This window comes from Micromonospora chaiyaphumensis, assembly GCF_900091435.1.
GTDB lineage: Bacteria > Actinomycetota > Actinomycetes > Mycobacteriales > Micromonosporaceae > Micromonospora > Micromonospora chaiyaphumensis.
Map to the genome: position 1 here is coordinate 150,057 of NZ_FMCS01000006.1, position 54,803 is coordinate 204,859.

55 protein-coding genes and 1 tRNA gene (1 of these 56 only partly in view) are annotated in these 54,803 nt (G+C 73.3%); 30 read left to right on the forward strand and 26 right to left on the reverse strand.

Features of this window, described 5'->3' with window-relative positions; translation table 11 throughout:
- Positions 1 to 77: 77 nt before the first annotated feature.
- Positions 78 to 287, reverse strand: a complete 210-nt coding sequence (locus GA0070214_RS17710) for a hypothetical protein (protein ID WP_091264499.1) — start codon at positions 285 to 287, stop codon at positions 78 to 80.
- 143 nt (positions 288 to 430) lie between these two features.
- Positions 431 to 1,354, reverse strand: coding sequence for a ketopantoate reductase family protein (locus GA0070214_RS17715; RefSeq protein WP_091264503.1), 924 nt, complete (start codon positions 1,352 to 1,354; stop codon positions 431 to 433).
- Between the two features lie 86 nt (positions 1,355 to 1,440).
- Between GA0070214_RS17715 and GA0070214_RS17720 the strand changes: the two genes are divergently transcribed.
- Complete coding sequence (locus GA0070214_RS17720; protein ID WP_091265511.1) at positions 1,441 to 2,004, forward strand: CGNR zinc finger domain-containing protein; 564 nt, start codon at positions 1,441 to 1,443, stop codon at positions 2,002 to 2,004.
- A 102-nt stretch (positions 2,005 to 2,106) separates the two neighbouring features.
- Here the strand turns inward: GA0070214_RS17720 and GA0070214_RS17725 are convergent, their stop codons facing one another.
- The 4 genes from GA0070214_RS17725 to dnaK form a co-directional block, all read right to left on the reverse strand.
- On the reverse strand, positions 2,107 to 2,547 hold the full coding sequence (locus tag GA0070214_RS17725) for a heat shock protein transcriptional repressor HspR (RefSeq protein WP_091264506.1): 441 nt from the start codon (positions 2,545 to 2,547) through the stop codon (positions 2,107 to 2,109).
- Between the two features lie 30 nt (positions 2,548 to 2,577).
- Positions 2,578 to 3,759 (reverse strand): molecular chaperone DnaJ, encoded by a 1,182-nt coding sequence (gene dnaJ, locus GA0070214_RS17730; protein WP_091264509.1) that lies wholly within the window; start codon positions 3,757 to 3,759, stop codon positions 2,578 to 2,580.
- Between the two features lie 76 nt (positions 3,760 to 3,835).
- Positions 3,836 to 4,594, reverse strand: coding sequence for a nucleotide exchange factor GrpE (grpE, locus tag GA0070214_RS17735; RefSeq protein ID WP_091264513.1), 759 nt, complete (start codon positions 4,592 to 4,594; stop codon positions 3,836 to 3,838).
- Between the two features lie 45 nt (positions 4,595 to 4,639).
- Entirely contained in the window at positions 4,640 to 6,499 is a 1,860-nt protein-coding gene (dnaK, locus tag GA0070214_RS17740; RefSeq protein WP_091264517.1) for a molecular chaperone DnaK, read from the reverse strand.
- Between the two features lie 208 nt (positions 6,500 to 6,707).
- Here dnaK and GA0070214_RS17745 point away from each other — a divergent pair, with 208 nt between their 5' ends.
- From GA0070214_RS17745 to GA0070214_RS17755, 3 genes are all read left to right on the forward strand, one after another.
- Complete coding sequence (locus GA0070214_RS17745) at positions 6,708 to 8,549, forward strand: GTPase domain-containing protein (RefSeq protein WP_091264520.1); 1,842 nt, start codon at positions 6,708 to 6,710, stop codon at positions 8,547 to 8,549.
- A 17-nt stretch (positions 8,550 to 8,566) separates the two neighbouring features.
- Positions 8,567 to 10,225: a GTPase gene (locus GA0070214_RS17750; protein ID WP_091265514.1), complete on the forward strand. Its 1,659-nt coding sequence runs from the start codon at positions 8,567 to 8,569 to the stop codon at positions 10,223 to 10,225.
- A gap of 67 nt (positions 10,226 to 10,292) precedes the next feature.
- Complete coding sequence (locus GA0070214_RS17755) at positions 10,293 to 11,513, forward strand: hypothetical protein (protein ID WP_091264524.1); 1,221 nt, start codon at positions 10,293 to 10,295, stop codon at positions 11,511 to 11,513.
- A 9-nt stretch (positions 11,514 to 11,522) separates the two neighbouring features.
- Here the strand turns inward: GA0070214_RS17755 and GA0070214_RS31865 are convergent, their stop codons facing one another.
- Complete coding sequence (locus GA0070214_RS31865; protein WP_167364286.1) at positions 11,523 to 12,260, reverse strand: hypothetical protein; 738 nt, start codon at positions 12,258 to 12,260, stop codon at positions 11,523 to 11,525.
- Between the two features lie 488 nt (positions 12,261 to 12,748).
- Between GA0070214_RS31865 and pdhA the strand changes: the two genes are divergently transcribed.
- The 5 genes from pdhA to GA0070214_RS17780 all read left to right on the forward strand — a co-directional run bounded on the left by pdhA (position 12,749) and on the right by GA0070214_RS17780 (position 19,917).
- Positions 12,749 to 13,927 (forward strand): pyruvate dehydrogenase (acetyl-transferring) E1 component subunit alpha, encoded by a 1,179-nt coding sequence (pdhA, locus tag GA0070214_RS17765; RefSeq protein WP_091264525.1) that lies wholly within the window; start codon positions 12,749 to 12,751, stop codon positions 13,925 to 13,927.
- Positions 13,927 to 14,916, forward strand: coding sequence for an alpha-ketoacid dehydrogenase subunit beta (locus GA0070214_RS17770; protein ID WP_091264528.1), 990 nt, complete (start codon positions 13,927 to 13,929; stop codon positions 14,914 to 14,916). Before pdhA ends, GA0070214_RS17770 begins: the two co-directional genes overlap by 1 nt.
- 5 nt (positions 14,917 to 14,921) lie before the next feature.
- Complete coding sequence (locus tag GA0070214_RS17775; RefSeq protein ID WP_091264531.1) at positions 14,922 to 16,379, forward strand: dihydrolipoamide acetyltransferase family protein; 1,458 nt, start codon at positions 14,922 to 14,924, stop codon at positions 16,377 to 16,379.
- A 223-nt stretch (positions 16,380 to 16,602) separates the two neighbouring features.
- The gene (locus GA0070214_RS31870; RefSeq protein ID WP_165823299.1) at positions 16,603 to 16,740 is read left to right on the forward strand and encodes a hypothetical protein; all 138 of its coding nucleotides are present in this window, start codon (positions 16,603 to 16,605) and stop codon (positions 16,738 to 16,740) included.
- Positions 16,741 to 17,088: 348 nt separating this feature from the next.
- A complete protein-coding gene (locus GA0070214_RS17780) occupies positions 17,089 to 19,917 on the forward strand; it encodes an LppU/SCO3897 family protein (protein WP_091264535.1) in 2,829 nt (942 codons plus the stop codon).
- 52 nt (positions 19,918 to 19,969) lie between these two features.
- Here the strand turns inward: GA0070214_RS17780 and GA0070214_RS17785 are convergent, their stop codons facing one another.
- Positions 19,970 to 20,548 carry a TIGR03086 family metal-binding protein gene (locus tag GA0070214_RS17785; protein ID WP_091264537.1) on the reverse strand — a complete coding sequence of 193 codons (579 nt, stop codon included), beginning with the start codon at positions 20,546 to 20,548 and terminating at the stop codon, positions 19,970 to 19,972.
- 87 nt (positions 20,549 to 20,635) lie between these two features.
- On the opposite strand from GA0070214_RS17785, the gene GA0070214_RS17790 reads away from it, so the two are divergent.
- A complete protein-coding gene (locus GA0070214_RS17790) occupies positions 20,636 to 21,286 on the forward strand; it encodes a TetR/AcrR family transcriptional regulator (protein WP_091264540.1) in 651 nt (216 codons plus the stop codon).
- Positions 21,287 to 21,348: 62 nt separating this feature from the next.
- Positions 21,349 to 23,184, forward strand: coding sequence for an NHL domain-containing thioredoxin family protein (locus GA0070214_RS17795; RefSeq protein ID WP_091265517.1), 1,836 nt, complete (start codon positions 21,349 to 21,351; stop codon positions 23,182 to 23,184).
- 13 nt (positions 23,185 to 23,197) lie between these two features.
- On the opposite strand, the gene GA0070214_RS17800 is transcribed toward GA0070214_RS17795, so the two are convergent.
- Genes GA0070214_RS17800 through GA0070214_RS17810 form a run of 3 tightly spaced genes read right to left on the reverse strand, consistent with a single transcriptional unit; the run spans position 23,198 to position 25,402 of the window.
- On the reverse strand, positions 23,198 to 23,947 hold the full coding sequence (locus GA0070214_RS17800; protein ID WP_091264543.1) for a LamB/YcsF family protein: 750 nt from the start codon (positions 23,945 to 23,947) through the stop codon (positions 23,198 to 23,200).
- Positions 23,931 to 24,893 (reverse strand): 5-oxoprolinase subunit C family protein, encoded by a 963-nt coding sequence (locus GA0070214_RS17805; protein WP_377462996.1) that lies wholly within the window; start codon positions 24,891 to 24,893, stop codon positions 23,931 to 23,933. Before GA0070214_RS17805 ends, GA0070214_RS17800 begins: the two co-directional genes overlap by 17 nt.
- Positions 24,791 to 25,402, reverse strand: coding sequence for a 5-oxoprolinase subunit B family protein (locus GA0070214_RS17810; protein ID WP_091264549.1), 612 nt, complete (start codon positions 25,400 to 25,402; stop codon positions 24,791 to 24,793). Before GA0070214_RS17810 ends, GA0070214_RS17805 begins: the two co-directional genes overlap by 103 nt.
- A 76-nt stretch (positions 25,403 to 25,478) precedes the next feature.
- Here GA0070214_RS17810 and trhA point away from each other — a divergent pair, with 76 nt between their 5' ends.
- Positions 25,479 to 26,156, forward strand: coding sequence for a PAQR family membrane homeostasis protein TrhA (gene trhA / locus GA0070214_RS17815; protein WP_091264551.1), 678 nt, complete (start codon positions 25,479 to 25,481; stop codon positions 26,154 to 26,156).
- A gap of 70 nt (positions 26,157 to 26,226) precedes the next feature.
- Here trhA and GA0070214_RS17820 read toward each other — a convergent pair whose 3' ends face one another.
- On the reverse strand, positions 26,227 to 26,517 hold the full coding sequence (locus GA0070214_RS17820; protein WP_091264555.1) for a DUF6458 family protein: 291 nt from the start codon (positions 26,515 to 26,517) through the stop codon (positions 26,227 to 26,229).
- A 116-nt stretch (positions 26,518 to 26,633) separates the two neighbouring features.
- Here GA0070214_RS17820 and GA0070214_RS17825 point away from each other — a divergent pair, with 116 nt between their 5' ends.
- Complete coding sequence (locus GA0070214_RS17825) at positions 26,634 to 27,170, forward strand: SixA phosphatase family protein (protein WP_091264558.1); 537 nt, start codon at positions 26,634 to 26,636, stop codon at positions 27,168 to 27,170.
- 26 nt (positions 27,171 to 27,196) lie between these two features.
- On the opposite strand, the gene GA0070214_RS17830 is transcribed toward GA0070214_RS17825, so the two are convergent.
- The 4 genes from GA0070214_RS17830 to GA0070214_RS17845 all read right to left on the reverse strand — a co-directional run bounded on the left by GA0070214_RS17830 (position 27,197) and on the right by GA0070214_RS17845 (position 31,478).
- Positions 27,197 to 27,466 (reverse strand): DUF6458 family protein, encoded by a 270-nt coding sequence (locus GA0070214_RS17830; RefSeq protein ID WP_013283345.1) that lies wholly within the window; start codon positions 27,464 to 27,466, stop codon positions 27,197 to 27,199.
- Between the two features lie 170 nt (positions 27,467 to 27,636).
- Positions 27,637 to 29,493, reverse strand: coding sequence for an acyl-CoA dehydrogenase (locus GA0070214_RS17835; protein ID WP_091264561.1), 1,857 nt, complete (start codon positions 29,491 to 29,493; stop codon positions 27,637 to 27,639).
- A gap of 139 nt (positions 29,494 to 29,632) precedes the next feature.
- The gene (locus GA0070214_RS17840; protein WP_091264565.1) at positions 29,633 to 30,760 is read right to left on the reverse strand and encodes a PP2C family protein-serine/threonine phosphatase; all 1,128 of its coding nucleotides are present in this window, start codon (positions 30,758 to 30,760) and stop codon (positions 29,633 to 29,635) included.
- Between the two features lie 100 nt (positions 30,761 to 30,860).
- Complete coding sequence (locus tag GA0070214_RS17845; RefSeq protein WP_091264568.1) at positions 30,861 to 31,478, reverse strand: septal ring lytic transglycosylase RlpA family protein; 618 nt, start codon at positions 31,476 to 31,478, stop codon at positions 30,861 to 30,863.
- A 197-nt stretch (positions 31,479 to 31,675) separates the two neighbouring features.
- On the opposite strand from GA0070214_RS17845, the gene GA0070214_RS17850 reads away from it, so the two are divergent.
- Together GA0070214_RS17850 and GA0070214_RS17855 are read left to right on the forward strand one after the other, a co-directional pair.
- Complete coding sequence (locus GA0070214_RS17850; RefSeq protein WP_208602812.1) at positions 31,676 to 32,230, forward strand: phosphoribosyltransferase; 555 nt, start codon at positions 31,676 to 31,678, stop codon at positions 32,228 to 32,230.
- A 33-nt stretch (positions 32,231 to 32,263) separates the two neighbouring features.
- Complete coding sequence (locus tag GA0070214_RS17855) at positions 32,264 to 33,283, forward strand: questin oxidase family protein (protein ID WP_091264572.1); 1,020 nt, start codon at positions 32,264 to 32,266, stop codon at positions 33,281 to 33,283.
- On the opposite strand, the gene GA0070214_RS17860 is transcribed toward GA0070214_RS17855, so the two are convergent.
- Complete coding sequence (locus GA0070214_RS17860) at positions 33,262 to 33,789, reverse strand: alpha/beta hydrolase (RefSeq protein ID WP_091265522.1); 528 nt, start codon at positions 33,787 to 33,789, stop codon at positions 33,262 to 33,264. The two genes, GA0070214_RS17855 and GA0070214_RS17860, sit on opposite strands and share 22 nt — an antisense overlap.
- 86 nt (positions 33,790 to 33,875) lie before the next feature.
- On the opposite strand from GA0070214_RS17860, the gene GA0070214_RS17865 reads away from it, so the two are divergent.
- Positions 33,876 to 34,310 (forward strand): ASCH domain-containing protein, encoded by a 435-nt coding sequence (locus tag GA0070214_RS17865; RefSeq protein WP_091264575.1) that lies wholly within the window; start codon positions 33,876 to 33,878, stop codon positions 34,308 to 34,310.
- A gap of 4 nt (positions 34,311 to 34,314) precedes the next feature.
- Here the strand turns inward: GA0070214_RS17865 and GA0070214_RS17870 are convergent, their stop codons facing one another.
- Both GA0070214_RS17870 and GA0070214_RS17875 read right to left on the reverse strand, forming a co-directional pair.
- A complete protein-coding gene (locus GA0070214_RS17870) occupies positions 34,315 to 35,193 on the reverse strand; it encodes an LLM class flavin-dependent oxidoreductase (protein ID WP_091264578.1) in 879 nt (292 codons plus the stop codon).
- 50 nt (positions 35,194 to 35,243) lie between these two features.
- Positions 35,244 to 36,296, reverse strand: coding sequence for a MerR family transcriptional regulator (locus tag GA0070214_RS17875; protein WP_091264582.1), 1,053 nt, complete (start codon positions 36,294 to 36,296; stop codon positions 35,244 to 35,246).
- Between the two features lie 141 nt (positions 36,297 to 36,437).
- Between GA0070214_RS17875 and GA0070214_RS17880 the strand changes: the two genes are divergently transcribed.
- Both GA0070214_RS17880 and GA0070214_RS17885 read left to right on the forward strand, forming a co-directional pair.
- Complete coding sequence (locus tag GA0070214_RS17880) at positions 36,438 to 36,758, forward strand: PadR family transcriptional regulator (RefSeq protein WP_091265525.1); 321 nt, start codon at positions 36,438 to 36,440, stop codon at positions 36,756 to 36,758.
- 39 nt (positions 36,759 to 36,797) lie between these two features.
- The gene (locus GA0070214_RS17885; RefSeq protein WP_091264585.1) at positions 36,798 to 37,862 is read left to right on the forward strand and encodes a hypothetical protein; all 1,065 of its coding nucleotides are present in this window, start codon (positions 36,798 to 36,800) and stop codon (positions 37,860 to 37,862) included.
- Here GA0070214_RS17885 and GA0070214_RS17890 read toward each other — a convergent pair.
- Together GA0070214_RS17890 and GA0070214_RS17895 are read right to left on the reverse strand one after the other, a co-directional pair.
- On the reverse strand, positions 37,816 to 38,418 hold the full coding sequence (locus tag GA0070214_RS17890) for an NUDIX hydrolase (protein WP_091264588.1): 603 nt from the start codon (positions 38,416 to 38,418) through the stop codon (positions 37,816 to 37,818). The genes GA0070214_RS17885 and GA0070214_RS17890 overlap by 47 nt on opposite strands.
- A 31-nt stretch (positions 38,419 to 38,449) precedes the next feature.
- Positions 38,450 to 39,343: a LysR family transcriptional regulator gene (locus tag GA0070214_RS17895; protein ID WP_091264591.1), complete on the reverse strand. Its 894-nt coding sequence runs from the start codon at positions 39,341 to 39,343 to the stop codon at positions 38,450 to 38,452.
- 113 nt (positions 39,344 to 39,456) lie between these two features.
- Here GA0070214_RS17895 and GA0070214_RS17900 point away from each other — a divergent pair, with 113 nt between their 5' ends.
- From GA0070214_RS17900 to GA0070214_RS17940, 9 genes are all read left to right on the forward strand, one after another.
- Entirely contained in the window at positions 39,457 to 39,813 is a 357-nt protein-coding gene (locus tag GA0070214_RS17900) for a DUF1801 domain-containing protein (protein WP_091264595.1), read from the forward strand.
- Entirely contained in the window at positions 39,810 to 40,196 is a 387-nt protein-coding gene (locus GA0070214_RS17905) for a VOC family protein (protein WP_091264597.1), read from the forward strand. Before GA0070214_RS17900 ends, GA0070214_RS17905 begins: the two co-directional genes overlap by 4 nt.
- Before the next feature lie 67 nt (positions 40,197 to 40,263).
- A complete protein-coding gene (locus GA0070214_RS17910) occupies positions 40,264 to 41,262 on the forward strand; it encodes an aldo/keto reductase (RefSeq protein WP_091264601.1) in 999 nt (332 codons plus the stop codon).
- Positions 41,262 to 41,750, forward strand: coding sequence for a GNAT family N-acetyltransferase (locus GA0070214_RS17915; protein ID WP_091264604.1), 489 nt, complete (start codon positions 41,262 to 41,264; stop codon positions 41,748 to 41,750). The genes GA0070214_RS17910 and GA0070214_RS17915 overlap by 1 nt, the downstream gene beginning before the upstream one ends.
- Before the next feature lie 52 nt (positions 41,751 to 41,802).
- On the forward strand, positions 41,803 to 42,579 hold the full coding sequence (locus GA0070214_RS17920; protein WP_167364287.1) for a nucleotidyltransferase domain-containing protein: 777 nt from the start codon (positions 41,803 to 41,805) through the stop codon (positions 42,577 to 42,579).
- A 216-nt stretch (positions 42,580 to 42,795) separates the two neighbouring features.
- Positions 42,796 to 43,563 carry a YdcF family protein gene (locus GA0070214_RS17925; RefSeq protein ID WP_139141869.1) on the forward strand — a complete coding sequence of 256 codons (768 nt, stop codon included), beginning with the start codon at positions 42,796 to 42,798 and terminating at the stop codon, positions 43,561 to 43,563.
- Positions 43,564 to 43,589: 26 nt separating this feature from the next.
- A complete protein-coding gene (locus GA0070214_RS17930; protein WP_091264613.1) occupies positions 43,590 to 44,525 on the forward strand; it encodes an ATP-binding cassette domain-containing protein in 936 nt (311 codons plus the stop codon).
- A complete protein-coding gene (locus GA0070214_RS17935; RefSeq protein WP_091264617.1) occupies positions 44,522 to 45,271 on the forward strand; it encodes an ABC transporter permease in 750 nt (249 codons plus the stop codon). The genes GA0070214_RS17930 and GA0070214_RS17935 overlap by 4 nt, the downstream gene beginning before the upstream one ends.
- A gap of 103 nt (positions 45,272 to 45,374) precedes the next feature.
- Positions 45,375 to 46,211, forward strand: a complete 837-nt coding sequence (locus tag GA0070214_RS17940) for a DUF4097 family beta strand repeat-containing protein (RefSeq protein WP_091264621.1) — start codon at positions 45,375 to 45,377, stop codon at positions 46,209 to 46,211.
- Positions 46,212 to 46,226: 15 nt separating this feature from the next.
- On the opposite strand, the gene GA0070214_RS17945 is transcribed toward GA0070214_RS17940, so the two are convergent.
- Positions 46,227 to 49,367, reverse strand: coding sequence for an ATP-binding protein (locus GA0070214_RS17945; protein ID WP_091264624.1), 3,141 nt, complete (start codon positions 49,365 to 49,367; stop codon positions 46,227 to 46,229).
- A gap of 124 nt (positions 49,368 to 49,491) precedes the next feature.
- Entirely contained in the window at positions 49,492 to 49,938 is a 447-nt protein-coding gene (locus GA0070214_RS17950) for a hypothetical protein (RefSeq protein WP_091264628.1), read from the reverse strand.
- 132 nt (positions 49,939 to 50,070) lie between these two features.
- On the opposite strand from GA0070214_RS17950, the gene GA0070214_RS17955 reads away from it, so the two are divergent.
- Together GA0070214_RS17955 and GA0070214_RS17960 are read left to right on the forward strand one after the other, a co-directional pair.
- The gene (locus tag GA0070214_RS17955) at positions 50,071 to 50,571 is read left to right on the forward strand and encodes an HIT family protein (RefSeq protein ID WP_091264631.1); all 501 of its coding nucleotides are present in this window, start codon (positions 50,071 to 50,073) and stop codon (positions 50,569 to 50,571) included.
- A gap of 113 nt (positions 50,572 to 50,684) precedes the next feature.
- Positions 50,685 to 51,122: a HEAT repeat domain-containing protein gene (locus GA0070214_RS17960; protein ID WP_139141870.1), complete on the forward strand. Its 438-nt coding sequence runs from the start codon at positions 50,685 to 50,687 to the stop codon at positions 51,120 to 51,122.
- Between the two features lie 458 nt (positions 51,123 to 51,580).
- Here GA0070214_RS17960 and GA0070214_RS17965 read toward each other — a convergent pair whose 3' ends face one another.
- Both GA0070214_RS17965 and GA0070214_RS17975 read right to left on the reverse strand, forming a co-directional pair.
- The gene (locus tag GA0070214_RS17965; protein ID WP_244167754.1) at positions 51,581 to 51,847 is read right to left on the reverse strand and encodes an e9imm peptide; all 267 of its coding nucleotides are present in this window, start codon (positions 51,845 to 51,847) and stop codon (positions 51,581 to 51,583) included.
- 1,097 nt (positions 51,848 to 52,944) lie between these two features.
- A tRNA-Gly gene (locus GA0070214_RS17975) sits at positions 52,945 to 53,018 on the reverse strand.
- A gap of 236 nt (positions 53,019 to 53,254) precedes the next feature.
- On the opposite strand from GA0070214_RS17975, the gene GA0070214_RS17980 reads away from it, so the two are divergent.
- Positions 53,255 to 54,238 (forward strand): zinc metalloprotease, encoded by a 984-nt coding sequence (locus tag GA0070214_RS17980; RefSeq protein WP_091264638.1) that lies wholly within the window; start codon positions 53,255 to 53,257, stop codon positions 54,236 to 54,238.
- Positions 54,239 to 54,325: 87 nt separating this feature from the next.
- Here the strand turns inward: GA0070214_RS17980 and GA0070214_RS17985 are convergent, their stop codons facing one another.
- On the reverse strand, positions 54,326 to 54,803 hold the 3' portion of the coding sequence (locus tag GA0070214_RS17985) for a pyridoxamine 5'-phosphate oxidase family protein (RefSeq protein ID WP_091264640.1). The gene runs 68 nt beyond the window's last position; 478 of the gene's 546 nt are visible here — the last part of the coding sequence; the start codon falls outside the window, past its right edge; its stop codon occupies positions 54,326 to 54,328.

Genomic DNA, 54,803 nt, shown 5'->3' on the forward strand with positions numbered 1-54,803 from the left:
CAGCGTCCCGACCCGCACCGTTTACGGCGAACGGGCCGGGACCCCCCGTGGGTCCCGGCCCGCACGTCGCGGATCGGTCAGCCGGTCGATCCGCCCTGCTTCTTCCGCCGCTCGTCGTCCCTGGCGCGGTCGACGCCGTGGTCCACCTGGTCGGCGAAGCGTCCTTCCTTGATCTTGTCGGTGAAGCGACCCTGGGTGATCCGGTCGAATCGCTCCCGGACGTCCTCGGCCATCTGCTCCAGCCGTTCCTCCGCCCGTTCCGCCACCGTCTTCGCCGATTCCGCCATGGCTCCCCCTGCCAGTTCGGAGTCCGGATTGAGCTGGTTGGACCTGGTTCAGATGTTAGCGGATCGCCCTCGCCCGGCACCCCGGTTTCCCCGAACCACCGGGGCGCACCGACGGGCGCCGGCGGCTGATCCCGGCCACCGCGCTAGCCGCGGGTGAGGCGCTGCTCGTGCACGCGCACGGCCACCGTCGTGGCGTCCAGCAGGGGAGTGGGTACGCCGAGCGCGCGGGCCCGCGCCGTGAGGTCGCCGAAGATCTGTTCGACCTCGGTCGGCTGCCCGCCAACCAGGTCCCGGTAGAGCGAGGCGGTGTCGTCCGAGCCGGGCCGGGTCACGAAGGCCCGGACGTTGTCGAGGGTCTGCTTCGGCACCGGATGACCCGCCGCCGCGGCGACGGCTGCGGCCTCGGCGGCGATCTGCGGGCCGAGGCGATCACCTCCGGGGACCGCCGTCGCGTCGCCCACCGAACCGCGTACCAGGGTGTTGAGGGCGCCGAGGGTGCTGATGAAGACCCACTTGTGCCACATGGCCGTGCGGATGTCCGGCGAGACGGCGAAGTCGAAGTCGGCGCCGGACAACGCCTCGGTGAGCTGCTCGACGCGCCGCGACGTGCCGCCCCGCTGTTCGCCGATGACGATCTCGGCAAGGGTGCCCAGCCGAACGATGTCACCCTCGGCGTCGAGCGTGGTGAGGACGCGGACCACGCCGCCGAGCACGGCGTCGACGCCGAACCGCTCGTTGAGCGCGTCCAGGTGCGCCATCCCGTTCAGGAAGGGAATCACCACGGTACGCGGGCCGACCGCGGCGGCGACGTCGTCGATCGCCGCCGGCAGCGTGGTGGCCTTCACCGAGACGAGCACGACGTCGTAGTGCCCGTCGATCTCGGCGGCGGTCAACAGCCGAGGCTTGAGCACGGTCTCGGCCCCCAGGCCGGTGATCCGCAGCCCGCGCGCACGGAGCGCGTCGGCGCGCTTGGGCCGGACGAGGAAGGTGACGTCCCGGCCGGCCTGCTGGAGCTTGGCGCCGAAGTAGCCTCCGGTCGCGCCCGCCCCGACGACGAGAATCCTCATACGCCGAGACGTTACTGGTTCAGCCGGTAACGCGACAGCACCCGTCGAGTGATCTCAGTTACCGGTTCAACCGGTATCATCGGGTGGTGTTCCAGGATGAGGCGGCCTTCCGGTTCGTCGGCGGGCGGGTGTCGGTCGACTTCACCGCGACCCGTGGCCTGCGGTGGCGCGACCGCGGCGTCGAACGCATCCCGGCCCCGGCCGACCTTGCGCGCTGGTTCGTCGAGGCGGGTCTGACCGACCTCACCGTGCCGGTGTCCGCATCGGCTCTCCGCAACGCCCGTGAGCTGCGCGAAGCCCTCTACCGGTTGATGCGTGGCCGGGTCCGCGGGGAACCGCTGGACGGGGAAAGCATCGATCTCGTCAACCGCTGGGCGGCCAAGGCGCCGCCCGCGACCCGGCTCACGGCGGACGGTTCGGCGACACGCCTGGTGGCACCCACCGCCGACGGGTTGCTGGCGCTCGTGGCGCGCGACGGCGTCGACCTGCTCGGCGCCTCCCGCGCCAACCGCCTGCGCGAATGCTCCAGCGACACGTGCACCCTGCTCTACCTCGACACCTCACGGGCGGGCAGCCGCCGTTGGTGCGCCATGGAGGCCTGCGGCAGCCGCGACAAGATGGCCCGCTACCGCCGGCGCGCCGCCGACTGACCCCACCTCGGCACCGTGGACATGCCGCTGGTCAGCGGGAGCGAACGCGAAAGGCCGGCGCGGCCCGGAATGGGCGCGCGCCGGCCGGTGGCCGTGAACGGGTCAGCGTTCGGAGGTGCGGCGGGGGCGCCAGACGACGAGCGCCGTGGAGGTGCGGTTCGTGGGCACGAGGTCGCCGCGGGAGAAGCCACCCAGCGACTCCAGCTCGGCGATCCGGCGGTACGCGGCGTCCAGCTCCGCCTCCAGCCGGGCCACCCGCTGCTGGGCCTCCTCCAGCAGCCGCTCCAGGTTGATGATGCGCTTGACCCCGGCCAGGTTGATCCCGTCGTCCTGGCTGAGCCGCTGCACCTCGCGGAGCAGCACCACGTCCCGGACGCTGTACCGGCGACCACCACCGGACGCCCGGCCGGCCTGCACCAGGCCCAGCCGGTCGTACTGGCGCAGCGTCTGCGGGTGCATCCCCGCCATCCGCGCCGCCACCGAGATCATCAGAACCTTGGCCTCGTAGGCAGGGTCACCCGAGCCGACGAACTCCTGCGACATCCCCGCTCACCTCCGCTGCCTGTCACCCGGTCAACTGAATCGACGTACCCGCGCATCGAGATGTTCCCGCGCGGCCGGCGGCGTCTGCTCCGCGAACGTCTCGAGCGCCGCCCGCGCCTCGTCCGACAGCTTCGCGGGGACCACCACGTCGAGGGTGACCAGCAGGTCACCGGCGCGGCCGTCCTTGCGTACGACACCCTTGCCCCGGGCGCGCAGCACCCGGCCGCTCGGCGTGCCCGGCGGGACCCGGAGGGTCACCGTGCCGTCCAGGGTCGGCACCCGCAGGTCGGTGCCGAGGACCGCCTCCGCGAACGTGATCGGCACGGTCAGGGTCAGGTCGTCCCCGGTGCGCCCGAACAGCTCGTCCGGGCGGACCTTGACGTGCACGAACAGGTCCCCCGCCGGGCCGCCACGCTCGCCCGGCTCGCCCCGTCCGGCCAGCCGGATGCGCTGGCCGTCGGCCACTCCGGCCGGGAAGCGCACGTTCAGCGTGCGGGTCTTGGTGACCCCGCCGGTGCCGTGGCACTCCGGGCACTTCTCCTCGACGATCGTGCCCACGCCCTGGCAGTTGCGGCACGGTTCGGAGAAGCTGAACGACCCCTGGTTGCGGGTGGTCACCCCCGCGCCGTGGCAGACCGGACAGGTCACCGGCTGGGTGCCGGGCTTCGCCCCGTTGCCGTGGCAGGTCTCGCAGACCCCGGGAGCTCGCAACGTCAACGGGAGGGTCACGCCCCGGACCGCGTCGGGGAAGTCCAGCGCCACCTCGGTCTCGACGTCCCGGCCGCGGGCCGGGCCGCGCGGGCGGGCCGCGCCGCCGGCGCCCCCGCCCGTGAAGATCGAGCTGAACAGGTCGCCCAGGCCACCGCCACCGAACCGGGCCTCGCCACCGCCCGCGCCGCCGAACAGGTCGGAGACGTCGAACGGCATGCCGCCCGGCTGGCCCGCGCCGCGGGCGTTGCGCCGGAAGGCGCCGGAACCGAAGAGCGACCGCATCTCGTCGTACTCGCGCCGCTTCTTCTCGTCACCGAGCACGGCGTACGCCTCGGAGACGGCCTTGAACCGCTCCTCGGCCTTCGGGTCACCGGGGTTGTGGTCCGGGTGCGACTCCCGAGCCAGCTTCCGGTACGACTTCTTGATCTCGTCCGAGGAGGCGGACTTCTCCACGCCCAGCGCGGCGTAGTAGTCCTTCTCGATCCAGTCCTTGGAACTCACCGGTCCACCCCCTTCCACGGGACTCCCGGTCGTCCCGCCCGCCCGGCGTGGGCGGGCGGGACGTCACGGGTCGGCACTACTCGGGCTCGGCGACCGCGACCAGGGCGGGCCGCAGCAGCCGTTCGCCGAGCTGGTAACCCCGGCGCATGACCTGCACGCAGGTCGGCTCGGTCACGTCGGCGGAGGTCTGGTGCGCCACCGCCTCGTGCCGGGTCGGGTCGAACGGGTCACCCTGCTCGCCGAACGCGGTCAGGCCGAACTTCGTCAGCGCGGTGGTGAGCTGCTCGGCCACGCTGCCGAACGGGCCCACCAGGTCGCCGTGCTCGCGGGCCCGGTCCAGGTCGTCGAGGATCGGCAGCAGCGCGGTCAGCACCGTGCCGGTCGCCTGCTCCTGGACCAGGCTGCGGTCGCGGTCGACCCGCTTGCGGTAGTTGGCGTACTCCGCCGACACCCGCTGGACGTCGCGGGTCCGCTCGTCCAGCTCGGCCCGGAGCGACTCCAGCTCGGCGCCGAGCGGGGCGTTCGCCGGGGCGGACTCCTCGCTCGGCTGGGCCGGGGCGTCGACCACTGGCGGGCCGGGGACCGAGGCCTCGGCCTCGCCCTCGATCTCGTCGACCACGACCTCGGCCTCTTCGACCAGCCCCTCGGCGGGTGCGTCGGCCGCGGCGTCGGCGGCCGACGTGTCGGTCACCGCCTGCTCGGTGGTCTTGCTGATCTTGCGCTTGTCACGGATGACGACCCGCGGCTCCTCACCGGCACCCTGCCCGCCGGCCGCGGAGCCACCCCGCGCCGACCCGGTGGATCCCGGGTCGGCGGCTCGTGGCTTCTCCGTCATGCGGCTACCTCATCCCTCTGCGAGAAACGTGTCCGGGACCGAAGGTCACTTCTTGTCCTCGTCCACGATCTCCGCGTCGACCACGTCGTCGGGGCCGCCGGCCTGGGGGCCACCGGTCGCACCCGCGCCGGCGCCCGGCCCGGCCTCGCCCGGCGCGCCCTGCTCGCCCTGCTGCTGCGAGTAGAGCAGCGAGCCCGCCTGCTGGGAGACCTGCGCCAGCTTCTCGTGCGCGGCCTTGATCTTGTCGATGTCCTGGCCGCCGAGGGCGCTGCGCAGGTCGCCGAGCGCCTCGTTGAGCTGGTCGCGGTTCTCCGCGGGCAGCTTGTCACCGCTCTCGGCGAGGAACTTCTCGGTCTGCCACTGGAGCGCCTCGGCCACGTTGCGGGTCTCGGCCTCGTCGCGGCGCCGCTTGTCCTCGTCGGCGTGCTCCTCGGCGTCCCGGCGCATCCGCTCGATGTCGTCCTTCGGCAGCGACGAGCCGCCGGTGATCGTCATCTTCTGTTCCTTGCCGGTGCCCAGGTCCTTGGCGTGCACGTTGACGATGCCGTTGGCGTCGATGTCGAAGGTGACCTCGATCTGCGGCACGCCGCGCGGCGCCGGCGGGAGGCCGGTCAGCTCGAAGGTGCCGAGCTTCTTGTTGTAGGCCGCGATCTCCCGCTCGCCCTGGAACACCTGGATGAGCACTGACGGCTGGTTGTCGTCGGCCGTGGTGAACACCTCGGAGCGCTTGGTCGGGATGGTGGTGTTGCGCTCGATGAGCTTGGTGAAGATGCCGCCCTTGGTCTCGATGCCCAGGCTCAGCGGGGTCACGTCGAGCAGCAGGACGTCCTTGACCTCGCCCTTGAGCACACCGGCCTGGAGGGCGGCGCCGACGGCGACGACCTCGTCCGGGTTGACGCCCTTGTTCGGGTCGCGGCCGGTGAGCTGCTTGACCAGGTCGGTCACGGCCGGCATCCGGGTGGAGCCGCCGACCAGGATGACGTGGTCGACGTCGGAGATCTTGATCCCGGCGTCCTTGACGGCCTGCTCGAACGGGCCCTTGCAGCGGTCCAGCAGGTCCTGCGTCATGCGCTGGAACTCGGCGCGGCTCAGCGTCACGTCGAGGTGCAGCGGGCCGGCCGAACCGGCGGTGATGTACGGCAGGTTGATGTTGGTGGTGGTGGCGGCGGACAGCTCGATCTTGGCCTTCTCGGCCGCCTCCTTGAGCCGCTGCATGGCCATCTTGTCCTGGGACAGGTCGATGCCGTGCTCGCCGCGGAAGGTCTTCACCAGGTGGTCGATGATGCGCTGGTCCCAGTCGTCACCACCGAGGTGATTGTCACCGCTGGTGGACTTGACCTCGATGACGCCCTCGGCCAGCTCCAGCAGCGAGACGTCGAAGGTGCCACCACCGAGGTCGAAGACCAGGACGGTCTGCTCCTTGGAGCCCTTGTCCAGCCCGTACGCCAGGGCGGCCGCGGTCGGCTCGTTCACGATCCGCAGCACGTTGAAGCCGGCGATCTCACCGGCCTCCTTGGTGGCCTGCCGCTGGCCGTCGTTGAAGTAGGCCGGCACGGTGATCACCGCGTCGGTGATCTGCTCACCCAGGTAAGCCTCGGCGTCCCGCTTGAGCTTCATCAGCGTGCGGGCCGAGATCTCCTGCGGGGTGTACTTCTTGCCGTCGATGTCGACGGTCCAGTTGGTGCCGATCTCCCGCTTGACCGAGCGGATGGTCCGGTCCGGGTTGGTCACCGCCTGGCGCTTGGCGACCTCACCGACGAGCACCTCGCCGTTGCGGGCGAACGCGACGATCGAGGGGGTCGTCCGCGAGCCCTCCGCGTTGGCGATGACGGTGGGCTCACCGCCCTCGAGAACGCTGACGCAGGAGTTCGTCGTGCCGAGGTCGATGCCGACCGCACGTGCCATGTTCGCTTCCTCGCTTCGTAACGGTGAGCAGGTCAACGGGCCTGCCCGGCGGGTCGCCCGCAGCGACCGCACCACAAGTTGAGTGAACTTGACTCAATAGTGCCACGCGCTACGAGATCCGCAAGTCGAGGTTGAGCCGACCCGACGCAACCTGACCGTTATTACCGTCCGGTTGTCTTACCTTGCGTCGGTCGGGCACGCTTTAGCGGTGACGACGCACGGCGATCCCGCCACCCATGCCGGCGCGCCCGCCGTCGCAGCCCGCACCGGCCCGGACGACGCCGGTGGGGACCTGCCGGCCGACGCCGCGGAAGGCCTGCCCGCCGCGCTCACCGGCCTGCGGGCCGCGATCGGGGCGGCCCGGTTCCCGCTCGCCCTGCCCTCGGCCGAGCCCGCCCGGCGCACCGCCGCCGGCCTCACCGACCAGCTCGACGACTACCTGCTGCCCCGGCTCGCCCGCCTCGACGCCCCGCTGCTCGTGGTGGTCGGCGGCTCGACCGGCGCCGGCAAGTCGACGCTGGTCAACAGCCTGGTCCAGGCGCGGGTCAGCGCGGCCGGGGTGCTCCGCCCGACCACCCGTTCGCCGGTGCTGGTCTGCAACCCGGCCGACGCGGCCTGGTTCCGCCAGGGCGAGCTGCTACCCGGCCTGACCCGCACCACCGAGCCGAGCGAGAACCCCGGCACCCTCCAGCTGGTCACCGCCCCGGCGCTCCCGGCCGGGCTGGCCTTCCTCGACGCGCCCGACATCGACTCGGTGGTCGACGCCAACCGGGCACTCGCCGGGCAGCTGCTGGCCGCCGCCGACCTCTGGCTCTTCGTCACCACGGCCGCCCGCTACGCCGACGCCGTCCCGTGGGAGCTGCTGCGCAGTGCCCGGGCCCGCGGCACGGCCGTGGCCATGGTCCTCGACCGGGTGCCCCCCGAGGCGGCCGACGAGATCGCCGCCCACCTGTCCGAGATGCTCGCCGCACAGGACCTGGGCGCCGCACCGCTGTTCGTCCTGCCGGAGACCTGGGTCGACGGGCAGGGGCTGCTTCCCGACAAGGTGACCGCGCCGCTGGCCGCGTGGTTCGCCCGGCTCGCCGCCGACGCCGAGGCGCGCTCGGCGGTGGTCCGGCAGACCCTCGACGGCGCGCTGGCCGCCCTGCACCCCACCGTCGACGCGCTGGCCGACGCCGCCGACGAGCAGGTGGCCGCCGCCGACGCGCTCGACGAGCGGGTCCGGGCGGCCTACCGGGGGGCGGAGCGGACCGTCGACCAGGGGCTCAAGGACGGCCGGCTGCTCCGCGGCGAGGTGCTGGCCCGCTGGCAGGAGTTCGTCGGCACCGGCGAGTTCTTCCGCAGCCTGGAGGCGCGGATCGGCCGGCTGCGGGACCGCCTGGTGGCCGCGGTCACCGGCCGGCCGGCCCCGGCCGCCGAGCTGCGGAACGCCATCGAGTCCCAGCTGGTCACCCTGCTGCGCGGGGTGTCCGCCGAGGCGGCGGAGAACGCGTACACCGGGTGGAAGGCACACCCGGCCGGTGCGGCGCTGCTCGAACCGGAGCTGGCGCACGCGTCGGCCGACCTCCCCGAACGCGCCGAGCGGCTGGTCCGCGACTGGCAGCGCGGGGTGCTGGAGCTGGTCCGGGCCGAGGGCGGCGACCGGCGCTTCGTGGCGCGCACCGCGGCGTACGCGGTCAACGCCACCGGCCTGGCCGTCATGATCGCGGTCTTCGCGGCCACCGCCTTCATCCCGACCGGCCTGGAGGTCGCCACCGGCGCCGGCACCACGGTCGCCGCGCAGGCAGTGCTCCAGGCGATCTTCGGCGACCAGGCGGTCCGCAACCTGGCCAGCAAGGCGCGGGTGGACCTGCTGGACCGGATCGGCGCGCTGCTGAGCGAGGAGGCCGACCGGTTCCTCGCCCGCACCGCCGAGGCGCGCCCGGCCGCCGAGACCGGCGCCGCGCTGCGCCGGGCGGCCGGCGAGGTCGAGAAGGCCCGGCACCGCGCCGGCCTCTCCGGCACGCCGGGCCCCGCGTTGCCCGCCGCCGACGAGGGCGGGCGCGCGTGAGCAACATCGTCGGCCGGATGCGGGAGGCGTTCCGGGGCGGCCAGCGCGTCGATCCCGACGTCCTGATCGCACGCCTCCAGGCGGTCCAGCGCTTCCTCGGCGCGGTCGACGGCCAGGTGCCCGACGCCCAACTGGTCGCCGCGCACACCGTGGTCGAGCGGGCCGGCACCCGGCTCGCCCTGTCCGGCCACCACACCGTGGTCGCGCTGGCCGGCGCGACCGGCAGCGGCAAGTCGAGCCTGTTCAACGCCCTGGCCCGGCTGGACCTCTCCCCGGTCGGCGTCCGCCGGCCGACCACCGGGGTGGCGCACGCCTGCGTCTGGGGGCAGCTCGACGGCGCATCCCGGCTGCTCGACTGGATCGGGGTGCTGCCCCGGCACCGGTTCGTCCGGGAGAGCCCGCTGGACGGCGACGACGAGTCGGCCCTGCACGGCCTGGTCCTGCTGGACCTGCCCGACTTCGACTCGGTGCAGCGGACCCACCGGCTGGAGGTCGACCGGCTGCTCGGCCTGGTCGACCTGGTGGTCTGGGTGGTCGACCCGCAGAAATACGCGGACCGCGTGATCCACACCAGCTACCTGCGCGAGTTCCACCGGCACCGGGACGTGACCGTGGTGGTGCTCAACCAGGCCGATCGGCTGCCCCCGGCCGAGCTGCCCCGGGTCCTCGGCGACCTGCGCCGGCTGCTCGACGCCGACGGGCTCGAGGGGGTGCCGCTGCTGCCCACCGTGGCGGTGGACCCGGCGGGGCTGGACGGGCTCCGTGCCGAACTGGAGCGCACGGTCGCCGAGCGGCAGGCCGCGCTGCGCCGGCTGGCCGGCGACGTGGACGCCGTGGTGGCCGGGCTCGACCCGTTGGTCGGGCCGGAGCCGCCGCGCACCGGGCCGGGTGACGCCTCGGCACGGGAACTCACCACGGCGCTGGCCGGAGCGGCCGGGGTGCCCACGGTGGCCGAGGCGGTCGAGGGGGCGTACCGGCACCGGGCCGTCGGCAGCACCGGCTGGCCGCTGGTCCGGGGCTGGCGGAAACTGCGACCGGACCCGCTGCGCCGGCTGCACCTGCCCGGCGGGGGCGCCGACGCGCCGGCGGAGAGCCTGGTCGCGGCCACCTCCGTACCCGATCCGACCGCGGCGCAGCGCTCGGCGCTCAACCTGGCCATCCGCGCGGTGGCCGACCGCTCCGCCGCCGGCCTGCCGGCGCCCTGGCCGGCCGCGGTGACCGCCGCGGCCCGGTCCCGGCTGGCCGACCTGCCGGACGCGCTGGATCACGCGGTGGCCGCCACGGACCTGGGCATGGACCGCCGGCCGGCCTGGTGGCGGGTGATCGGCGGGCTCCAGTGGCTGGTCACCCTCGCGGCGCTGGCCGGCCTGGCCTGGCTGGTGCTGGGCTACGCCCTGCGCATCCTCGGCCTGCCCGCCCTCGACTACCCGGAACTCGGCGAGGTGCCCTGGCCCACCGTGCTGCTGCTCGGCGGCCTGCTGGCCGGGCTGCTGGTGGCGGCGCTGACCCGGCCGGTGATCCGGTGGGCGGCGCGGCGTGCCCGCCGGCGGGCCGAGGAGCGGCTGCTCACCTCGGTGGGCAGCGTCGGCGAGAAGCACGTGCTGAACCCGGTCTGGGCGGTGCTGGCCCGCTACCGGGAGGCGCGCGAGGCGCTGCGGGAGGCGGCCCGGGGCTGAGTGCCGGCACGGAAAGCCCGGCGTGCTGAGCGGTGTCCGGGCGGGCCGGGCGGCGTAGGGTCGACGCATGGCCACGCCACAGACCCCCTACGAGGCGGTGCTGCACGCCGCTCGCGACGTGACGAGGCTCGACTCCGCCCTGGACGCGGAGATGCTCGGCGCCGCGCTGCTGGGCAGCGTCTACGCCGTTGCCGAGACCGACCGGGACACCGCCGTCCGCGAGTTCGTGGCCGGCTTCCTCACCGCCACCTCGCGCCGCCGCAGCGCCGCCGCGACCACCATCCGCGCCGTCTTCGCCGCCCTGGTGCCCGACGCCGAGGGCGCCGCCCGGGTCCGCCCGGGGGCGTACGCCCCGGCCTGGGCCGGCCAGCTCGGCCGGGTGCACCTCACGGGCGCCTGGTCGTACGGCGACGTGTACGGCGACCAGACCTCCTACCTGGCCACCTTCGCCTACGACGACGCCGAGGGCGGCCCGGAGCACGCCCTGGTGGCCCTCGTCGACCACAACATCGGGATCACCAAGGACGTGTTCGTGGGCGGTCCGGCCGCCCGGATCGTCGAACAGGCCCGGGAGATCTGCACGCAGGACGAGTTCACCTGGTTCCGCACCGAGGACCCGAGCCGGATGCGCACCGAGGTGAGCCGGCACCTGGCGATCACCGACGACCTCGGCGAGCTGCCCGCGCAGGGCTCGCTGGCCACCGACCGGGCGCTCGTGGGTGCGCGGCTGGCCGTGCTGCCCGCCCCGGCGCCCGCGGCGACGGTCGAAGCCCTGCCGCTCACCGACGAGACACGGACCCGGCTCGTGCGCGCCTTCCTCGGCTCGCCGGAGGCGGTCCGGTTCAGCCTGGACCGGGTGGCCGACGGTGAGCTGGCCTCGCTGCACTTCTGCCTGGGGCTGCTGCTGGACCACGCGGCGAGCTTCCCGGACGCCGACCCGATGCGGTGGAGCCCGACGGTGGCCGAGCTGTTCCTGCTCGACTGGGTGCACCGGCGGGCCGTCCTGGACATGGACGACGCGGCCATGCTGCCGCGGGTGCTGCGCGGCTGGGCGGCGTACGCGGCCCGCCAGCGGGGGCTCGCGCCGGCGGCGGCCGCCCGCACGGACGAGGCGATCGAGGAGATGATCCCCGAGTTCGCCCGGCTCTACAGCACCGGCGAGCGGCGCAGCCCGGCCACGGCGGCGGTCGCGCAGCTCATGGCGGACGGCGTCGACCCGGACGACCCGGTGGCGCTGGACGCCTGGATCGAGGCGAACCGCCACCGCCTCACCGACGACCCGGCCTGACCCGCCGGCTCACACCTCGGGCGTGGCCGACGCCGTGGCGCTCGGGTCCGGATGGTCGCGAGGGCTGAGGGTCGGGGTGGGCGACTCCTCCGGCGGCGTGCCGGTCGGCGACGGGGTGCCGTCCGGCGGCGCGGTCGTCGGGTCCGGATCGTCGGACGGCGACGGCTCGGGGGTCGGCCCGGTCGCGGTGGGTTCGACGGTGGGACTGGGGCTCGGCTCCGGGGTGCCCGGGCCGGACGGCGACGGCGAGGGCACCGGCGACGGGCGCGGCGGAGCGGCCGGCCTGGTCCGGGGCGGGCCGGGTGTCGGCACCGGCGCGGGAGCGGCCGGGCGGGACCGGTGGCGGGAGCCGAGGTCGCTGTCGTCGGGCAGGGCCGGGGCGGCCGGCAGCACCGGTGCCGCGGGCGGCAATGTGGTGGCTCCGGCGACCGGGGTCGGGGTGGGCAGCAGCGGGGACTGGGTCCCCTCGGGCAGCGGGATCACCACCGGGCCGACCGAGGGGGTCGGGAGGAACGGGGTGCTGGTGTCCGGGAGGGCGCTGTTCCCCACGGTGGCCGATCCGGCGCTGATCGCGGCGAGGATCGGCATGGACGCGGTGCCGGCCAGCAGCGCCACGGTGAACAGGTAGCCCCGGGTCGGGCCGCTCAGCCCCTGCGCGCGGTGCGCGCCGACCACCCGCCGGTAGGTGGACCGCGGCGCAGCCCGGTGCCGCCCGAGGAACGGTGAACCTTCTGGCGGCTCGGACACGGACACACTCCTCGTACGCGTCGACAGGGCAGGATCCCGGCGCAGGCCTAAACGGACAAATGCCACAAGGGAACCACCGTCAGCTTGAACCAGTGACGCTCAGTTCACCAGCCACCACAGCGTGTCGACACACAAATTGTCCGTCGCCTGGGAGTGACCCACCAGACAAATACGTCTATGCGCCGCGAACAAGACGGAACGTCACCGGCGGAGGAGGCCGTACTGTGGGCCCGCTCACCTCCTCTGCAATCATTCAGGCACGACGGCAACGCAGCCGCCACCTCCGCGCACCCCGCGGCTGGTGCGGTACGGCGCCGGCGCTCCCGGGTCGGGCTCCTCACGGGACCCGGCTCACGCCGCGCGGCAACCCTCACCGGGGCTAGGCGCGGCCGCCAGGGACCGGTCCGGCACCATGCCGGATCGGGCGCACGATGTGCGCGGCACGGGTCACCCCCCGGCGCCGGCGCAGACCAGACAGGGAGAGACGGATGGCAAAGGGCGACCCCGGGGCCGCCACCCGCAGCAAGCGGGCCGCACCCCGTACCAAGCGCGCCGCCGCCACGGGCGAACCGGAGCTCGTGCAGCTGCTGACACCCGAGGGCGAGCGGATCGAGAGCGCGCTCGGCCCGGACGGGACCGAGTACCGCGTCGACTTCACGGACGAGGAGTACCGCGGGCTCTACCGCGACCTCGTGCTGGTGCGGAAGCTCGACGCCGAGGCCACGGCGCTCCAGCGCCAGGGCGAGCTGGGCCTCTGGGCCAGCCTGCTGGGCCAGGAGGCGGCGCAGGTCGGCTCCGGCCGGGCGCTGCGTACGCAGGACATGGCCTTCCCGACCTACCGGGAGCACGGCGTCCTCTACTGCCGGGGCATCGACCCGATCATGCCGCTCGGCCTGTTCCGCGGCGTCGACCAGGGCGGCTGGGACCCGAACGAGTTCAAGTTCAACATGTACACGATCGTCATCGGGGCGCAGACCCTGCACGCGACCGGGTACGCCATGGGTGTCGCCATGGACGGCAAGACCGGCAGCGACGAGGGCGAGGCGGTGATCGCCTACTTCGGTGACGGCGCCACCAGCCAGGGTGACGTCAACGAGTCGTTCGTCTGGGCCAGCGTCTTCAACGCCCCGCTGGTGTTCTTCTGCCAGAACAACCAGTACGCCATCTCCGAGCCCCTGGAGCGGCAGACCCGCGTCCCGCTCTACCAGCGGGCCGGCGGCTTCGGCTTCCCCGGCGTGCGGGTGGACGGCAACGACGTGCTCGCGTCGTACGCCGTGACCCGGCACGCGCTGGACAACGCGCGGCACGGCCAGGGCCCGAGCCTCATCGAGGCGTACACCTACCGGATGGGCGCGCACACCACCTCCGACGACCCGACCCGCTACCGGATCGCCAGCGAGGTCGAGGCCTGGCAGGCCAAGGACCCGATCGCCCGGATGAAGGCGTTCCTCACCAAGCAGCAGATCGTCGACGACTCGTTCTTCGCCGAGGTCGACGAGCAGGCCCGCGCCGAGTCGGTGCACCTGCGCGAGCGGGTGCTCGCCATGCCCGACCCCGAACCGGTCACCATGTTCGACCACGTCTACCCCAACGGGTCCCCCGAGCTCGACGAGCAGCGGGCCCAGTTCACCAAGTACCTGGAGTCGTTCGAGGGGAGCGCCCACTGATGGCCACGGAGACGCTCACCCTCGGCAAGGCCCTCAACGCCGGCCTGCGCAAGGCCCTGGAGAACGACCCGAAGGTCGTCATCATGGGCGAGGACGTCGGCAAGCTCGGCGGCGTCTTCCGGATCACCGACGGCCTGCAGAAGGACTTCGGCGACCAGCGGGTGATCGACACCCCGCTCGCCGAGTCCGGCATCATCGGCACCGCGGTCGGCCTGGCCATCCGCGGCTTCCGGCCGGTCTGCGAGATCCAGTTCGACGGCTTCGTCTACCCGGCGTACGACCAGATCGTGTCGCAGGTGGCGAAGATGCACTACCGCTCGCAGGGCAAGGTGCGGATCCCGATGGTGATCCGGATCCCCTACGGCGGTGGCATCGGCGCGGTCGAGCACCACTCGGAGTCGCCCGAGGCGTACTTCGCGCACACCGCCGGCCTGAAGGTCGTCACCTGCGCCAACCCGCAGGACGGCTACTCGATGATCCAGCAGGCCATCGCCTCCGACGACCCGATCGTCTTCCTCGAGCCGAAGCGGCGCTACTGGGAGAAGGGCCCCGTCGAGCTGGACGCCCCGCTCGGCGAGGCGTACCCGCTGCACGCCGCCCGGGTCGCCCGGCCGGGCACCGACGCGACCGTGCTCGCGTACGGCCCGATGGTGCGTACCGCCCTGGACGCGGCCACCGCCGCCGCCGAGGACGGGCGCGAGCTGGAGGTCGTCGACCTGCGCACGCTCTCGCCGCTGGACCTGACCGCCGCGTACGAGTCGGTCAAGCGCACCGGCCGCTGCGTGGTCGTCCACGAGGCACCGGGCAACCTGGGCCTCGGGTCGGAGATCGCCGCCCGGATCACCGAGGAGTGCTTCTACTCCCTGGAGTCCCCGGTGCTGCGGGTGACCGGCTTCGACACCCCCTACCCGGCCGCCCGGGTGGAGGAGGAGTACCTGCCCGACCTCGACCGGGTGCTCGACGCCGTCGACCGCACCTTCGGCTGGTGAGCGGAATGTCACGGATCAAGGAGTTCAACCTCCCCGACCTGGGCGAGGGCCTGACCGAGGGCGAGATCCTCGCCTGGCTGGTCAAGGTGGGCGACGACATCGAGCTGAACCAGCCGATCGTCGAGGTGGAGACCGCCAAGGCGGCGGTCGAGATCCCGGCGAAGTGGGCCGGCCGGGTGCAGGCGATCTTCCACCCGGAGGGCGCCACGGTCGAGGTGGGCAGCCCGATCATCGCGATCGACACCGACCCGAACGCCGGCCCGATCGAGCCGTCGACGACCGGCGCGCCGGCCGCCGACCTGCCCACCCCGTCGGCGGCCTCGCTGGCCGCCGTCGAGGTCGCGCCCGAGGAGGGCATGGTCGAGCCGGGCCTCATCGGGGGCGTGGCGCCGGGCGGGCGTACCGCCGTGCTGGTCGGCTACGGCCCGCGGAACGCGCCGGCCAAGCGGCGGCCGCGCAAGGGTGGCGTCCCGGCCCAGGCCGCGGCGGCACCGGCCGCCCCGGTCCAGCCGGCCCCGGCGCCGGCACCGGTGGTCCCGGTGCCGGCGGCGAACGGCAACGGCCGGACGACCGGCGCGGTGCTGGCCAAGCCGCCGGTCCGCAAGCTCGCCAAGGACCTCGGCGTCGACCTCGCCACGCTGACCGGCTCGGGCCCGCTGGGCTCGATCACCCGGGAGGACGTCCAGCGGGCGGCCGCGGCCCCGGCGGCGGCCGAGCCGCTGACCGTCGCGGCGCCGGCCACGGCCGCCGCGAGCTTCGGCGCCGACCGCGAGCAGCGCATCCCGGTCAAGGGGGTACGCAAGCTCACCGCGGAGAACATGGCCCGCTCGGCGTTCACGGCCCCGCACGTCACGGAGTTCCTGACCGTCGACGTGACCCGGGCCATGAAGGCCCTGGACCGGCTCCGGGAGCGGCGCGAGTGGCGGGACGTCCGGGTCTCGCCACTGCTGCTGGTCGCCAAGGCGGTGCTGCTCGCGGTCAAGCGCCACCCGATGGTCAACTCGACCTGGGCCGGCGAGGAGATCGTGGTCAAGGACTACGTGAACCTGGGCATCGCGGCGGCGACCGAGCGTGGCCTGATCGTGCCGAACATCAAGGACGCCGGCCGGCTCTCGCTGCGCGAGCTGGCGGACGCGATGACCGCCCTCGTCCAGACGGCCAAGGCGGGGAAGACCTCGCCGGCCGACATGTCCGGCGGCACGCTGACGATCACCAACGTCGGCGTCTTCGGCGTCGACACCGGCACCCCGATCCTCCCGCCGGGTGAGTCCGCGATCCTCGCCTTCGGCGCGGTCCGGGAACAGCCCTGGGTGCACAAGGGCAAGGTCAAGCCGCGCCTGGTCACCACCCTGGGCCTCTCCTTCGACCACCGGATCATCGACGGTGAGCTCGGCTCGAAGTTCCTCCGCGACATCGGGGACTTCCTGGCCGACCCGGAGGCGGCGCTGCTCGCCTGGACCTGACGGTCGCACAGCACCAGGCCACGGCCGGTGTGCCACGGGTGAACGCCCGGCACACCGGCCGTTGCCGTTGGGGGAAGAAACATCGGCACGCCGGGGCCCTTGACCTACGATCCTTAGGCACGTGGCTCAGCTCACCTAATAATCGATGGAGTTTGGGTCCGTCATGGTGTTCAATAGAGACATCAAGGGGCTGACAACCGAATAGCCAGGAGGAGAGACCCAGATGAGCATGATCGAGCGAATCCGCAACCGCCGCGACGCCAACCGCCGCGCCCGTGCCATCGAGCACGCGCTGCGTTCCGCCAACTCGCCCGCGGTCCGCGAGGAGCTTCTCGCCATCGCCCAGCGTCACATGAGCTGACGCTCCACTACTTTCCTCACCTCCTCCAGTTCGAAGACCCGCCCGGGCACCGGGCGGGTCTTCGGCGTTTCACGTCGATCGGCACCGGGATTCCACCTCGCCGCACCGCCCGGTACGGTGGGGCTCGGTCGCCAACCGCCCGCCCCCGGACCGATCGCCTCGAAAGCAACCGATCGATATCGTCCGGTGACGTTCGGTGACGGCCCGTGCTCCCCCGGGCGCCTCCGGGCGGCCACCGGATACGGTGCGGGGAGCCCGCACGGCCGGTACCTGCCGGCGACGCCGGCAGCCATGCCGACGGTCCCGATCGGCAGTCGGCGGCCGACATGTGATGGAGGAGGCGCACCCATGACGTCCGAGGCCCCGCACCGCCCCGGCCAGGAGCCGGGCGAGGTGTCGCCGGGCGCCGGCGGACCGGTGCCGTACGGCGACCGCCCGGCGCAGCAGGACAACGGGTACGGCGCGCCCGACCTCGGCTGGGCTCCGCCCCCGCCGGCCGGTCGGACCGCCCAGCCGGCCCCCGCGTGGGCCGCGGCCGACGACCAGCCCCCCGCGTGGACACCGCCGGGCGGCCAGCCCGCCGCCGGCCGGGCCACCGCCCAGGTGCCGCCGCCGGCCGAGCCGGGCGGCTGGGGTCCCGCCGCGCAGCCCGCCTGGGCCGCGCGCGAGCAGTCCACCCCGGCCTGGGAGACGCCCGACCAGGGAGCACCCGCCTGGGGCGCGTCCGAGCAGACCGGTCCCCACCGCGGCAACGAGCAGGCGCCGCCCGCCTGGGCCGCCGCCCCGTCGGACAACCCCGCCGGGTCGAACCCACCCGCCTGGGCGAACGAGCAGGGCGGGCCCGCCTGGGGTGCCGCCCCGGCGCCGGCCGGTGAGCAGCCCGCCTGGGCACAGGCCGGCGAGCCGGGTGGCCGTGGCGCCGCCCAGGTGCCCGCGCCCGCCACCGTGCCGAACGAGTCCTGGGCCACGCCGGCCGCGCAGGACGACCCGAACCGGTCCGGTGGGTGGTCCCCGGCGACCGCGCAGCAGGACGACGACCCGGGCCGCTCCGGCGGCTGGGCGGTCGGCGCCGCCCCCCGGCAGCAGGACGACCAGCCGGCCTGGGGCCAGCAGGGCGAGCACGCCAACCCGGGCTGGTCGCCGGCCGAGCCGACGGCCCGCGCCGCCGCCAAGGTCTCCGTCCCGGGTGCCGCCCACCCGGAGAGCGCCTGGCCCGCACCGGACGACCAAAGCCAGGCCGGTCACTGGCAGAACGGCCCGACCGCGACGCAGGGCGAGGACCAGAGCCGGGCGGGCGGCTGGCAGACCGGCCCCGCCGGGCAGGGCGACGACCAGGGCCAGGCCGGCGGCTGGCAGAACGGCCCGGCCACGTCGCAGGGCGAGGACCAGAGCCGTGCCGGCGGTTGGCAGAACGGCTCGACGGCGCAGAACGACGACCCGGACCGCTCCGGCGGCTGGGCCGCGGGCCGGTCCGCCGGGCCTGCCGAGGCACCGCAGCCGGGCGCCTGGGGCGCCGCCGAGGAGCAGCGTCCGGCCGCCGCCTGGAGCGGTGCCGCGGCGGTGCCGCAGCAGCGTGAGCCGGAGCGGCCCGCCGACGAGCCGCGGCAGCAGCCCGGCTGGGGTTCCGCCGCCGCGCCGGCGGCTGCCGAGGTGCCGGCCCGGGCCAGCGCGTCCGTCCCGTCCCCCGACTCGCCGCCCGCGTGGGGCGGCAACCAGGACAACAACCCGGGGCAGTGGTCGCGCGAGCGTCCGGCCGTTCCGGAGGCCGAGCCGTGGGCGCCCGGCGAGGCGTGGGGCCGGGCCGGCGAGGCCCAGCCCGAGCAGTCCTCGTCACCGGGCTGGGAGCCGACCCGCGCCGACGACGGGCCGATCTACCAGCCGGCCCCGGGCCCGGGGATCTCCCCGGCCAACGCTGTGCCCTTGCCGCCGCAGGAGCAGCGGGTTCCGGGCGCCGCCCTGGCCGCGGCCCCGCCCGCCGACTACGCGCCGTTCAACGCCGGCGGCGAGCCGGGCGAGCGCAACCCGCAGGCGTACGAGCCGGAGCCGGCCGCCGACGCCGGCTGGGGCGCGCCCGGCCCGGCGCACGAGGAGCCGCAGTCGCCGGCCGGGCCGGTGGTGCCCGGGCCGCGCATCTCGCCGGAGGCCGGTGCGGGTGGTGCGGTCTCGGCCAGCGCCTCGGTGCCGATGACCAGCCGGGTCACGCCGCCGGCCGACCAGCCGTTGCCGACGGCCGGTGTGCCGGGCCCCCGGGTCTACGGCCGGCCCGCCCGCCCGGAGCCGGAGGAGGCGCCCGGGCAGGACGGCCCGAACGGCTTCGCCGAGCCGGGCCCGCAGTCCCGCACGGACGAGTCGGACCGCCCGCACGGCTACGCCGAAGCCCCTCCGGTGCACTCGGCCCCGCCGTCGTCGCCCGCCGCCCCGCCGCCGTTCCCGCCCGGCGTGCCGTCCTTCGTGGACCCGCCCGGCAACGGCCGGCCGGTCAACGGGGTGCACCCGCACAACGGCGAGCGCCCGGGTGGGCCGCACGACCCGTTCGGTGGCCCCGGCGGGCCGCAGGACCGGTTCGGCGCTCCCGCTGGACACCAGGACCCGTTCAACGCGCCGAGCGGCCCCCACGACCCGTTCGGCGGGCCGGGGGCCGGTGATCCGTTCGGTGCGCCGGCCGGCGGCCGGGCCTCGGTCGGCGTGCCGGGGCAGGGGCCGATGGGCGAGCCCGGTGGCTTCCCGCCCGCGTTCCCGCCGCCGCCGCAGCAGGGCCCGCCGGCCTGGCCGCAGGCGGGTCCGGGCGGCGACCCGGACCAGAGCCGCTTCGAGTCGTTCAAGCCGGAGACGGAGCCGAAGACCGAGGCGCCCACGCCGAAGGTGCGCAACGGCCGGGTGCTGGCCGCCGTGCTGATCGCCGCGGTGCTCATCCTCGCTGTGCCGCTCGGCCTGCTCACCCTGCTCGGCAAGATCGGTGGGGACGACAAGCCGGCGGGCTTCGACCCGGCGGTGGGCTCCTGCGTCAAGCAGTCCGGCACGACCGCGGTGGCGGCCGACTGCGGCGAGCAGGGCGCGTTCACCGTGGTGTCGAAGGTCGACAGCAAGGACAAGTGCGCCGACCCGGCGCAGCCCCAGGTGGTCCTTCCCGGCGACGGGAGCAACCGGGTGCTCTGCCTCAAGCCGGCCGGCCAGTAGCAACCACGCACGACGGCGGGGCCACGGTGATCCGTGGCCCCGCCGTCGCTTTTCAGCGCTGCCAGTGGGGGTCGCGCCCGAGGTAGGCCAGCAGGGCGGCGACCGGGTCGGCACCGGGCTCGGTGGGCAGCGCGGCGGCGTACGCGAATCCGCGCAGCGGCTCGGCGGTCGCGCGGGCCGCCGGCATGAGCTGCTCGGCCAGTTCGGCGGTGAGCGGCGCCGGCTGCCCGGTGGCGACCGCCACGTCCCACGCGTGGACCGCGGCGTCCAGCGCGCAGGCGGCGGCGGCGAGCTGCGGGTCCATGGTCGGCACGGGCGGCAGCGGCGTGCCCACCGGCCCGCCCGCCGGGTCGACCCGCTCCCACGTCGCGGCGGCAGCCTCGATCGCGGTCCGCACGACACTCTGGACGCCCTCGTCGTGGCCGCGCGGCGGGTCGAACGGGTTGTACGCCGGCAGCGCGCCGACGCCGACGTGCGCCGCCCAGGCGTGCTGGTCACCGGCGGCGTGCATGAGCACCTGCCCGACGGTCCACTGGTCGCACGGAGTCGGGTCGTCGAGCCGGTCGGCCGGAACCCCCTCGGCGGCGCGGCGCAGGAGGTCCAGGGCGGTGGTGAGGACGGGGAAGCTCACGAGGCCGATCCTTTCGGGGAACGGAATGTTTCGTTCCGCTTTAGGGTAGCAGAACGGAACGATCTGTTCCACTGCTATCGTCGGCAGATGTCCGCACCCGACACCGGCCCGCTCAGCGGCCGCCGCGCCCAGGCGGCCCGCAACGACAGCCGCATCCTCGATGCCGCCCGCGAGGTCTTCCTGGCCGATCCCGACGCGCCCGTCGCGGCCGTGGCCACCCGCGCCGGCGTCGGCATCAGCGCCCTCTACCGGCGCTACCCCAGCAAGCAGGACCTGCTGCGCGCTCTGGCGGCCGACGGCCTGGCCCGCTACATCGCCGACCTGGAGACCGCGCTCGCCGCCGAAGCGCCCCCGTGGGAGGCCTACGTGGCCTGCCTGCACCGGGTCGTCGAGGGCGGCGGCCAGGCGCTCGCGCAACGGCTGGCCGGCACCTTCACCCCGACCCCGGAGCTGAGCCGGATGGCCGAACGGGCGAGCCGGCTCGCCGACACGCTTCTCGACCGGGTACGCGAGTCGGGCGACCTGCGCGAGGACGTGAGCGGTGCCGACATCGTGCTGCTGCTGGAGACGGTCATGCTGGTGGACCTCCCCAGCGCCGACCGGGGCGCCGCCCTGCGGCACCGATATCTGGCCCTGCTGCTCCAGGCGCTGCACAACCCCGTCGAGGCCCCGCTCCCCGGCACGCCGGCGCGGCAGGAGGACCTGGTGGCCCGCTGGCGGGCCCGCTCCGACCGGTGACCGTGTCGCTCTTCACCGCCCCATCGGGCCGGCCGCCGCCGACGGTGCGGCACGATGGGGGCATGAGCGCACGAGTACGGGCACCCGAGCTGCGCGGCCGGGGCTGGCTGAACACCGGCGGCAAGGACATCACCCTGGCCGACCTGCGCGGCAAGATCGTCCTGCTGGACTTCTGGACCTTCTGCTGCATCAACTGCCTGCACGTGCTCGACGAGCTGCGCCCGCTCGAGGAGAAGTACGGCGACGTGCTGGTCGTGATCGGGGTGCACTCGCCGAAGTTCGAGCACGAGAAGGACGCCGCGGCCCTCGCCGCCGCCGTCGAGCGCTACGGGGTGCACCACCCGGTGCTCGACGACCCCGAGATGGACATGTGGCAGCAGTACGCGGCGAAGGCCTGGCCGACCCTGTCGGTGGTCGACCCCGAGGGCTACGTGGTCGCCACCATGGCCGGCGAGGGGCACGCCGAGGGCCTGGCCCGGCTGATCGACGACCTGATCGCCACCCACGAGGCCAAGGGCACCCTGCACCGGGGCGAGGGCCCGTACGTGGCGACCGCCGAGCCCGAGACCGCCCTGCGCTTCCCCGGCAAGGCCGTGGTGCTCGACGGCGGCAACCTGCTGGTCTCCGACTCGGCCCGGCACTCCCTGGTCGAGCTGGCCCCGGACGGGGAGACCGTGATCCGGCGGATCGGCACGGGCGACCGCGGTCACGCCGACGGCCCGGCGGGCGAGGCCACCTTCGCCGAGCCACAGGGCCTCTGCCTGCTGCCCCCGCCGGTGGCCGAGCTGGCCGGCTACGACGTGGTCGTCGCCGACACCGTCAACCACCTGCTACGCGGCGTGAAGCTGGAGACCGGCGAGGTGGTCACGGTCGCCGGCACCGGGCGGCAGTGGCGCTCGACGGTCGACGACCACTCGCACGACGCCCGCTCGGTCGACCTCTCCTCCCCCTGGGACGTGGCCTGGTACGACGACCGGGTCGTCGTCGCCATGGCGGGCATCCACCAGCTCTGGTGGTTCGACCCGGCGAAGCGGACCGCCGGCATGTACGCGGGGACCACGGTGGAGGCGCTGCGCGACGGCCCGCTGCCGGACGTCTGGATGGCCCAGCCCTCCGGCCTCTCGGTCTCGGCCGACGGCGCCCGCCTCTGGGTCGCCGACAGCGAGACCAGCGCGATCCGCTTCGTGGAGAACGGCGTGATGGGCACCGCCGTGGGGCAGGGCCTGTTCGACTTCGGCCACGTGGACGGCCCGGCCGACCGGGCGCTGCTCCAGCATCCGCTGGGGGTGTGCGCGCTGCCGGACGGCTCGGTGCTGATCGCCGACACCTACAACGGCGCGGTGCGCCGCTTCGACCCGGAGACGAACCAGGTCGCCACGGTGGCCGACGGGCTGGCCGAGCCGAGCGACCTGGTGCTCACGGCCGGGGGCGAGGTGCTGGTGGTCGAGTCGGCCGCGCACCGGCTGACCCGGCTGGCACCGGGCGCGCTGACCGCGGCGGGCGCGAACACCGTGGACGGCCCGCGGCACAAGCTGGAGCGCAAGCCCACCGACGTGGCGGCCGGCGAGCTGACCCTCGACGTGGTGTTCACGCCCGCGCCCGGGCAGAAGCTGGACGAGACGTACGGGCCGTCGACCCGCGTGGTGGTCTCGGCGTCCCCGCCGGAGTTGCTGGTCGAGGGCGCCGGGACGAGCACCGACCTGTCCCGCCGGCTGGTGCTCAGCGGCGAGGTGACCGAGGGCGTGCTCCAGGTGACCGCCCAGGCGGCCACCTGCGACGCCGACGTCGAGCACGCGGCCTGCCACCTCACCCGGCAGGACTGGGGCGTGCCGATCCGCGTGGTGGCCGGCGGGGCGACCCGCCTGCCGCTGGTGCTGCGCGGCCTCGACGAAGGCTGACAGGCCCCTCCCTTCAGGCGAACGGGGTCGGGGTGACCCCGGCGTCGATGAGGGCGGCCCGCACCAGTTCGGCGCAGCGCACGGCGCCGGGGGTGTCGCCGTGCAGGCAGATCGACTCGACCGGGCAGGGCACCACGCTGCCGTCGACCGCCACCACGGTCCGCTCGGTGGCCATCCGGACCGCCCGGGTGGCCACCTCGTCCGGGTCTCTGACCAGCGCGTTCGCGGCGGTGCGGGGCACCAGCTGCCCGCTGGGCAGGTAGTTCCGGTCGGCGAAGCCCTCGGCGACCGCCCGCAGGCCCGCGCCCACGGCGAGCTGGGCGAGCACCGAGCCGGGCGGGCAGAGCAGGGGCAGCTCGTGGTCGTAGGCGCTCACCGCGGCCACCAGCGCGGCGGCCTGGGCCTCGTCGCAGGCGGCCGCGTGGTAGAGCGCGCCGTGGGGCTTGAGGTAGCGCACCCGGGTGCCGGCCAGCCGGCAGAAGGCGTCCAGCGCCCCGAGCTGGTAGATCGTCTCGTCGCGCAGCGCGGCGAACTCGTACGCGATGTGCCGCCGGCCGAAGCCGGCGAGGTCCCGGTAGCCGACCTGGGCGCCGACGGTGACCCCGCGCCGCGCGGCGGCCGCACAGACCCGGTGCATGGTGGACGCGTCCCCACCGTGGAAGCCGCAGGCGACGTTGGCGGAGGTGACCAGCCCCAGCAGGGCCTCGTCGTCGCCCAGCCGCCAGATGCCGAATCCCTCACCGAGGTCAGCGTTGAGGTCCATGGAACGTCACCGTAGTCCCTGGGCGGGCCTGCGCGAGCGGGGTCACGTCCTCCACCACCCCGATGACCGGGTACCCGCCGGTGGTGGGGTGGTCGGCCAGGAAGACCAGCGGTTGGCCGTTCGGCGGCACCTGCACCGCGCCGAGGACGAGGCCCTCGCTGGGTAGCTCGCCGGCCACCGCGCGGGGCAGGATCGCCCCGGCCAGCCGCACGCCGACCCGGTTGCTGGCCGGGCTGATCGCGTACGCGGTGGTCAGCAGCAGGTCGAGCGCCGCGGGGGTGAACCAGTCCTGCCGCGGGCCGGGGCGCAGCGCCAGCCGGAGCACGGCCGGCAGCGCGGGGGCGGCGGTGAGGTCCACCGGGGCCGGCGGGCCGGTCGGGGCGCCCAGGGGCAGCCGGTCGCCGTCGCGCAGCGGGGGCGGGCCGAGGCCGGAGAGGGTGTCGGTGGCGCGGCTCCCGAGCACCGGCTCGACCGCGATCCCGCCGGAGACGGCGAGCCAGGTGCGCACCCCGGCGCGGGCCGGACCGATCCGCAGGGTCGCCCCGGCGGGCAGGGACAGCGGCCGGCCCAGGTCGCCGGGCCGACCGGCCCCGGCCGGGTGCTCGACCAGCAGGTCCACCTCGGCGCCCGTGAGCGCGACGGTGACGGCCCGGCTGAACCGCAGTGCGCAACCGGTCAGGGTGATCTCCAGCCCGGCGGCGTGCTCGGGGTTGCCGACGAGCCGGTTGGCCAGCCGCAGGGCGGCCGGGTCGAGCGCGCCGGAGCGGGGCACGCCGAGGTGGGCCCAGCCGGGGCGGCCCTGGTCCTGCACGGTGGTGAGGGCACCCGCCCGGAGCACCTCGATCACGGGCTGACCAGCCGGACCCGGGTGCCCGGGCTGAGCCGGGCCGGCGGGTCGGCGTGGACGTCGAAGAGGACCAGGTCGGTCCGCCCGACCAGCAGCCAGCCGCCGGGCGAGGCGGTCGGGTAGATGCCGGCGTACGGGCCGGCCAGCGCCACCGAGCCGGCCGGCACCCGGGTACGCGGGGTGGCGAGCCGGGGCACGGCCAGCTCGGCCGGCAACCCGGTGAGGTACGCGAACCCCGGCGCGAACCCGCAGAACGCCACCCGGAACTCGGTCCGCCGCAGCCGCTCCACCACGGCGGGCGCGTCGACGCCCCAGTGCTCGGCGACGGCGGGCAGGTCCGCGCCGTCGTACACCGTGGGGACCCGGACCTCGGCGGTGCCGCTGCTGGCGGCGACGCCTGCCGGGGTCCATCCGGCGATCCGCGCGGCGGCCGTCGCCGGGTCCGGCACGCCGTCGAGCAGGACGGTGGCTGCCGCCGGGACGATCTCGACGGCGCTCAGCTCACCCGCGGCCCGGCGGCGCCACAGCTCGGCCCGCCACGCCTCGACCTGCTCGGGGCCGCCGCAGTCGAGCAGCAGGGCGTGCGCGCCGACGGGCCTGATCCGCATCCCGTCATCCTCGCGTCGGCGACCGTGACGGTCCACACTACTTGCAAGTAACCTACGGTGTCGTAACCTGTTGGGCGTGACCACCTCCGCACCGCTCCGGCTCAAGCCGGTCGACATCGGGAAACCCCGCATGCGCGGCTGGCTGCACACCTACGCGTTCTTCGCCGCGCTGGTCTGCGGCATCGTGCTGTGCTCCATCGCCGCCGCCCGGCCCGGCTGGGCCCCGCTGGTGAGCTGCCTGATCTACAGCCTCACCGTGTGCGGTCTCTTCGGCACCAGCGCGCTCTACCACCGCCGGGTCTGGTCGGAGCGGGGCTACCAGATCATGCGCCGGCTGGACCACTCGATGATCTTCGTGTTCATCGCCGGCACGTACACGCCGTTCTGCGCGCTGCTGCTGGACACCCGGCACGCCACGATCATGCTGAGCCTGGTGTGGGGCGGTGCGCTGGCCGGAGTGGCGGTCAAGCTGATCTGGCCGCACGCGCCGCGCTGGATCTCCGCCCCGCTCTACCTGGCGCTCGGCTGGGTCGCGGTGACGATGCTGCCGGAGATCCTGCACGCCGGCGGCGTCACCGCCCTGGTCCTGCTGAGCGTCGGCGGGGCGATCTACAGCGTGGGCGCCGTCTTCTACGCGCTGCGCCGCCCCAACCCGTGGCCGACCGTCTTCGGCCACCACGAGTTCTTCCACGCCTGCACGCTGGTCGCGGCCATCTGCCACCACGTCGCGATCTACTTCGCGCTGTTCGCCTGACGCCGGTCGGCCCGGAACGCGCGCGAGGGCCCCGCGCCGTCGCGGGGCCCTCGACAGTTCGTGGTGCCGGTCAGGCCGGGTAGCCCGAGCCCGGGCGGCGCACCTCGCGGTACTCCTCGCGCACGACCCGGTCGTCCTGCACCGGCACGACCGGCTCGGCGACGACGCGCTCCCGCACCGGGGCGGCCACCACCCGGCGGCGGCTGTTCCAGAAGTAGAGAGTGGTGATCAGGCCCGCCACCCCGGCGAGCATGAGCACCCAGCCCACCACGTTCAGGTTCAGCCATCCCAGGTTGGCGTCGATGGCGAACGCGAAGATCGCGCCGAGCGCGATGAGGAAGATGCTGGCACCGATGCCCATGACGTCGCCTCCTTGGCGTCCTGCTGGCGTTTCCTGCCCGCCGCGGCCATGGATGAGGTAGCGGCGCACATCGACATACCCAGGCGCGGAGATCGCCAATCAGGCAAGCTGAGCGCATGACGGACGGCAGGAACCAGCAGCGGACGTTGGTGCTGCTGCGACACGCCAAGGCGGAGCAGTCCCAGGAGATGCCGGACGAGGAGCGGCCGCTGACCGCGCGGGGGCACGCCGACGCGGCCGCGGCCGGTGCCTGGTTGGCCCGGCACGCACTCCTTCCCGACGTGGTGCTCTGCTCGACCGCCAAGCGGACCCGGCAGACCTGGCACGGGGTCGCGCTGGGCGCGACGGGATCCCCGCCGGAAGGGGGCCCGGCGGGGTCGGTGCCGGCGGTGCGCTACGAGCCGGCCGCGTACGACGCGCACCCGGACGCGCTGCTGGACGTGGTCCGGGCGGTCGATCCGAAGGCCGCCTACGTGCTGCTGATCGCCCACAACCCGGGCATCTCGCTGCTGTCCGCGCTGCTCGACCCGGAGCGGGCGGATCCGGACGGGCTGCGCACCACGGACCTGGTCGTGCACCGGCCCACCACCCGCTGGGCCGAGCTGGCGCCGGGCGGGGCGCCCATCACGGGCCGGCACACCGCACGCGGCTGAGCCCGCCGGGCGGCGGGCTCAGCCGGTCAGGACGGTGGGGCCGTGGGCGGCGGCGGATCCGGCGGCGGGGGCATCATCGCGGTCGGGTGCGAGAGCCGGTTCTCCTCCACGATGAGGGTGCGTGCCCGCTTGCGGCGGTCCTGCCAGAACCAGAGCGTGGTGAGCAGCACGCCCAGCCCGGCCAGGATGAACACCCAGCCGACCGCGCGCAGGTCGATCCACCAGACGTTGGCCCGGATGGCGAAGGTCATGATCGCGCCGAGCGCGATGAGAAAGATGGCGCTGCCAATGCCCATGTGCGCTGCACTCCCCCGTGCGGTGGCCCTTGGGCGTGCTCCTGTCGTGGTCCACGGCGGTTACCCGCCAGGGGGCCGGCCTACCGCTACGGGGTGAAAACACGGCGGCGGCCGGCGAGCTGTGCGCTCGCCGGCCGCCGGTCGTCAGGGTCGAATCACCCCAGCGGGGCTCAGAACGCCTCCTCCGGGAGGTCCATGATCTCCAGGTCGGCGCCCTCGATGATCCGCCGGTCGGCACCGATGCGGGGCAGCACCTCGCGGGAGAAGAACCGGGCGGCGGCCACCTTGCCGGTGTAGAACGCCTTGTCGGTGGCCGAGACCTCGCCGCCGAGCGCCTTCAACGCCACGTCCGCCTGCTTCTGCAGCAGCCAGCCGACCACCAGGTCGCCGATCGCCAGCAGGAACCGGCGGCTGCTCAGGCCGACCTTGTAGAGGGCACGGGCGTCGCCGCCCTGGGCCTCGGTCAGCCAGCCCATCATCACGCCGAGGATGTTCTGGATCTCGCCGAGCGCCTTGCCGAGCGCCTGCCGCTCCTCCTTGAGCTGGCCGTTGCCGGCCTCGGAGGCGATGAACTCCTGGATCTCGCCGGCGACCGCCATGAGGGCCTTGCCGTTGTCCCGGACGATCTTGCGGAAGATCAGGTCGAGGCTCTGGATCGCGGTGGTGCCCTCGTAGAGGGTGTCGATCTTGGCGTCCCGGACGTACTGCTCCAGCGGGTAGTCCTGGAGGAAGCCGGAGCCGCCGAAGGTCTGCAGCGACTCGTGGCCGAGCAGCTCGTACGCCCGCTCCGAGCCGACGCCCTTGACCAGCGGAAGGAGCAGGTCGTTGACCCGCTTGGCCAGCTTGGTGGCCTTCTCGTCGCCGGCCGCCTCGGCGATCGCGACCTTGTCCTGCCAGCTGGCCGTGTAGCAGACCAGCGCGCGCAGGCCCTCGGCGTACGACTTCTGCATGAGCAGCGAGCGGCGCACGTCCGGGTGGTGGGTGATGGTCACCCGCGGGGCGGTCTTGTCGGTCTGCTGGACCAGGTCGGCGCCCTGCACCCGGTTCTTGGCGTACTCCAGCGCGTTCAGGTAGCCGGTGGAGAGGGTGGCGATCGCCTTGGTGCCGACCATCATCCGGGCGTACTCGATGATCATGAACATCTGCCGGATGCCGTCGTGCTTCTCGCCGAGCAGCCAACCCTTGGCCGGCACGCCGTGCTCGCCGAAGGTCACCTCGCAGGTGTTGGAGACCTTCAGGCCCATCTTGTGCTCGACGTTGGTGGCGAAGACGCCGTTGCGCTCGCCCAGCTCGCCGGTCTCCTCGTCGAAGTGGAACTTCGGCACGACGAAGAGGGACAGGCCCTTGGTGCCCGGGCCACCGGCACCCTCGACGCCGACCGGGCGGGCCAGCACGTAGTGGACGATGTTGTCGGTGAGGTCGTGCTCGCCGGAGGTGATGAAGCGCTTGACGCCCTCGATGTGCCAGGAGCCGTCCGGCTGCGGGATGGCGCGGGTGCGGCCGGCGCCGACGTCCGAGCCGGCGTCCGGCTCGGTCAGCACCATGGTCGAGCCCCACTGCTTCTCGATGAAGAGCCGGGCCCACTTCTTCTGCTGCTCGGTGCCCTCGACGTGCAGCACGTGCGCGAAGGACGGGCCGGAGGCGTACATCCAGATCGGAGCGTTGGAGCCGAGCACCAGCTCGGCGAGCGACCACCAGAGGGCGCGGGGGGCGTTGGTGCCGCCGAGGGCCTCCGGCAGGTCCAGCCGCCAGAACTCGGAGTCCATGAACGCCTGGTAGGACTTCTTGAACGACTCCGGCAGCGGCGCGGTGTGCGTCGCGGGGTCGAAGACCGGCGGGTTGCGGTCGCTGTCCGAGTAGCTGGCGGCCAGGTCCTCGCGGGCCAGGCGGTCGACCTCGGAGAGGAAGCTACGGGCGGTGTCGACGTCCAGGTCCGTGTACGGCTCCTGGCCGAACGTCCGGTCCGCCCCGAAGACCTCGAAGAGGTTGAACTCGAGGTCCCGAAGGTTGCTCTTGTAGTGGGTCATGCTCGCTGGCCCCGCTTCCGGACAGGTGTTACCGATCAGTAACTCCAGACTGTATTACTCGCGGGTAGCCAACGACAAGCCGATCTCCGAAGTGACAGCGATTACACACTTCCGGTTCACCCGATGGTGGCCCGGCCACTCAGCTCTCGGCCGCGCCGACCTCCCAGCTCGGCACGGGCGCCGCCGTGGCGCTGCGCGGCCCGGTGTATTCCATGAGCACCAGCGCGATGTCGTCGTCCAGCCGGCCGTGCACCCACTCGACAAGGGCGGTCTCCAGCGAGGCCAGACCGTCGGCGACCGTCCCGTGGCCGAGCAGCCGCCAGGCCCGGTCGGCCGTCGGGAAGAACTCCCCGTCCCGGCGCGCCTCGCCCAGCCCGTCGGTGAACAGCAGCAGCCGGTCGCCCGGCTCCAGCCGCTCCACCCGGGGCCGGACCACCGGCATGAAACCGAGGGGCGGCGCGGGCGCCGGCGGTTCGAGCGGGATGACCGCGCCCCGGCGCAGCAGCAGCGGTGGCGGGTGGCCGCAGTTGACGATGGTGAGGGTGCCGCCCCGCTCCTCGACCAGCGCGGCGGTGACGAAGTCCTCGTCGCCGGCGTTGCGGGCCACCGCCCGGTCCAGGTCGGTCACCACCGCCCGCAGGTCCGCCCGCTCGTACGCCACGTGGCGGTAGGAGCCCAGCACGATGCTGGCCAGGCGCACCGCCTCCAGGCCCTTGCCGCGCACATCGCCGATGATCATGCGAACGCCGTACGGGGTGTCCATGGCCTCGTACAGGTCGCCGCCGATCTCGGCGGTCGCCGTCGACGAGATGTAGCGGGCGGCCACGGCCAGGGTGCCGACCTGCGGGCCGAGCGACCGCAGCACCGCCTGCTGGGCCACCGAGGCGAGCCGGGACAGCTCCGCGATCCGCTCGGACTGGCGCTGGCGGACCGCCGCCACCGCGCCGGCGATCGCGGTGGCCAGCGCGATGCCGGCGACGTTGACCGCGGTGACCAGCGACATCGTCTGCTCGGCGAGGGCGAACGCGGCCCCGATCCCGGTGGCGAGCAGGCCCACCCCGAGCACCACCCGCCAGGACGCGAGCGCGGCGGCGAGGAACGGGGCGGCCACCATGAGCGCGATGTAGTGGGCCGGGCGCCCGTCGGCCAGCTCGACGGCGGAGACGATCGCGAGCAGCGCGAGGGCCGCGCCGAGGCCGGCGCGGGATCCGGGGCTCAGCGGGCCGTGGCCCGACTGGAAGGGTTGCGTGCGTACACCGGACAGCATGCCTGATGGACGTGAACGGGTGAATGAACCTGGCCCGTCGTCCGAGGATGTTCTGGCCGGCCGGATCCCGCCGCCGGCCCGATCGCCGCCGGCCACCCGGTCAGCCGAGGACCTCGTACCTGACGGTCAGCTCGCCGAGGTCGGTCGAGGCGATCGCGGCGAAGGCGGCCCGGGACAGGTCGATGCACCGGCCGTCGATGTACGGCCCGCGGTCGTTGATCCGGACCACGACCGACTTGCCGTTGGCCGGGTTGGTCACCCGGACCTTCGTGTTGAACGGCAGGGTCTTGTGCGCGGCGGTCAGGGCGTCCGGGTTGAACGTCTCGCCGTTCGCGGTCATCTGCCCCTCGTCATAGAAGGACGCGCCGCAGGAACCGCTGTCGACGACCTTCGCGGCGGTGGTGGTCTTCTTCGCGGTCGGCTTCGGGCTGGCGGTCCGGGTCTTGCTCCGGGACGCCGCCTGGGTCCGGGTCGCCGTCGGGCTCGGGGTGGCCTTCGGCGAGGGGCTGAGGCTCGGCGAGGCGGAGGGGGACGCCGACGTGGGGGCGAGGGTGCTGGGCAGGGCCTCGACGGCGGCCGGCTCGGCGGCGGGCTCGGCGGAGGTGAGCTGGACCGCGCCGACAGTGCCGCCGATGGCGAGCACCACGCCGACGGCCGCGGTGGCGGCGATGCCGGCCGGCGAGGAGAACTTGCGGGTACGAAGGTGCCTACCAGCCACCGCCCGGTCCTTTCGTCTGCGGAACAAACCGGCTCGGACCGTAACGAGAGAAGCACTTCGGAAGTCAACGTGATCATGGTGCTATGCCCGCATTTACCCTGGTACGTGTAGCCGATCAAGCGAGCAGCCCTCCTCCGAACGACGGAAGGAGCGCTGGCCGGAGCCGGTGCGGCCGCGCCTGGCCTCGGTGCACCAGGATGGAGGGCGTGCTGAGCCGACGCCTGGTCGAGCTGTTCCGCTGGGTCGATCCCGGCCCCGCGAGCAGCCACCTGGTCAGCGACCTCTCCGGCTGGTGGCGGGATCCGGAGGTGCTGGCCACGGTCGGACCCGCCCTGGCCGGCCTCTTCCCGGCCGCCCGGCCGACCGTCGTGATCTCCCCCGAGGTGACCGGGCTGCTGCTCGGCCCGCTGGTCGCGGTGGCCGCCGGCGCCGGGTTCCTGCCGGCGTACAAGGACGGTGGGGAGCGGCGCCGGGTCGGGCCGATGCGCTGGGCCGGGACGCCCCCGGACTACCGGGGCCGGCAGCTCCGGGTCGGCGTGGACGCCCGCCGCCTCGGGCCCGGCGACCGGGTGCTGCTGGCCGACGACTGGGTGGCCACCGGGGCGCAACTCGACGCGCTGCGCCGGCTGGTGGAGGACAGCGGGGCCGAGTTCGTGGGTACGGCCGCGCTCGTCGCCACCTGTCCGGCGCCGGTCGCCGAGCGGCTCCGGCTGCGTGCCCTGCTCACCGGGGAGCAGTTGCCCGAGGGTTGACCTCAAGGGCGCTTCAACTCCGAGGATCGGCGCATGGACGACGGCATCCTGGACGAGGCGTACCAACGGCTGCACCGCACCGGCCCGGAATACGAGGGCTGGCTCTCCAACCACGGACCCATGGCGGTCGAGGCGCTGGTCCGCCACGGCCACGGCGCCCGGGTGCACCGCTGGCTGGACGACTACCTGCGCCGGCTGGACGAGCTGCCGCGCGGGCTGCGGCCGATCGACGACTGGCGGGCCGCGCTGGGCGACCCGAAACGGGCCGGCGACTGGCTCGCCCACTTCGACCGGGAACTGCGCGACCGTTCCTGGCACGACGTGCTCGGCGACTGGTGGCCGCGGCTGCTGCCGGGCATCGCGGCCGGGGCCACCCACGGGGTGATCCGGGTCGGGCACGCGGTCCGGGTGCTGCGTACCGACGGGGAGAACCCGCAGCGGCTGCACGAGTTGGGCCAGGCGCTCGGCTACTGGGCCGCGCGCTGGCAGCCCGTGCCCGGCGCCGGCCCGCTCACCGGGCGGTCCGACGTGCCGACCGCGCTCGCGGCGGTGCCCCGGCTGCCGGCGCAGACCGGCGGGATCCGGGACCGGCTGGGCCGGCTGCCCGACCTGCCCGGGTGGTCCGACGCGACCGCGGCGCTGCGCTCACCCGCCGATCCCGCCGGGGCCGAGCGGACCCTCACCGAACTGGTGCACCGGACCGCCCTGGACTACCTGCGGTTCGGACACGGCAATCCGGTCATGCTGGTGCACGCGGTGACCGCGCCGACCGCGGTGCTGCGTACCCTGCCGGCCCTGGACCGGGCGCTCTGGACGCCGAGCGTCGCCGCCGCCTGGTCGGCCACGGCCGCCGTGACGTCGGTGTACGCCCCACCCACGCCGGCCCCAGCACCCGCGGTGGCGGAACGGGAGCCGGCGGAGGTGTTCGCCCGGGCGGCGCGGCACGGGGACGCGCACGTGGTGAAGCTGGCCGACGCCGTGCTGGAGGCGCACGCGGCGACCGGCGACGCCCGGGTGCTGGCTGCCGCCGGCTACGCCGGCCAGCTCATCTGAACGAAGTCCTCGACGGCGGTGCAGACCCGGCCCAGCGCCTCGGCGGACCGCGCCAGCGGGCCGGGCACCAGCATCGAGTGGTCGGCGTCCGGCACCTCCAGCACGTGCGGGCTGAGCCGGCGGGCGGTCTCGCCCTGCCACGACGGGTCGGCGGTCCCGCCGACCAGCAGGCGGGGGGCGCTCGCCCGGCCCAGCCCGTCCACCACGTCCGGGTTGTTGAGCAGCGGGGTCAGCCAGACCGCGCGCAGCCCACGGTCGGCGGCGAGTGGGGTGGCGAAGCTGCCCAGCGACTTGCCGACCAGCAGGTCGACCTCGTCGAGCACCGGGACGACCTGCTCGGCCACCCACTCCGGGGCCCGGTCGATGCGCAGGTCGCGAGGCACCTGCCAGGTCACCTCGTGCACCTCGAAGCCGAGGCGGCGCAGCGCCTCCCCCACGTACGCGAAGAGTGGAGCCCGGGTGTCGTAACCCCGGCCCGGCACCAGCACCGCCCGTCGATCCGCCATGCCGACCACGCTAGTCCCGCCGAGGGGTCCGTGGGGGCGGCCGAAATCCCGCGACGGGCCGGCGGCCGGCGGTTAGCCTCGGCAGGATGTGGCCCCGCATCGGTGGACTCCGCACCCTCGCCCTCGGCACGCCCGGCGAGCTGCGCACCACCCTCAACGCCCTCGTGCTGTCCGGCGTGAAGACCGCCACCGCCGGTCTGCTGACCGACGAGTACGCCACCGAGAACGAGGAGCTGGAGCACGTCGGCGAGCGGCTCGTCCTGGTGGACGACGACGACAAGCTGATCGGCGTGGTCGAGGTCACCGGCGTCGAGGTGGTCCGCTTCGCCGACGTGTCGTGGGACTTCGCCCGCTCCGAGGGCGAGGGCGACCGGTCCATCGAGGAGTGGCGCGAGGGCCACCGCCGCTACTGGGCCCGGGTGGGCTTCCCGGTCGACGACGACACCCAGGTGGTCTGCATCCGGTTCCGGCTGGTCTCCGCCGGGGACGGCGGGATCAGCACCGGCGACCTGGGCACCTGACCGGTCAGGCCCGGCGCAGCTCCGGCAGCAGCTCCGCCGCCTCGACCAGCACCGCCTCGTCGCCGCCGTACCAGCTGCTGGCGCGGGGCCAGTGGGTCACCACGTCGGTGAAGCCCAGCCGGGCGGCCCGGGCGACCTGCTCGGCGAAGAAGTCCGCGCTGGTGAGCGAGAACGCCGGCGCCGAGTCCAGCGACAGGTAGCGGTCGAGGGTGGCCGGATCGCGGCCGGCCTGCTCCAACGTCGCGTCGAGCCGGGCGGACAGCTCCGCCACGCTCGACCACCAGCTCTCCAGGTCGTCGCCGCCGAGCCCGGTGGTCACCCAGCCCTGCCCGAAGCGGGCGACCAGCCGCATCGAGCGGGGCCCGTTCGCGGCGACCACGAAGGGCACCCGGGGCTGCTGGACGCAGCCGGGATTGTTCCGCGCGTCGACCGCGGCGAACCACTCGCCGCGCCAGGTCGTGCCGTCCTCCCGCAGGACCAGGTCGAGCAGCTCGGTGAACTCGGCGAACCGGTCGACCCGCTGCCGGGGCGGCAGGGTCTCGCCGCCGAGGACCGCCGAGTCGAAGCCGATGCCCCCGGCCCCGAGGCCGAGCAGCACCCGCCCCCCGGAGACGTCGTCCAGCGCGGTGACCTGCCGGGCGAACGCCGCCGGGTGCCGGAAGTTGGGCGAGGCGACCAGGGTGCCGAGGCGGATCCGCGAGGTCACGGTCGCGGCGGCGGTCAGCGTGGTCATCGAGTCGAACCAGGGGCCGTCGACCAGGTCGCGCCACCCCAGGTGGTCGTAGGTCCAGGCGTGGTCGAAGCCCCACTCGTCCGCCTGCTGCCAGCGCCGCCGGGAATCCGACCAGCGCTGGTCGGGCAGGATCACGATGCCGATTCGCATGATCGCCAGGGTACGACCCGGGTCGGACAGGCCGACCCGGGTCGGGGGGACTAACCCTCCACCAGGTCGGCGACCACGCAGGCGATGTTGTCGGGTGCGCCCGCCTCGTACGCGAGGTCGACCAGGCGCCCGACGGCGGTCTCCGGGTCGTCGGCCCCGGCGAGCGCGTCGTGCAACGCCTCGGGCTCGACCACCGCGGCGAGCCCGTCGGAGCAGAGCAGGTAGCGGTCGCCGGCCAGGGCGGTCCGCAGCGCCAGGTCCGCCTCGACCTCGCCGGCCCCGAGCGCCCGCGCCAGCAGGGCCCGCTGCGGGTGCCCGGCGGCCTCCACCGGGCTGAGCTTTCCCTGGTCGACCAGTGACTGGACGTAGGTGTGGTCCTGGGTGAGCCGGGACAGCTCGCCGCCCCGCAGCAGGTACGCCCGGGTGTCCCCGACGTGCACGAGGGCCAGCCGGGTGCCGCGCCGCAGGATGGCGGTGAGCGTGGTGACCGGCTGGTGGGCGTCGGTGGCGTGCGCGCGTACCGCCCGGTCGGCGGCGCCCACCGCCTCGGCCAGCGCGGTGAGCAGTTCGGTGGCCGGCGCGTCGACCGGCTCCAGCGGCCGCAGGGCGTCCACGGCGGTGGTGCTGGCGGCGGCCCCGCCCGGGCCCCGCATGCCGTCCGCCACGGCGAGCAGGGTTCCGCTGGCGTACGCGGTGTCCTCGTTGGAGTCCCGGACGGTGCCGGTCTCGCAGCGGACGGCGTACCGGAAGGTGGTCTCGGACATGGTGGTGCCCCTCTCGGTGAGCTGGTCGACGAGGAGCGCGACGGCGCGACCGCGGGCGGCCGTGTCCGCGCTGACCCGCCGCCACCAGGCGTCGACGGCCTCGGCGGCGGCGTCCGGCGGCAGGCCGCAGACGGCCTGGATCTCGGCCAGCGGCATGCCGGCCCGGCGCAGCGCGGCGATCAGCCGGGCCCGGTCGAGCTGGGCCGGCGCGTAGTACCGGTAGCCCGAGTGCGGGTCGACGGCGGCCGGCGGCAGCAGCCCCAGCTCGTCGTAGAGCCGCAGCGCCTTCGGCGTCAGGCGCGCCGCGCGGGCGAACGCCCCGATGGTGAGCAGCTCCACGGACCCATCCTCCTCGCGCCGGTCGCGCTCCCCGTGCCGGTCACGGCGACCGGCAGGGACCACGCTGGGCCTTGCCGTAGGGGCAGGGTCAAGGCATTGACGATGTATCGATCACTTATATATGTTGCCGCGGTGACCCAGATGCGGGAGCCCACGTTCCTGATCCTCACGGCGCTCGCCGGCGGCCCCCGGCACGGCTACGGGATCATCCAGGAGGTCACCACGCTCTCCGCCGCACGCGTCACCCTGCTCCCCGGCACCCTCTACACGGCACTGGACCGGCTCACCGCCCAGGGCCTCGTCGAGCCCGACCGGGAGGAGGTGGTCGACGGCCGGCTGCGCCGCTACTACCGGCTCACCTCCACCGGCCTCGACGCCCTCCGCACCGAGACCGCCCGGCTGCGCCAGCTCACCGCGGCCGCCGAGACCCGGCTGCGCGCCCTGCGCCCCCGCACCGCCTGACCCGCCTCCCGCCCACGCCTTCCGACCGCAGGGGAGACCATGTCGCTCGCCCGCCGCTACCGGCGCCTGCTGCTCGCCTATCCCCGCGCGTACCGGCGGGAGCGTGGCGACGAGATCCTCGGCCTGCTGCTCGACGGTGCGCCCGCCGGGCGGACCCGGCCCACCCTGCGCGAGGCGGCCAACCTGGTCCGGGCCGGCCTGCGCTGCCGCCTCGGCCGGCCGGCCAGCCGCACGGTCGGCGTCTGGGCCGTCCTCGCGGCGCTGATCTGCGGGCTGTTCACCGGTGCGCTGGCCGCCCGGACGGCCTGGGAGACGTCCCGGCCCCAGCCCGATCGGGCCGAATTCACGGCGGTCTTCACCGAGGCGTTTCCCGGCCACCGGCTGAACGACGACGTGTCGACCGCCCCCGCCCTGTTCGTCATCTACGGCCAGCCGCTGTCCCGGGCGTCCCTGCGCAGCCTGCTGCTTGGCGACGGCGGCGAATACGAGGAGGGGGCGGCCGGCGGCTCGGCGACCGGCCCGATGCCGACGCCGGAGGCGCAGACGCTGGCCACGGCACAGCAGCGCCTCCGGGCCGCCGGCTGGCAGGTGTACGAGCCGACCTCCGAGGTGCTGCAGACCTGCGCCGACCCGCGCTGCGACCCGGCGAGCCAGCCGGTCGAGACCGTCCTCGTGGCCCGCCGGGGCGACACCGTGCTGCGGGCGACCTTCGACGATCCCCGGTCCTTCGGCTCGTACCTCGGGGTGGCGCTGCAGCGGGCCGCGCCGCCGGCCGTGCTGCCGGTCGCCGTGCTGGCCGGCCTGGCCGGGGGCGCGCTGGCCTGGCTGGTCTTCGCCTGGGCCAGCCGGCGCACCGAGGGCCGGCGTCGGGCGCCGCTGCTGCTCGGGGTCACCCTGTTCTTCTGGTGGGTGCCCGTGCTGCTCGCCACCTCGTCGCTGGCCCGGCACCACCTCGACGAGCCGCACCCGAGCTGGCACCCGCTCTGGGAGTGGCTGGGTCAGCCGACCCTCTCGCTGTTCTTCCTGGTCGGCCTGGCCAGCGCGCTGGTCCTGCTGCTCACCGCGCTGACGCCGCGCCGGGACCTGCAGCCCCTGACCGTGTGACACAGCTGACCTTCGCCAGCATCCGGGCCAGGTGCGGCTCCACGGTGCCCGGATCGGCCCCGGCGACCTCGCGCGGCGTCCACCAGCGGACGGCCCGGAACTCGGCCGGGTCGGGGATCAGCTTCTGGTCACGGCTGCCGGACAGCACGAACCAGAGGCTGACGTCGGTGTGCCGCTCCTCCGGCGGGCCGACCGTCCCGGTCACCGTGAGGAAGGCGGGGCGCTCGCCGAAAGCCGGCGCGAAGACGGCCGGCACGCCCAGTTCCTCGACCATCTCCCGGCGTACGGTCTGCGCGGGGTGCTCACCCGGCTCGACGTGACCGCCGCTGGGCAACCACATTCCGGCCTTGCGGTGGTCGACCAGCAGCACGGCGCCGTCCGTCTCGTCGCGGAGCAGGAAGTAGGCCACCAGGTGCGGCGAGGGCGTGCGCGGCTTCGCCCGGCGGAAGATGTCCTCCGTCGTGGCCAGCCAGGCCAGCGTCGTGGCGCGGTGTCGCGCCTCCTGCTCGTCGCCCGGCGTGAGGGCCTCGACCAGCGCCCGGATCTCGTCCCGCACACCGTCATGCTGCCAGTCGGCTGCGACAGCCTCAGGCCGTCGGGGCCGGGTTGGCGTCGACCGCGGCGCGGACGAACTCGCGTACCCGGGTGGTGGTGTTGCTGGCCAGCCACACCGGACCGCGCCGGATCGGCGGCGCGTCGTGGATCGGCACGTACGCCAGGTCGGGGCGGGCGTGGTAGTGCCGGGTCTGCTCGCCCACCGGCAGCACCCCGCGGCCCATCGCGACGAGGGCCAGCATCTCGGAGAAGCTGCCGCCGACCGGGCCCCGCGGCACCGGCCGCCCCGCCGGGGTCCGGTCCGGGGTGCGGTCCCGCTTGAACGCGGCCGAGGTCACCGCCGGGTACTGCACCACCGGATGGTCGCCCAGCACCTCCAGCGACACCGACTCCGCACCGGCCAGCGGATGGTTCGCGGCCACCGCGAGCACCCGGGCCTCGTGCAGCAGCGCCGGGCCGTTCGCCATGCCGTCGAAGGGGTACGAGGCGATCAGCACGTCGATCGAGCCGTCCTGCAGGCTCGACCGGGTGGTGGCGAGGGGGGCCTCGTGGACGTGCACGACGCAGTCCGGGTGGCGCTCGCCGAACAGCGTGACGGCCCGCAGCAGCACCGGAGCGGTCGACTCACCGACGTACGCCACCCGCAGCTCGCCGGCGAGCCCGCGCCCGGCGTCGACGGCGCGCTGGACGGCGTCCTCGATGCCGGCGACCAGCGGACGCAGGTCGTCGGCGAGGCGGGCGCCGATCGGGGTGAGGCGGACCACCCGGCTGGTCCGCTCGAAGAGCGGCGCGCCGATCCGGCGTTCGAGTTTCCGCACCACGTGACTGATCCGGCCGGTGGTCACCCGCAGCCGCTCCGCGGTCCGACCGAAGTGCAGTTCCTCGGCGAGCGTCAGGAACGTCTCGACCTCGTACCGCTCCAGCACCCGCCGCCCCCATCGTTGAATCCTGGTCAACGATCGTAGCCCGATCGCGTCTTGGTCCGAACGGCGGCGAGGACGAGTGTTGACGGTGTTCCCACCGCACTCAGGAGGACCGCATGGATCCCGTCACCACCTATCTGACCGGCCTCGACGCGCCGCTGCGCGAGGCCGCCGACAAGCTGCGTTCCGTCATCGGGGCCGCACTGCCGGAGGCCACCGGCGCCATGTGGCACGGCCACCCGGTGTGGGGGCTGGGCGACCGGCCCGGGCAGACCCCGGTGTGCCTCGTCAAGGCGTACCCGGCGTACGTCACCTTCGGCCTGTGGCGCGGGCAGGACGTTGCCGACGACTCCGGGCGGCTCGTCCCGGGCGCGCGCCGGATGGCCTCGGTGAAGCTGCGCAGCGTGGACGAGATCGACCCAGAGCTGTTCACCGGTTGGCTGCGCGACGCGTACGCGCTGGAGACCCGGTGAGCGCCGTGCGGGTGACCGGCTTCGACCACCTGGTCCTCGCCGTCACCGACGTCGAACGGTCCCTCGCGTTCTACTGCGAGACCCTCGGCCTGGCGCCGGTACGCGTCGACCGCTGGCGCGCCGGCGAGGTGCCCTTCCCCTCGGTACGCGTCAACGCCGACACCATCATCGACCTGGTCCGCGGCGAGCCGGAGGGGTCGAACGTGGACCACTTCTGCCTGGTGGTCGAGCCGCTCGACTGGGGCCGGGTGGTCGAGTCCGGCGTGTTCACGGTGCTGACCGGGCCCGTGCCGCGCTTCGGGGCGCGCGGCACCGCCACCTCGATCTACGTCCGCGACCCGGACGGCAACACCGTCGAGCTGCGCTGGTATCCGGGGTCTTGACTTCGAGTCCGCTCGAAGCCGGAGAGTGGCAACCGGCGGAACCACGACTCGGGACGGGGAGCGGATCATGAAGCGCACGTTGGGGCGGAGCGGCATCGAGGTCAGCGCGCTGGGCATGGGCTGCTGGGCGATCGGCGGCCCGTACGCCGGTGGCGACAACCAGTACGGCTGGGGCCGGGTCGACGACGCCGAGTCGACCCGGGCCGTCCGCCGGGCCCTCGAACTCGGCGTCACCTTCTTCGACACGGCGAGCAGCTACGGCGCCGGGCACAGCGAGGTGGTGCTCGGCCGGGCACTCGGCGCCGACCGGGACCGGGTGGTGATCGCCACGAAGTGGGGGTTCACCTTCGACGAGCGGACCCGGGAGGCGCTCGGCACGGACAGCAGCGTCGCGTACCTGCGCAGCTGCCTGGACGGCTCGCTGCGGCGGCTGGGCACCGACCACGTCGACCTCTACCAGCTCCACCTCGGGGACCTGCCGGTGGCGGAGGCCCTGGACCTCGTCGCCCCGCTGGAGGACCTGGTCACCGCCGGCAAGATCCGGGCGTACGGCTGGAGCACCGACGACCCGGAACGCGCCGCCGCGTTCGCCGCCGCCGGTCCGCACTGCGCGGCGGTGCAGCACGACATGTCGGTGCTGGCCGACCGGCCGGCGATGATCGAGCTGTGTGAGCGGGCCGGGCTGGCCAGCATCAACCGGGGACCGCTCGCCATGGGGCTGCTCAGCGGCAAGTACGCCGACGGCCGCACGGTGGCCCGGGACGACGTGCGGTCGCAGAGCTACGACTGGATGACGTACTTCCGCGACGGCGCCGGGGCACCCGAGTGGCTGGCCCGGGTGGAGGCGCTGCGGGAGGTGTTCGCCACCGGCGGCCGCACGCCCACACAGGGCGCGCTGGCCTGGCTCTGGGCCCGCAGCGGGGCCACCGTCCCGATCCCCGGGTTCCGCACGGTCGCCCAGGTCGAGCAGAACGCGGGCGCGCTCGCCCAGGGCCCGCTGCGGCCGGACGAGTTCGCCGCCGTGGAGGGTCTGCTGGCCGACCTGCGGGTTGCTAGCGTCGCCTGATGCCCGAACTCGAACGGCTCGCCCTGCGGCACGCCCCGGCGCTGCTCCGCTTCGAGCAGGTGAACCGGTCGTACTTCGCCCGGTTCGTGCCGGACCGCGGCGACGACTACTTCCACGAGTTCAGCGACCGGCTCATCGGTCTGCTGACGGAACAGGACACCGGGCTGTGCCACTTCCACGTCCTGGTCGACCCCGAGGACGGCGCCGTGCTGGGCCGGTTCAACCTGGTCGACGTCGCCGACGGCAGCGCCGAGCTGGGCTACCGGGTGGCCGAGCGGGCCGCCGGGCGCGGCCTGGCCCGGGAGGGTGTCCGCCGGGTCGCCACGCTGGCCCGCGAGGAGTACGGGCTGCGGCAGCTGGTCGCCTCGGCGGCGCTGGCGAACCGGGCCTCGCTTGCGGTGCTCCGGCGGACGGGGTTCGTGCCGGTCGAGGAGGTGCTGCTCAGCGGCCAACCCTCCCTGCGGCACGTCCTCGACCTGACGAAGTGATCACGTCCTCAGCGGGCTGCCCGGCCTGCGGTGGGCGGCTACCGTCACCGGAGTGATCGAGGAGCTGGCCCGGCGCTACCTGCACGCGGTCGACGACGCTCTACCCGGGTACGTGCGAGGTCTCTACGTCGTCGGGTCCGCCGCGCTCGGCGCTTGGCAGCCCGGCGCCAGTGACGTCGACACGGTGATCCTGACGTCGCGCCCGCCGACCGACGACGATCTGGCCCGGCTCGCGTCGGTCCATGCCGCGATGCCACCGTCACCCCACTTCGACGGGGTCTACCTCGAACCCGCGCTGGCCCGATCCTGGCCCACCGATCGCCGAGCCGTCCCGTTCGTGGTCGACGGCGCACTCCGCACCGGTACGCCCTGCGGGGAACTGACCCCGGTCCTCTGGCTGACCCTCCGGCGCCACGGCATCCCGGTGCGCGGCCCCGCCGTCGCCGACCTGGGCGTACGGGTCGACCCGGAGCAACTCCGCCGCTACAACCTCGACAACCTGCGGGAGTACTGGCAGCCGACGATGACGGCGTTCGCGGCGGAACTCGCCGACATGGACCCGGCCAGTGTCGTGGACGGCGGGATCGTGAGCTGGTTCGTGCTGGGGCCAGCACGGCTGCACTACACGCTGGCCTGCGGCGACATCATCTCGAAGGCCGCGGCGGGCAGCTATCTCGCCCGCTTGTTTCCCGAACACGCCCAGCTCGCGCGGCGGGCCGTCGGTTGGCGTGCGGGCGAGGCGGTGCAGTTCACCGCCGCCGATCTCGTCGCCACGGGCGACAGCGTCAACGCGGTCACCGAAGACGCCTGGTGTCGCTTCGGCGGCTGACCCCCGTCGTCGTAGGTCAGGGCTGTCGGGTGCGAGACCGGCGAACCGCCCACACTCCGCCCACGACGGCGGCAACCGTCGGCAGCAGGCAGCAGAGACTCAGGACGAACACGTGCCATGGCTTGATCCCTCCCATGGCGCGAAGGATAGACAGGGCTTTCCACTCCGCACCGCAACGCTGTCGCGGCATCCGGCCGGGCTGGCAGGATCGGACGCATGGCCGCCCTGCCTCAACCCGGCGCGGGAACCCCTCGAATCGTCGGGGACAAGGATCTTGCCGACGTCACCACCGGCCAGTTGCTGGACGTCCTGAAAACCGTCACCGTCATCTTGACGCTGCCCCAGGCGGCCGCCGACCACGTCGACGCGCTCGTCGTGCCCACCGGCCAGGGTGAGGAATGGCGTCTCACCCATGCGATCCGCGCCTGGGAGGGAAACTCGTCGCTGCGCCATCTACTGGTCGCCAACGGCAATCCCGCTGAAGAAACCTATGTCGAGATCACCCTCGATTACCTGCGGAGTCTCGGTCTTCGTCGCCTCGGTGGGATCCATCTCCAGGCCGAGCCGGCCCCCAACACCGGCGTGCAGGCCGCATGGATCGTCGACCAGGTGCAGACCCGAGGTATTGCCAGCCTCGCCCTCGTGGTCTCCCCGTACCACCTGACGCGCGTCTACCTCACCGTGCTCAAGGCGTTCAGCCGGAAAGGCGTTCGCCTTCCGATCATCCCGCTACCCGTGGCGGTTTGCCCTGACGCACCGGTCCCGGAAACGGGAGCGACGGCCTACGACCTCGTGCCGGGGGAGGTCAAGCGCATCCTCACCTACCTCGACAACGGCTGGATCGCCACGCCGGAGGAGGTCCAGCAGTACCTCCGGTGGCTGTGGAGCCATCACGAGGACCTGCTCGTCACGAGCCCGACGACAGCGAACGGCCAGGTCGAACGTCGTGTCAGTGGTCGTGTCAGTGCCGTGTCAGGGGGGTGACAGGCCGGCTCCCGATAGTTGGCCGCATGACAGGTGCAGCGATTGCGGTATCAGGCCTGCGAAAGGCCTACAAGGACAAGGTCGTGCTCGACGGCATCGACCTGAACGTTCCCGCCGGCTCGATCTTCTCCCTGCTCGGCCCGAACGGGGCGGGCAAGACGACGACGGTGAACGTCCTGACCACGTTGATGAAGGCCGACGGCGGGACGGTACGGGTTGCCGGGCACGACGTCGCGACCGAAACCAGGGCGGTACGGGCGGCGATCGGGGTCACCGGCCAGTTCGCCGCGGTGGATGAGCTGCTGACCGGGCAGGAGAACCTGCGGCTCATGGCGGATCTCAAGCGCGTGGGTTCCGGTGAGCGGGTCGTCGCGGAGCTGCTGGAGCGGTTCGACCTGGTGGAGTCGGCGCAGAAGCCGGCGTCGACCTACTCCGGCGGCATGCGCCGGAAGCTGGATCTGGCGATGACGCTGGTCGGCAAGCCGCGGATCATCTTCCTGGACGAGCCGACGACGGGGCTGGACCCGCGCAGCCGCCGCACGATGTGGGAGATCATCCGCGAGCTGGTGGCCGACGGCGTCACCATCTTCCTCACCACCCAGTACCTCGAGGAAGCCGATCAGCTCGCCGACCGGGTCGCGGTGCTCGACCAGGGCCGCCTGGTCGCCCAGGGCACGCCCGACGACCTCAAGCGCCAGGTCCCGGGCAGTCACGTCCGGCTCCGGTTCGCCACCGCCGCCGAGCTCGACGCCGCCGCGCGGGTCCTCACCGACGCCACGCGGGACGACGAGGCGCTGGCCCTGCGCGTTCCCGGCGACGGGGGGACGAAGTCGCTGCGGGCCCTGCTGGACCGGCTGGACGAGCACGCGATCAGCGCCGACGAGTTCTCCGTCCACACCCCGGATCTCGATGACGTCTTCCTCGCCCTGACGGGCCACGGCACGGAGGTGACCGCCAAATGAGCGCCAAGTCCCACTCGATGGTCATGTTGCGTCGCAACTTCAAGCACATCACCCGGAATCCGACCTCGGTGTTCAACGCCGTGCTGATGCCGCTCGTGATCATGTTGATGTTCGTCTACATGTTCGGAGACGCCTTCAACGTCGGTGTCGACTACATCGACTACGCGACGCCGGGTCTGATGCTCCTGGCCGTCTGCTACGGGCTGGGGGCCACCGCGACGTCGGTGAACTCCGACATGACCAAGGGCATCATCAACCGGTTCAAAGCCATGGACGTCTCCCGTGGCGCGGTGCTGGTCGGTCACGTCGTCGCCAGCGTGCTGACCAACCTCATCGCCATCGGGGCGCTGGTCGGGGTGGCCTTCCTGCTGGGCTTCAACCCGTCGGCGAGTTCCCTCGACTGGCTCGGCGTGGTCGGCATCGTCCTGCTGCTCGGTATCGCGGCCGGCTGGCTCACGGTCGCCCTCGGGCTGGCGGCGAAGTCGCCGGAGACGGCGGGCCTGGCCGCGGTGCCGCTGGTCATGCTGCCGTTCTTCAGCAGCGCGATCGTGCCGGCGGACAAGATGGGGCCGGGCTTGCGGCAGTTCGCCGAGTACCAGCCCTTCACGCCGATCATCGAGACCCTGCGCGGGCTGCTCAACGGTGCACCGGACACCGGCGACACGATCACCGCCGTCGCCTGGTGCATCGGCATCGCCCTGGTCGGCTACCTGTGGGCGCGGTCCACCTTCAACAAGCGCGCCTGACCTCCTTCCGACGGCCGGTGACGGCGCGCGTTCGCCCGGAACGAGCGCGCGCCGTCACCCGGCCGGGACCCGAAGATTTCGCAGCGACAAGAGGAGAAGCATCGTGCCCACCTTCGCCACGCCCGGACCCGTCGTCGCCACCGTCGTCGTCGCCGGCGCTCAGGTACGGGTCACCGCGAGCGACCGCACCGACACCGTCGTGCTGGTCGAACCCATCGACAAGGCCAGCCCGTCGGACGTCCGGGTGGCCGACAAGACCAAGGTCGGCTTCGCCGGCGGTCACCTGACGGTCAAGACGACCGCCTCCGGGGACAAGAACGGTTCCGTCGCCATCACGATCGACCTGCCCGCCGGCTCCAGCCTGGTGTCGTACCTGGCCCACTCGGACGTCCGGGCGGACGGCTCGTTCGGGGAGTGCGAGCTGCACATGGCATCCGGCCGGGTGCGGCTCGATCGCATCAGGGCGCTCCAGGCGAACATCGGGGCCGGCGAGGTCACGATCGGCCACATCGCCGAGCGCGCAACCGTCGAGGGTGCGGCGTTCGACCTGCGGATCGGCGAGGTCGCGAACACCGTCAAGCTGTCGAGCTCCGGCGGGCAGGTCCGGATCGGCCATGCGTCGGCCGACCTCGACCTCAGCAGTGGCAGCGGCGGTTTCGACATCGACCGCGCCGACGGCAGCGTCACCGCCAAGACCGGCGACGGCGCCATCCGGATCGGCCGGTTGACGCGCGGTCGGGCGGAGCTGTGGAACCACTCCGGGAACATCGAGATCGGCGTCGGCGAGGGCACCGCCGCCCGGGTGGACGCCGACAGCAAGCGGGGATCAGTACGCAACTCCGCCCCGTCCCAGGACAACCGCGGCACGTCCGGCAACGCGCTCACGGTGCACGCCCGCACGCGGCACGGCGACATCGTCATTGACCGCGCCGCGAGCTGACGGCGCTCGCCACGGTCAGGAGGCGAGGGTGACCGTGACGAGCTCGGACCAGTTGGTCTGCGCGCCCTCCCGAGCCGCCTCGGCGAACCGCGCGTCGCCGAGGCGGCTCCGCGCGGCGTGCTCGATCCGCGCCACATCCGGCTGGGAACGATCCGGCAGCCCGCGTATCCCGGTGCTTGCCCCGAGCAGCCGCGCGGCCTGCGCGACGTCCTCGCTGCGCAGGGCCAGGTCCGCCACCCCGACGAGCACGTGCGCGACCAGGGGTGCGTGCCCCGCCTCGGCGGCCGCTTGGCAGGCCGCCGCGTGGTGCGTGCGGGCCTCCCCGAGATCGTCGGCGAGGCAGCCGAGCAGGTGGTGGGTCGCCGCGCGGACACTCGTCTGCTCCGCGTCGTCGCCCAGCAGGGTCGTCGCGACGGCGATCTGCTGGTACGCCTCCTCGGCGTTGCCGCGCCAACGGGCGAGTTCCGCCGTCGAGAGGGCCAGCTCCGCCAGCGCATCCGGCCAGGTGACCCCCTCCGCGCAGCGTCGCGCCTGGGCCAGCGCAGCAACGCTGGACTCCTCGTCGCCCAGCAACCAGTACAGCTGCGCCTGCCGCGCCCGCATCCGGATGACGTCTTCGAGAGCACCGACCTCGGTGACGGCTGCGATCGCCTGTTCGTAGTGCTCGCACGCGGGGGCGAACTCGCCGCGCACGGCGATGCGGTCCGCCAGCTCGGTCAGGGCCATCGAGATCCCGTAGCGCTCGCCGAGTGTCCGGAACTCGGCGAGCGCCCCTTCCAGGTACGCATCCGCGTCCCGGCCGCCCTGGCCGAGCATGATCCGCATCTTGCCGAGGTGGAACCGGGCCAGTGCGCGCACCCAGGGGTCCCCGTCGTCGAGCAACGGTTCCCACGCGGGCAGGAACGCGCCCGGCGCCTCCAACATGCGTTCCAGCGGCACGACCAGCCCCAGCAGCGGGTTGCGGGACCGGCTGCGCTCCCGGAACCGGTACGCCCTGTGGATCCACTCCGCCGCGTCGTGCTCGTCGGCCCGCCCGGAGCCGGCGAACAGCACGACGAGCGCGTACACGATGGCTCTGGTCTCGTCGGGCACCTCGCCCGGCGTCTCGGTGGCCGCGATGATCAGCTCGATGCCTTCGGCCTTGTGCCCGCTGAGCCACCAGTACCAGCCGGCGCCGGCCGCGAGCCGCATCGCCGCGTGGGCGTCGCGGGCCGCGAGCGCGCCGCGCATCGCGGAGCTGATGTTGTCGTGCTCGGCGCCCAGCGTGGCGAGCCAGTCCAGTTGCTCGGCGCGGCGGAGATGCGGCTCCGCGGCCTCAGTGAGTGCGGTGAAGTAGGCGAGATGCGCCTGGCGCGCCAGGTCCGCTTCCCCCGCCTCCGCGAGCCGGTGCCCGGCGTACTCCTTGATCGTGCCGATCATCCGGTACCGCGGCGCGCCCTCGCCCGCGGCGACCAGCAGCGACTTCTCGGCCAGAGCGGTGAGCAACTCCAGCACCTGCTCCGGCTCGACGGCATCGCCGGCGCAGACCCGCTCGGCCGCTTCCAGGCTCGCCCCGCCGGAGAAGACCGAGAGCCGCCGCAACACCGTCCGTTCCGCGTCGGTGAGCAACTCCCAGCTCCAGTCGACCATGGCACGCAGCGTCCGGTGGCGCGGCAGGGCGGTACGGCTACCGCCGGTCAGCAGCCGGAACCGGTCGTCGAGGCGGGTGGCGAGCTGGTCGATGGACATGGTGCGCAACCGGGCCGCGGCCAGCTCGATCGCCAGCGGCATCCCGTCCAGCGCCCGGCAGACCCGCACCATCGTCGCCAGCGTGCGGGCGTCGGCCCCGAGATCCTTGCGCACCGCCCCCGCCCGGTCCCGCAGCAACTGGACGGCGGGAGAGGATTCGATCTCGCCGGCGTCGGCGTCGCCCACCGGCAGGGCCAGGGGCTCGACCAGCCACAGCGCCTCACCCGTGATGCCGAGGGGCTCCCGGCTGGTCGCGAGGATCCGCAGCCGCTGGCACTCCCCGAGCACCCGATGGGCGAACGTCGCCGCCGACTCGATCACGTGCTCACAGTTGTCGAGGATGAGCAGCGCGTCCCGGTCGTGGATCGCCGCGATCAGCCGGTCCGTCAGCTCCAGGTTCGGTGACCCACCGAGCAGGGCATCGCGGAGGCCGAGCCCGGTGAGGGTCGCCTGCGCCACGTCACCGTCCGCGCCGATGGCGGCGAGCTCCACCAGCCAGGCGCCGTCCGGCAGATCGTCGAGCAGGGTACGCGCGGTCTCCGTGGCCAGCCTGGTCTTCCCCGAGCCGCCCGGACCGATAAGGGTGGTGAGCCGGTGCTCGGCGATGAGCTCGCGGACCGCGGCGACATCCCCGTCCTTGCCGACGAAGCTGGTCAGCTCGGCCCGCAGGTTGGTCTTCCGGTTCTCCTCCCGCCGCCGTCCCGACTCGCCCCGCAGCAGGGCGACGTGCAGGGCGGACAGCTCCGGTGACGGGTCGACACCCAGCGCGTCGGCCAGGGCCTCCCTCGCGCGCTGGTAGACGAGCAGCGCCTCGGTGTCGCGCCCGGCCGCGACGAGGGCACGCATCAGCGCGGCGACCAGCCGCTCCCGCACCGGATGCGCGGCCACCAGGTCGGTCAGTTCCGTGACCAGCTCCGCGCCGTGGCCGAGGCTGATCTCCGCGTCGAACCGATCCTCCAGGGCACCCAGACGCAGGCCCTCCAGCCGGGTGACCGCCGCGTCGAACGCCGCACTGTCGGAAAGGCCGACGTCCTGCATGGCGCCACCGCGCCACAGTGCGAGAGCGTCGCGCAACAGCCGTAGCCGTTCTGGATCCTCGTGGTTGCGGGCCCGCCCGATGAGGCGTTCGAACCGCACGGCGTCGACAGCGTCCGGTTCCACCGTCAGCCGGTAACCGTCCGTCAGCCCCTCGACCGACCCCTCCGGCAACGCCTTCCGCAGCCGGGAAACCAGGCGTTGCAAGGCATTCGCCGCCTCGGCGGGCGGATGCTCACCCCAGATCCAGTCGACGAGCGTCGCCTTCGGGACCACGTGACCCGGTTCGAGCGCGAGGGCGATCAACAACCCGCGCAACCGCGCGCCCGGCACGTCGGCCAGGACGTGGCCGTCGATGCGAACCTCGAACGGTCCCAGCATCCCGATCTGCACCTAGCGGATCTTGCCACGGAGAGGTGGCCGGCCTCCAACCCCTGAACGGCTCGACGTGACGGCCTGAGTCAGGGCCCGTGTCGAACCGCACCTGCCGTCCCCCGAGCCGAGCCCGGCAGGGGATCTAGTCGCCGGAGAACCCCCAGAAGTAGACCTCCCTCGGGTCTCCGGCAGGGTCGTGCAGGACTGCGCACCGGCCGAACCATCGCCGTTCGGCGAGTGGTTCGAGCGCCTCGACGTGCGCTCGGGTCAGCTTCGCGACACCCACCCGCTCGAGCGCCTCTGCCTCGGTAACCGGCTGGATGGTCCCGTAGTCGGGCTCCTCGCCGTCGGTCAGCACGTGCGACATGTCCAGGATCGAGTGCGTGCCGGACTCCTGGACGGACTCGTCCGCCCACAGGTCGTCCTCGGTCCGTGGTCGATCCGGGAAGTCCGCGGCGGACTTGCCGAACTCGTAGGGCACCGCCCACCAGTAGTCGCCGGCCTCGAAGACGTTCCGCCGCAGCTCGGCCAACGCGGCCTGAAGATCCGGTCGATATGGGACGTAGTAGTGCCACCCGGACGCGCCCATGTTTCCTCCTGGTTGATCTAGGCCGGAGGCACAATAAGGCCCGGCTGTGACTCGAACCACGGACAGGGCTTCGTGCTGGAGCGGGTGACACTCCGCCGAGTGCCGGCGGCCGGGCCGATCTAGTCTCGCCGTATGGGGAACCAGCCCGCGAGGGTCGCGTTCGACTTCGACCAGTACTCGCGTCGGGTGAGCGAGGGGCCCTGCTTCGTCTGCGCGTTCCTGGCCGGCAACCCCGAGTACCGGCACCATCTCGTCTACGAGGATGACGTCACGGTCGCCTTCCTCGCCCGCTACCCGACGCTGCTCGGCTACTGCCTCGTTGCGCCGAAGCGGCACCTGGAGAGCTGGGTGCACGACATGGAGCAGCGCGAATTCCTTCACTTCCAAGGCCTCGTGCACCGGGTGGCGCGTGCCATCACGGCGACGCTGCCCACCGAGCGGATGTACTCGATGAGCCTGGGCAGCCAGCAGGGCAACGCCCACCTGCACTGGCATCTCGCACCGCTGCCCCCCGGGGTCCCGTACCAGGAGCAGCAGTTCCACGCGGTGATGGCAGAGAACGGCGTCCTGCGGGTCAACGACAACAGCCAGGCAGCCCTCGCCGGGGACATTCGCAGTCGCATCCAAGCCTGAGCGTCCGCGCCACGATCGGGCGCACGGCGCCGCGATTCTCCAGCGACTCGAACATCACCAACGCAGAGGCGTGGTGCTGTACCATCCGCCCACCAGCTCACAGAGGAGGTTGGTTGCCGGACGTGGTTGAAACACTGCTGCGTCTGGCCAGGTCGGATGACTACTCGGAGCGGGCGCATGCCGGCGCCGAGCTGAGCCTGTTCGCTGGATCCGAGACCGTCGACCAGGCGCTCGTGGAGCTCCTGCTGGATGACGACAACACAAGTGTCGTCCAGGGCACTGCGGAAGCCTTGCTCAAGCGCGGTGACAGCGCAGCGCTCCGTCCGTTCGCTGCGGCCTGGCATCTTGTTGAATCACAGGTGGACAACACCCACCTAACAGAAATCGCTGACTACCTTTACGGCGCCATCAGCTACGGCCTCTGGATCGACTCGACCGATCCTCGGCGCACCGGCCTCCGAAGGGTGCTCGCGACCCTGCTCGATGACCAGGACCAGACGGTCCGCAAGGGTGCGGACGGCCTGCTCGGTCAATTGGGCAGTACAAGCTAGGCCGACGACGAAGCGGATCTGCGGGACTGGAGGCACGGTCACATGAGGTCGAGGCTACGCAAGCTGCATATCGGCGGTCACGAGTTCACCTGGAAGGCCGACATCCGCGACGCGTCTGGACCTGATGGTGGTATCCGTCGCTGCATCCGAATTCGCGTCTGGGGAGCGGGAAAGAACGGCCGCGCTCTGCAGGCCGACCTCACTGACCGGCCCCAGCCGGCGCCTGGGGAGGAAACGTATCCGTACCCGACGGCTGAGAACGTGCGGGCACTTGCCCGGTACGCCATGAGCGTTGGCTGGACGCCTGAAGCGGTGGGTGGCACGTTCCGAATCACTTCCGCCGCTGAAGTTGACTTGCCCGGGTTTGCCATCACTGATCTTTTGTGGGCCGCAGAATCTGCCCGCTAGCGGAAGAAGTCAGCCGGCACAGGCGAACCCAAGGCGTGGGGAGGGCGAGGCTAGGTGCTCGGCAGCGTCGTCCAGGGCGTGGACCGCATCTGGATCGGCTGATAGGCCAGAGCTCGGTCAACCACCTCAGCAGCCGTCAACGCGGGGTCATTCCAGAAGATCAGGCCGGAGACATAGCCGTCCGGGCAGACCAGGTCCCGCTCCAGCTGGTCCAGCCAACCACCCAACTCATCATCGTCCGCGTAGTCGAGACTCATGATCCGCTCAACGAGGGCGATCGCCCGGTCCCGGGTCAGCTTCGCTGCCAGGTCGCTCACCTCCCGGCGGGGGTTAATGGCACGGGCAACGATCGCAGGCTACGGAACGTCGAAGGCCACGGCTAGGACTCGTGTCCTGACCAGGGCCTCGACCATGGAGCCGGCTCACCGGCCTGTCCGACAACCTGTGTACGCGAGCGTCTGGCTCGACGGTTGTTGGCGGTCACCGCTGGTCCGCCGTTGATGGCCAGGCGCTGGTCCTCGTCGACCCGTTGACACCCAGGCAACCAACTGTGGCTACCTTCCAACCTTGAGCACCCGTGCCTGCTCACCTCGGTTCTCGGCGCGAATGCGATCGGCGAGGCATGCCCGGTGAGAGACGACGGTCGTACTTCCGGGGCCGTCGTTGCTTCGCACGTCCAAAGTCACGCCGTCGCCGCCGGGGCTCAGGGTCGTTGGCTGTCCGCAGAAGTCACACGGCCACCGGAACGCTTCTAGATCATCTTGTCGGATGCTGAGGCGGACCCATGCCGGAGGAAAGTACCTGTGAACCTGCTCCACCACCGCATCAAGCTCTGCACCGACCGGCGGGTATGGCTCCTGAGCAACCGTCGGCCCGAACTGTTGAATCATGTCTATCGACGCGCCGACTCCTTCATGGCCAACGATTTCGGTGGTGACACCCCAAGAGTGATGGCTGAGAACTCTTGCCCGGACCCGCTGTCCTGGCAGAAGAGCCAGGCTCTCGGTCTCGAAGCGCTCCACAAGCACGTTCCCCTCTCGGTGGCGCATCCGGACGTGAGCGAGAGCTTGCCTCCTAGCTACGTGCTACGCCATCCCGTCTGTCGCCGACCCGCCCGTGCGGTGGTCTGCTCGGCTTGCTCGGGTCGGCGGCGGGCGGGATGGCTCTGCGCAGCCGCCCACGGACCGCAATGCGCGGACGGAGCCCCGGCCATCCTGGAATCGTTGCGCGCCGCCGAGGGCGTAGGAACCGCACGAGTTCGCGTTTTACACGTTCGGGTACCTGGCGACCTGCTCAGTTCACAGTTGGGCAGAGCCGAGGATCGGGGCACGTAGCGGGCACGGCCAGCACGAGAAGCGGTAGCAACGGTCGAGGCCCCAGCCAGGAAACCTGTCCTGAACTCGGGGCCTCGCGCTGGAGCGGGTGACGGGAATCGAACCCGCACTGTCAGCTTGGGAAGCTGATGTTCTGCCATTGAACTACACCCGCAGGCGGCACCACTGTACCTGAGGTCACCACGCCCGTGCACCCAGGTACCCCCGCGGCGGACCCGCGCGTCGATCAAGCGCCCGACCAGCGGCGCAGGGCCGCGGCCAGCAGAAAGAAGTTTCACCCCGGCAACATATGGGCGTTCTCAAATCTGTCGATCGGATGTAACGTCTCCTCCACGTTCTCCGACCGGGCGTGACATACCCCCTGTCACGCCCGCAGAAAGAGGTGGGCCCATGGGACTCCGTCCCAACCTGCTGACCCGGCGTACCGCCGGTGTCGCGTCGACGACCCTCGCGCTGCTGCTCAGCACCGCGGCCGTAGGCGTCGTCCCCGCAGCTTCGGCCTTCTCGGCCGCCCCGTCCGGCTCCTGCGTCGAGCCGGCCGACGTCCACTCGGACGCGCGGGTGAAGAAGGGCGGCCACGCCAAGCTGGACCCGAACGAGCTGACCGCCAAGCAGGTCCGCGAGCGCGAGGCCGACCTCACGGCCGCGCTGGGTGAGCGGGCCAGGTTCCGCACCGGTGCCGGCGCCGCCCCGCTGGCCACGGTGACCATCCCCGTCGTCGTCCACGTCATTCAGCGGGACAGCACCCGGGCCGGCGGCAACATCCCGGACTCGATGGTGACCCAGCAGATCGACGTGCTGAACAAGGCCTACGCCGGTGCCACCGGTGGCGCCCCGACCGCCTTCAGCTTCCAGCTCACGAAGGTGCACCACGTCACCAACGCCGCCTGGTACCCGATCGTGCAGGGTTCCTCGGCCGAGCGCTCGATGAAGACCTCGCTGCGCGAGGGCGGCAAGAACACGCTCAACCTCTACCTGGGTGAGCTGAGCGACGACCTGCTCGGGTGGGCCACCTTCCCGCAGCGCAAGCTGAACAGCATGGACGGCGTGGTCGCGCTGAGCGAGTCGCTGCCGGGTGGCACCGCCACCAACTACAACCAGGGCGACACCGGCACCCACGAGGTCGGCCACTGGCTGAACCTCTACCACACCTTCCAGGGTGGCTGCTCGGGCTCGGGCGACAGCGTCTCCGACACCCCTGCCGAGGCCTCGCCGGCCTTCGAGTGCCCGACCGGCCGCGACACCTGCACCACCGCCGGCCTGGACCCGATCACCAACTTCATGGACTACACCTACGACTCGTGCATGTACCAGTTCACCCCTGGACAGGCGAGCCGCATGCTGACCGCGTGGAACGCCTACCGCGCGGCCTGACCGCTCCGCACCACACGCCGGTGCCGGTCCCGTCCTCGGACGGGGCCGGCACCGGCTCTGTTCGGGCCGGCAACACGGGGTACGGAGTCAGGCCGCCGGGCGGCGGGTGTCGAAGCCGTGCCGGCCGCGCCGGCCTTCGGGGGCGAGCGGGTCACGGCGGGCCGGTGCGGTCGCCCGCGGGTCGAGCCAGACGCGCACCTCCGGCCGGCCGGCACCGGGGCGGGCCACCTGGTCGCGGCGGGTCAGCATCGCCACGTCGACGGTGAACTCGAACAGCCGCCAGTCGCCCTGCGGCGCGGCCCGGCCGATGCGGGCCACCCGGGCGACGGTCGCCGGATCGGTCACCGGGCGGGCCCGGCCGGCCACGTAGGCCTCGTCGTCGCTCTCCTCCGGCGGAAAGGAGTGCAGCGCGTAGCGGCCGTCGCGTTCGAGGTCGCGGCGCTTGGGCGAGTCGATGACGAAGCACCAGAGGCCGTCGTCGGTGATGACCGGGGAGACCGGGTGCACGCGCGGGCCGCCGTCGGCGCGGACCGTGGCGAGGTAGCCGAAACCCGGCCCGTACTGC

Excerpts from the sequence above, each read along its gene's own strand:
- GA0070214_RS17710 (WP_091264499.1), bottom strand. The coding sequence starts at position 287 with ATGGCGGAATCGGCGAAGACGGTGGCGGAACGGGCGGAGGAACGGCTG.
- GA0070214_RS17715 (WP_091264503.1), bottom strand. The coding sequence starts at position 1,354 with ATGAGGATTCTCGTCGTCGGGGCGGGCGCGACCGGAGGCTACTTCGGC.
- GA0070214_RS17725 (WP_091264506.1), bottom strand. The coding sequence starts at position 2,547 with ATGTCGCAGGAGTTCGTCGGCTCGGGTGACCCTGCCTACGAGGCCAAG.
- grpE (WP_091264513.1), bottom strand. The coding sequence starts at position 4,594 with ATGACGGAGAAGCCACGAGCCGCCGACCCGGGATCCACCGGGTCGGCG.
- dnaK (WP_091264517.1), bottom strand. The coding sequence starts at position 6,499 with ATGGCACGTGCGGTCGGCATCGACCTCGGCACGACGAACTCCTGCGTC.
- GA0070214_RS17750 (WP_091265514.1), top strand. The coding sequence starts at position 8,567 with ATGCGGGAGGCGTTCCGGGGCGGCCAGCGCGTCGATCCCGACGTCCTG.
- GA0070214_RS17755 (WP_091264524.1), top strand. The coding sequence starts at position 10,293 with ATGGCCACGCCACAGACCCCCTACGAGGCGGTGCTGCACGCCGCTCGC.
- pdhA (WP_091264525.1), top strand. The coding sequence starts at position 12,749 with ATGGCAAAGGGCGACCCCGGGGCCGCCACCCGCAGCAAGCGGGCCGCA.
- GA0070214_RS17770 (WP_091264528.1), top strand. The coding sequence starts at position 13,927 with ATGGCCACGGAGACGCTCACCCTCGGCAAGGCCCTCAACGCCGGCCTG.
- GA0070214_RS17775 (WP_091264531.1), top strand. The coding sequence starts at position 14,922 with ATGTCACGGATCAAGGAGTTCAACCTCCCCGACCTGGGCGAGGGCCTG.
- GA0070214_RS31870 (WP_165823299.1), top strand. The coding sequence starts at position 16,603 with ATGAGCATGATCGAGCGAATCCGCAACCGCCGCGACGCCAACCGCCGC.
- GA0070214_RS17780 (WP_091264535.1), top strand. The coding sequence starts at position 17,089 with ATGACGTCCGAGGCCCCGCACCGCCCCGGCCAGGAGCCGGGCGAGGTG.
- GA0070214_RS17790 (WP_091264540.1), top strand. The coding sequence starts at position 20,636 with ATGTCCGCACCCGACACCGGCCCGCTCAGCGGCCGCCGCGCCCAGGCG.
- GA0070214_RS17795 (WP_091265517.1), top strand. The coding sequence starts at position 21,349 with ATGAGCGCACGAGTACGGGCACCCGAGCTGCGCGGCCGGGGCTGGCTG.
- GA0070214_RS17800 (WP_091264543.1), bottom strand. The coding sequence starts at position 23,947 with ATGGACCTCAACGCTGACCTCGGTGAGGGATTCGGCATCTGGCGGCTG.
- GA0070214_RS17810 (WP_091264549.1), bottom strand. The coding sequence starts at position 25,402 with ATGCGGATCAGGCCCGTCGGCGCGCACGCCCTGCTGCTCGACTGCGGC.
- GA0070214_RS17820 (WP_091264555.1), bottom strand. The coding sequence starts at position 26,517 with ATGGGCATCGGTGCCAGCATCTTCCTCATCGCGCTCGGCGCGATCTTC.
- GA0070214_RS17825 (WP_091264558.1), top strand. The coding sequence starts at position 26,634 with ATGACGGACGGCAGGAACCAGCAGCGGACGTTGGTGCTGCTGCGACAC.
- GA0070214_RS17830 (WP_013283345.1), bottom strand. The coding sequence starts at position 27,466 with ATGGGCATTGGCAGCGCCATCTTTCTCATCGCGCTCGGCGCGATCATG.
- GA0070214_RS17835 (WP_091264561.1), bottom strand. The coding sequence starts at position 29,493 with ATGACCCACTACAAGAGCAACCTTCGGGACCTCGAGTTCAACCTCTTC.
- GA0070214_RS17840 (WP_091264565.1), bottom strand. The coding sequence starts at position 30,760 with ATGCTGTCCGGTGTACGCACGCAACCCTTCCAGTCGGGCCACGGCCCG.
- GA0070214_RS17850 (WP_208602812.1), top strand. The coding sequence starts at position 31,676 with ATGGAGGGCGTGCTGAGCCGACGCCTGGTCGAGCTGTTCCGCTGGGTC.
- GA0070214_RS17855 (WP_091264572.1), top strand. The coding sequence starts at position 32,264 with ATGGACGACGGCATCCTGGACGAGGCGTACCAACGGCTGCACCGCACC.
- GA0070214_RS17860 (WP_091265522.1), bottom strand. The coding sequence starts at position 33,789 with ATGGCGGATCGACGGGCGGTGCTGGTGCCGGGCCGGGGTTACGACACC.
- GA0070214_RS17865 (WP_091264575.1), top strand. The coding sequence starts at position 33,876 with ATGTGGCCCCGCATCGGTGGACTCCGCACCCTCGCCCTCGGCACGCCC.
- GA0070214_RS17870 (WP_091264578.1), bottom strand. The coding sequence starts at position 35,193 with ATGCGAATCGGCATCGTGATCCTGCCCGACCAGCGCTGGTCGGATTCC.
- GA0070214_RS17880 (WP_091265525.1), top strand. The coding sequence starts at position 36,438 with ATGCGGGAGCCCACGTTCCTGATCCTCACGGCGCTCGCCGGCGGCCCC.
- GA0070214_RS17885 (WP_091264585.1), top strand. The coding sequence starts at position 36,798 with ATGTCGCTCGCCCGCCGCTACCGGCGCCTGCTGCTCGCCTATCCCCGC.
- GA0070214_RS17900 (WP_091264595.1), top strand. The coding sequence starts at position 39,457 with ATGGATCCCGTCACCACCTATCTGACCGGCCTCGACGCGCCGCTGCGC.
- GA0070214_RS17910 (WP_091264601.1), top strand. The coding sequence starts at position 40,264 with ATGAAGCGCACGTTGGGGCGGAGCGGCATCGAGGTCAGCGCGCTGGGC.
- GA0070214_RS17915 (WP_091264604.1), top strand. The coding sequence starts at position 41,262 with ATGCCCGAACTCGAACGGCTCGCCCTGCGGCACGCCCCGGCGCTGCTC.
- GA0070214_RS17925 (WP_139141869.1), top strand. The coding sequence starts at position 42,796 with ATGGCCGCCCTGCCTCAACCCGGCGCGGGAACCCCTCGAATCGTCGGG.
- GA0070214_RS17930 (WP_091264613.1), top strand. The coding sequence starts at position 43,590 with ATGACAGGTGCAGCGATTGCGGTATCAGGCCTGCGAAAGGCCTACAAG.
- GA0070214_RS17935 (WP_091264617.1), top strand. The coding sequence starts at position 44,522 with ATGAGCGCCAAGTCCCACTCGATGGTCATGTTGCGTCGCAACTTCAAG.
- GA0070214_RS17950 (WP_091264628.1), bottom strand. The coding sequence starts at position 49,938 with ATGGGCGCGTCCGGGTGGCACTACTACGTCCCATATCGACCGGATCTT.
- GA0070214_RS17955 (WP_091264631.1), top strand. The coding sequence starts at position 50,071 with ATGGGGAACCAGCCCGCGAGGGTCGCGTTCGACTTCGACCAGTACTCG.
- GA0070214_RS17980 (WP_091264638.1), top strand. The coding sequence starts at position 53,255 with ATGGGACTCCGTCCCAACCTGCTGACCCGGCGTACCGCCGGTGTCGCG.